Raw genomic sequence first — 56,600 nt, 5'->3', positions numbered from 1 at the left:
TCTGCCCATGTTTAAAAGCCAACCCTAGCCTATTTAGGAAGGGGTTGGCTTTTTTGTCTGTGCGCGAGCCGGTCATTCGGGATCGTTCACCGAACCGATAAACAACCAGGCCTTGGTCTGTGTATCCTCGATCGCCAGGAAGAACGGCCGGTTCACCGTCATTTCGTGGACTTTTACGGGCATAGAGCCGGATTCTTCGCTGATGACCGTTGCCGCAGCAGCCTCGGTTCCCTTTTCGTTTACGTCGAGCACCATCTGGTGCAGAACCTTGGACAGGAAGAGGGGGCGAATGTCGGCCATATGGGAAAAATCGGCTACATCCGGCTGGAAGGCCTGCTTCATGCCGAGCCGGATGAGCGGATCATTCAAGTCGCTGCCGTACTCGGCCTTGAACCGGGGCAGTCCAAGCTGTACGGATGCCTCGTCAAAGGGCTGCTGCCACGGAGCGGGGTCTGCCCAGAGCTGCTGCTCCAATTGGTCCAGCGAAGAGCCGGCGGCGGGGAGGATGACCAGCATATCCATGCGGCCGTCTCCGTAAGGAAGGCGGACAGCCTGCCAATCGGGGGTCTCCTTGTACGGCAGCATGTTGGCGGTATGCATCATCGGCAGCGTCCGTACGCCGCCGTCAGCCAGCGTGAACGGTTCGTCTTTTGTGTATTCAGGATTAAACGGATCGGTCCATGATCCGTTGAAATAAATCGCGTTGGCCAGCACTGCAATGGTCGTTGGCGACAGCGGCTGCTCCAGCATTTTCTCGATTTTGCCCTCGGTCTCCTTGCTGATCCATCGGTTGATCGTGTTCACGGACTTGTCGGAAGCGAAATCAACTTCCTGAACCTCGGCCCCGTAGCTCTCCTTGCCTGCCTGGATAAAAGAGTCCTTGAACGGAACGCCCTGCTGATGCCAGATCGCATTGGCGATGTTCAGCCGGACGCCGGAGTCTTCCCCTTCCAGCAGCCTGGACAAAATGGCGTTCCCCTCGTTCATTTCGTTAAGCGGCATGTCCTTCAGCCCCAATACGGAGGCCATTTCGCGTGCCGTCGTGCCGGCGCTGCCGTTGTATGCGATGGACAGGGCCGTCCAGATGCTGTAGGGGGAGAGAAGGACATTGTCTCCGGCTTCGGCCTGCCCGGTTAGTTCGCGGTGGAGCTGCAGCCCCAGGCGGTTGTGGGCGGAGATGAGGGCAGGATCGATTTTGCCTGCCTCCTGCTTCCGGGCCGTTAGCGAGATCGGAGGTGTCGGATTGCTGCGTTGGTCCCGGCTGCCGTCTTCCTGCTTCGAGCATGCCGGTAATACCAGCAGGAGCAGGGCGAGCAGCAGCGGCAGCGTTTTGGTCTTTGGCATGGATGGTTAGCCTCCTTATCGATGGAATCAGGTCTGAAGACCAGGGTGATTTTCGCGTCGAGGAGAAAATGGCACTCTTTCATATTCCTTATGTTGCAAACCCTTTGCGCTAAAAAGTGGAAAAAATCGGCGTTACCTACCAGACGTTTCCGGGCCGGCGGAAGTTGCGCCCAAAGCCCATTTCATGATGGAAGCGGTGCCACTTCCCGGAATTTGATTCACGCATCTCGGGAACGGTATAATGAGAATGCTTTGAAGTCAATCTAACTGACCAATTTATTCCTTTAAGACAGCAAGGAGTTGTACAACCATGTCCAAAACGTTCCCATATAATCAAGATTTGGCTTCCCTGTTATCGCTCTCCTTCAGCGCGATGAACCAGGAGCTCCATAACCGCCTGAAGGAGGCGGGGTTCGGCGATGTGCGGCCGGCGCACAGCTTTTTGTTCCAGGGCTTGATGCCGGATGGGGCGACGGCCAAGACGCTCGTAGCGCACCTGGGCATATCGAAGCAGGCCGTCAGCCAAATGCTCGACTACCTGGAAGAATGCGGCTATGTCGCGCGCAAGCCCCACCCGTCCGACGGCCGGGGCAAGATGGTCGTCCTGACCGAACGCGGCTGGTCGCTGGTGCGGACGAAAGAGAACATCTACAAAGAGATTGAGCAGCGCTGGGCCCGGATGATCGGAAGCGACCATATGAAGACGCTGCAGCAGGATTTGAAGCACATTATCGAAAACGTCAACGAAGAGGATCTACAGCACCCACTGCGCCCTGTGTGGTAGGCGATGGCGAAGAGGGGAGCGGTGCTGCTGCTGTTAGTCATTCTTTGCGTGTATGAATATATCCGCACTGATACACCGGACCAGAACCCTTATCTCATTACCGATTACAGCCGGCTTCATCCTGTTAAGGTTGACAGGGTGGTCAAAGGCAAGGAGGAGGAGCAGCTGGTCCGGCTGCTTCAGGAGGCAAAGGAGAAGCACCTTACCGTATCCATTGCGGGCCAGCGTCACAGTCAGGGAGGGCATACCTATTACAAGGACGGGATTGTCATCGATATGACCGATTATAATCAGGTCCTGTCGGTCGATCCGGATCAGCGGCAAATCCGTGTACAGGCCGGGGCCACGTGGGAGCAGGTCCAGAAAGCCGTTAATCCGTACCACCGTGAAGACGATGCAGTCGCAAAATATATTTACCGTTGGCGGCTCCATTAGCGTAAATGCGCATGGACGCGACATCCGAAGCGGTTCCCTGATCGGCAGCGTGGATTCGTTTCGGCTGCTGACCGCAGACGGTCAAATCCGCATCGTCAGCAGAGAAGAGAACCCGGAATTATTTCGGCTGGCGCTCGGCGGGTACGGCCTGTTCGGTATTATCCTGGATGTGACGCTGAATTTGACGGAAGATGAAGTTTACCGGATGGAGAATGAGGCGATAAAGGTTGAGGATTACAGCCGGTATTTTCAGGAGAATGTACTTGGCGATCCCGATGTGAGAATGCATATTGCTAGAATTTCAGTTGCCCCGGACCGCTTCTTGACGGACATGTATGCGATCAATTATACGGCAGATCCTGCGCTTGCGCTGGAAGATTACGATAAGCTCCGGACCCGCGAGCAGGGCGTCATTCCTAGCAAAATTATGTTCAGTCTGAACCGGGGCAGCGATTGGGGAAAGAACGCATTCTGGTCTTTGCAGAAGCTGTATTTTACCAAGCAGCAAAATAAGGCGATCAGCCGAAACAATGCCATGCGCTCCGAGAACGAATTTATGGAATACGGCCAGCCCGGCGCGAATGATCTGCTGCAGGAGTATTTTATTCCGGTGGATCAGTTTGCGGATTTCGTTCACGGGATGAAAGATATTGTGCGCGATCACAAGCTTAATTTGCTGAATATTACCGTCCGTTATGTCCAGGAAGATCGCGAAGCCGTTCTCTCCTATGCCCATGAAGACATGTTTGCCCTTGTATGCCTGTTTCACGTACCGTTATCGGAGCAAGGGCAGGCGCAAGTAAAGGAAGGAATTCGGGATCTGATCGATGAAGTGGAGTATGAGGGTGGAACCTATTATCTGCCTTATGCGGCATACCCTACGGTCGAGCAGTTTAGACGGGCCTATCCGGAGTACGACGATTTTTTTCGGAAAAAGGATGAGTACGATCCACAGCACCTTTTTATGAACTATTTTTATGAACAATACAAAGGGGAGTAGGCCATGAACATGAGGTGGCTGATCCGATCCCAAAGCATGGTGACGCTTGCTTCCGGCATGATTTATCCTTATTATCTTTTGTTTCTGAAAAATCTGGGCAACAGCTATGCCAAATACGGACTGGCTTTTGCCGTGTTTACGATCAGCTCCGCGGCGTTCTCCCAATGGCTGGCCCCAAGGATCGACCACAGCGGACACCGGATGCTGCTCATCAGCTCCCTTGGCATGATGCTGGCGATGCTGGCATTCCCATGGGTCGAATCTTATGCGTGGGTACTGTTTCTCCAACTGGTCATGGGGTGCTGCAGTGCGATGCAAAAGATGAGCGAACGCTTGCTGCTTGCCGATCATACAGTCCAGGGGGAGCGGGGGCACATGATTGGTTCCTATCATTTCTGGACCTCAGCCGCATCCGGTTTCGCCGTCATTCTCGGCGGTTACCTGATCGACTGGCTGACGATCGACGCCTTATTTTATGCCAGTGCCGTCATGTATGGAATCAGTGCCTGGGCGGTTTGGAAAATGCGAAAGCCATGACGCTTAACCCAGCAAATGCGTCATGGCAATCATCGAGAGCAGGCCGAAAATAAAGGAAAAGGTCGAAGCCCGCTCGTTGCCGTCCCCGTGGCTCTCCGGGATGAGCTCTTTATATACGACGAACAGCATGGCGCCGGCGGCAAAAGCCAATCCGTACGGGACGATACCGGCGAAGGAAGCGGTAAATTTCAGCCCGGCCCAGCAGGAGAGGAACTCCAGCCCGCCCGTAAGCGCGGCGAGAAGAAAGGCGTACCGCCTTCGCATGCCGTGCGTAACGAGGTAGAGCGCGGTCAGAAAGCCTTCGGGGATGTTTTGCAGGCCGATGCTCAGCGCCACGATCGCCCCCAGCTCCTGGTTGGGACTGCCGTAGCTGACGCCGACTGACAGCCCTTCGGGTAAATTATGCAGCGCCATGGCCGACAGAAACATCCAGGATCCCGTCTGCGTGCTGTCGCTCCGCTTGATATCATGGGCCGGGTCCGTGTGTGGGATGAGCAGCTCCATCAGGGTCAAGGTCACCGTACCAAGGAGGATGCCGATCGTCAGCACCCATAGGTTCGACAGCTTGAGGGAGGACGGGATCAGCCCGTACGTCGAGGCGGCGACCATGATACCTGCCGTGAAAGCGAGCAGGCTGTCTCTGCCCCGGTGGCTGATATTCGAAAACAGCAGGGCGGGAAGGGCTCCCGCTGCCGTACATAGGGAAGTCGCGAGGCTTCCCAGAATCATTGCGTTCACGCAGGCCTCCTGCTGCCAGCGGCTGAGATGCTTTGGTTTCCCCCGAGTTCATACCGGTGAACCTCTGCAGCCGTCGGGCTTGTTCTTGTTTAATTTACAATATGAACAAGCCTGCTGAAGCATGACCTGGACAGGAGATTTATGCGCGCTCAAACAAAGAACCGTCCACCCTCAGGGGCGAACGGTTCTTTGTTGTATCATGCTGTGCTGCGCCGTACAAGCGTGCGGCTTCGCACTGGTTTATTTCTCAGTAATCGTGACGCCGTCGATCGTAACCTTCTCGGTCGGGGTGCTTTCCTCGCCGCTAGGACCGACGGTGACCGGTGTTTTGGCGATCTTCATCACGACATCCATACCCTTTGTGACTTTACCGAAAATGGTGTAGTTCGGCTGTTGGTTCAGATAATCGCTGTCCGCACCGGTACAGATAAAGAACTGGCTGCCGTTCGTATCCGGTCCGGCGTTTGCCATGGCGACGATGCCCGGCTCGTATTTATAATTCGTTTTCTCATCTTCGAAAGAGTATCCCGGTCCGCCGGAGCCTGTTCCGGTCGGGTCACCGGTCTGTACCATGAACGTTTCGATGATCCGGTGGAAAATGACCCCGTTGTAAAAGCCTTCCTTGGACAGGAACACGAAGTTGTTGACCGTCTTCGGCGCGTCCTTGGCGAACAGCTCGATCGTAAACGTGCCTTTGGACGTTTTGACCTCAGCCTCGTACTTTTTGTTCTGGTCGATCTGCATGGCAGGCGGGCTTGTCCAGCTCTTCTGCTGCTGACCGGAAGCCGAGGTCGAGCTGTCCGTGGAGGAATCCGATCCTGTCGTGCCGGACGATGACGAATTGCCGGAAGTCTGGTCCGTCGTCTGCTCTGTCGTTTGTCCTCCGGATGTGTCCTTTGATGCATCCTCGTCGCTGTTTTTCTTGCCGCATCCGCCAAGCGCAAGCGCCGCTGTCAGCACGAGCACGAGCGGAAGCGTGAATGTCTTCAGTTTCATGAAATTGAGGTTCACTCCTTTGTGCAATCTGGTTTAATCATAGCGATTTTTGCGGATAAAATCCACTTTGGCAGAGCTTGGTCACGTAAGGCTTTTGCTGCATGCTGAACTTTCCATGAAACTTCGCGGCATGCTATGACGTTTATTACATATAACAACAGATCGCAGACTGGAAACGGAGGGAATGTTATGTTTGAAGAAGCCAACCGTCAGTTGACCAAGCTGAAAGAGGACATCCGGAACAAAACGAAGTATGAAAACCGGATGCAGGAACTGTCGCGGGAGCTGAGAGAGCAGCAGGACGAAGCCGAGCGCTGGAAGCTCAGGCTTGCCGATGAGGAGAAGGACGTGGAGCGCCTGACGGGGACTTCGCTCTCCGGTTTGTTTTACAGCATGATCGGCCGGAAAGAGGAGAAGCTGGAGCGGGAGCAGCTGGAAGTGCTGGAGGTCAAAGCGAAATACGATATGGCTGCCCGCAGCGTGGTTGATATCCAAAACGAACTGCAGGAGCTGGAGCGAAAGTTCCAGGAGGTCCGTTACGCGGAGTTTGAATATGAGAAGATTCTGGACGAGAAAGAAAAAGTGATTTTACAGAACAACGCCGAGCTGGCGGCGCTCGCCGAAGAACAGGCCGACTTGTCGGTCCAGCTCAAGGAATTGAAAGAAGCGGTGCGCGCGGGCGAGGCCGTACTGGAGGATCTGGAGCGGGCGGATGACAGTCTGGGCTCGGCCGGGAATTGGGGCACCTACGACATGCTCGGCGGCGGCATGATCTCCACGCATATGAAGCACAGCCGTATTGACGAGGCGATGGAGCACATTGAATCAGCGCAGTTCAGCCTGCGCCGGTTCGGCAAAGAGCTGAAGGATGTGCAAATGGCGCTGGATATCGAAATCGGGATCGGGAGCTTTCTGAAATTTTCTGATTATTTCTTCGACGGCTTTATATCCGACTGGCTCGTGCAGGGGAGAATCCGGGATACCCAGGACGACGTGCAGGAGAAAATATCCGAGGTGGAGCGGATTGTCCGCCGCTTGGAGGGGGAGTATTCACGCCTCGATACCCGGCTGGCGGATACGAAGCGGAAATACGAGTCGATCATTGAGTTGGCGGAGTAGCATCAGGCGCTGTAAAAGAGCGCTATGCTGAACGAAACCTCATAAGCGCATGAAAAGAAGCCGCCGGTCTCTGCTCGAAAGGAGCAAGCCGGGCGGCTTCTCATTTGACTAACGTATTAACCCTGGCATAAAAGGCGCTGCCACATTTCCAACGTAGAAGTAAATGTGAAACGCATCTATTTTGCCAGCCAATGGCCTGAATAGATCAACAGCGAACGCACCGCCAGCGCTAAATGCCCTAAGGCAAAGGCTTCCACTCCACGCTTTGAAGCAGCTGATGCTTCATCAGCGCCAGCACGAAGTCCACGTAGTATTCCTTCCGTACGATCGCACCGTACTCGTGATTTTTATAGACATAAAACAAGGCGTCCGTGTAGATATCATTGTCCTCGAAAAAGCGTCTGATCTGCTTGAGCCGAGCCAGATAAGGCTCTTCCTGCAGCAGCCGGATGCGGAACTCCGCGTCCTGCTCGTTGACGCTTTCCGTAATCTGAATGATGCTCGGGTCGTAACGATACTCCAGCATAAGTTGATCCTCCTTCGCACGTGTCAATTTGCGCTGCTTCCAGGGGCCGTCATGTCCTTGCCTAGAAGCATCTGCGCTACCAGAAGCCCCCAATCTGCAGCAACACCACCGCCCCTCTGCCTTCGGCCGCTACATCAAATACCGAAGATACACGTATGCGCTGGCCAGAACGATGGACAGCAGCATCATCGGAAAACCGAGCTTCAGAAACTGGGCGAACTTGATCGGATATCCTTCCTTGGCGGCCATGCCTGCCACGATCAGGTTGGCGCTCGCACCGATCAGGGAGCCGTTGCCTCCCAGGCAGGCACCCAGGGCCAAGCTCCACCACAGCGGCTCCAAATTGCTGATGCCGAGGCTGCCCATGTCTTGGATCATCGGGATCATGGTCGCGACAAACGGAATGTTGTCGATAAAAGCGGACGCGATCGCGCTCATCCACAGGATGAGCATCGACGTTGCCGCGACATCACCGCCGGTGAGATCGGTAGCTTTTTCCGCCAGGGTGGCGATGACCCCTGTTTCGATCAGGCCGGCCACCAGCACGAACAATCCTACGAAGAAAAAGATCGTCGGCCATTCGACCTTGGCAAAAGCCTCCTCCAGCATATGCTCGCCCGTCAGCAGAAGCAGCAGGAAAGCACCGGCGAGGGCGACGGTGGCCGACTCAAGGTGAACCAGCTGGTGAAGGAAGAAGCCGATGATCGTCAGACCCATTACCGTCAGGCATTTGATCAGGAGCTTGCGGTCGGTGAGCAGCTCTTTTTCATCCAGATCCATAATGCTCTGCATCAGCTCCGGCGTCGTCTTGATCTGTTTGCGGAACATGAGAATGAATAGCGGAATAAATACGGCGAGAATGATCACCGCAATGGGCGTCAAATTATTGATAAAGGCGACAAAAGTCAGCTCTTTCACCGCGCTGCCGATCATAATGTTAGGCGGGTCACCGATCAGGGTGGCGGTTCCGCCGACGTTGGACGCCATAATCTGGGTGATCAGAAACGGCGTCGGGTTAACCCGCAGCTGCCGGGTAATGCTGAGCGTGACGGGCACCATAAGCAGAACGGTGGTCACGTTGTCGAGAAACGCCGATCCGATCGCGGTAATCAGAATCAGCGCCACCATAATGGCGACGGGCCGGCCCTTGGCCTTTTTCGCGGCCCATACGGCAATGAATTTGAATAATCCCGTCTCTGCGGTGATATTGACGATGATCATCATGCCGACGAGCAGGCCGAGCGTGTTGAAATCGATATGATGAATCGCGGTTTCCTGGCTCACGATGCCGAATATGACCATGAGCGCACCGCCGATCATCGCCACGATCGTCCGGTGAATTTTTTCCGCGATAATAAATGCGTAAACAATGAGAAAAATACCAATAGCCAGTATTGCCTGCTGTTCCATAGCGTGCCTCCCCATCCTGTATATGTGCGAATCCTGAATCATGCAGCCCGGGTTTGGTTTCTTTGAGTAGAGATCGCCATGCCGTATAGCGTATCCAGATCTCTACATTTTTTACCGGGACTTCAAAATCAACGCGTCTATCCTCCTTTACATCAAGATGGAGGAGTGCATGGCGGACCCGCACAACGAATGAGAGGGAAAAAAAGACAAAAGGAGCCCGCACATGGCAGGCTCCTCCAAATAAATTCTATTTGATTGAAGTGTAAAAACTTGCTCTCATTCTGAAAGGTAAACCGGAAATCGGTTTACAATAATTATAAAGTGTTCGCGCGATCTTGTAAACAACCGTCGGATATCCGGCACAAAATGGAGCACGTAAGGAGCAGGTTATGAACAAAAAATGGTGGAAAGAAGCCGTAGTGTATCAAATCTATCCGATCAGCTTCCTCGACACGAACGGTGACGGCAAGGGGGATCTGCTCGGCATTATATCGAGACTGGATTACTTGAAGGACCTGGGGGTGGACGTGATCTGGATTTGCCCGATCTACAAGTCCCCCAATCACGATAACGGATACGATATCAGCGACTACTGTGACATTATGGACGAGTTCGGCACGATGGAGGAGTTTGACCGTCTGCTGCGGGAGGCGCATGCGCGCGGTCTCAAAATCATGATGGATCTGGTCCTGAACCATACCTCGGACGAGCATCCATGGTTTGTCGAGTCGCGGTCGAGCAAGGATAATCCGAAACGGGATTTTTATATATGGCGCAAAGGCAAAGACGGACATCCGCCGAACAACTGGGAATCCTATTTCAGCGGCTCGGTTTGGGAATACGACGAGAAGACAGGCGAGTATTATCTCCATCTGTACTCCAAGCACCAGCCGGACCTGAACTGGGAAAATCAGAAGGTGATTGACAGCATGCATGAAATGGTGGAATGGTGGCTCAAAAAAGGCGTGGACGGCTTCCGTTTCGACGCGATCGCGCATATTGTCAAGGCGGTCGGCCTGCCGGACGGGGACAACCCGGACCAGCTGCCGACGGTGCGCGCCTATGAATTGTTTTCCAACCTGGAAAACGTGCACACCCTGCTGAACAACCTGTATGAACGGGTACTGTTCCACTATGACATCATGACCGTCGGCGAGACGTCGGGTCTGGGTCCGGAGCAGGCGCTCAGCTATGTCGGGGATACGCGCAACGAGCTGAACATGGTGTTCCAGTTCGAGCATATGCAGCTCGATGCGGGTTCTTCCGGTTCCGGCAAGTGGGATTTTCGTCCCTGGAACTTGCTGGAGCTGAAAAAGGTCATCAGCGGGTGGCAGACGGTGCTGCACGGCAAGGGCTGGAACGCGAATTATTGGTGCAATCATGACCAGCCGAGATCGGTGTCCCGGTTCGGGGACGACCAGAAATACCGGGTGGAGTCGGCGAAGATGCTGGCGACCTTCCTGCACACGCTCGAAGGCACGCCGTATATTTACCAAGGCGAGGAGATCGGCATGACGAACATCGCCTTCGCCTCGATCGATGACTACCGTGACGTGGAAACACTGAATTACTATGAGGAGCAGCTGGATCAGGGCGTACCCGAAGAGCAGGTCATGCAGGCGATTTGGAAAAAAAGCCGGGACAACGCCCGTACGCCGATGCAGTGGACCAATGGGGAGCATGCAGGCTTTACGCGGGGCACGCCGTGGATCGAGGTGAACTCGAATTATCCCCTGATCAATGTGGAGGATGCGATTAAGGATCCGAATTCGATCTACCATTACTATAAAAAGCTTATCTCCCTCCGCAAGCAGCATGAAGTCATCGTGTACGGCGAATACAAGCTGCTGCTTCCGCTCGACAAGGAGCTGTATGTGTATACACGGACGCTTGAGGACCAGTGTCTCCTGGTCATCCTGAACTTTTTCGGAGGCGAGCCGGTGCTGAAGCTGCCGGCGGAGCTCGTGCCGGAGGCCAAGCAGCTGCTGATCTCCAACTACCTCATCAAGGGGGAGGAGGATCTCGGGAATTTGAAGCTGCGGCCGTATGAAGCGAGAGTGTACCTCATGAAGACACCAGCCCCTTGACTTCATGGCGCAAACTTGGTAAATTTACCTCATCCTATAACAAGGGAGAGATTTTGATGACGGTGGTTGTTCTTAACTAATCAAACTCCATATCGGCTGTATGACACGAAGACAGGCGAGGAATGCCCAGGAGGGCACTCTTTCTTTCAATGCGCCTCTTTGCAGAATGCAGTCTTGGAAATAGTTAAGAACACGCGAAGCATCAAACGACAATCCCTTGCGGACTGTTTGAAACCTTTGTGATCCGAATCGGTGGAGCGTTGGCCGCTCGACCGTTGTCATGCCGGATAATGGCCGCCGCCTAATGGGCGGCTGGCTCTCCGGCATACAGGACCGTGCTCTTTGCAGCACGGTTTTTTTGCGTACAGCAAAGGCAGCAGACAAAGGCAGTCCGGCAGACCAGGGGCAGGAATCGCATGCGCGTATTCTCTGCCCCTTTTTGCGTTGCATTAGGAAGACATAACAAGAAACAGGAGGATGAACTACCAATGGATCAAACGACGATGATCATGCTGGAATACGACAAAATGAAGGAAGCGTTGAGAGACTATGCGGTTTCGTATGAAGGACGCAGGCATATCGATGAATTGGAGCCGCTGACCACGGCCAGTGCAGTCCGCAGGGCGCTGGATGAGACGGCGGAAGCCAAGGCGCTGCTGGATAAAGGGGCCAGTGTCCCGCTGCCATCCCTGGAAGGGATTGACCGGATCGTCTCCCTGCTGCATACAGGGTACCTGTTCGACGAGCAGGATTTTACAGCGGTCCATACGTTTCTGCACAGCTGCGGGCAGCTGCGTAAGTACATGGCCGGGAAGCGCGACATCGCGCCGGGCATCAGCTCCTATGCTTCCTCGATGCAGGAGCTGGCGAAGCTGAAGAGCGAAATTGAGCGCTGCATCCGGTTTGGCCGGGTGGACGATCAAGCCAGCAAAAACCTGGAGCGCGTCCGCAAGAAGATCGCCATCGTTAAGGAGCGCATTCAGAAAAAGATCGCCGCGATTCTGTCCAGGCACGGCTCGATTTTGCAGGAAAACCTGGTCAGCGTCCGGGGCGGCCGGTACGTCATTCCGGTCAAGCGGGAGTATCACAAAACGATCAAGGGCTCGGTGCTCGACCAGTCAACGAGCGGGCAGACCGTCTTTGTGGAGCCGGAGGAGGTCGCCCATCTTCAAAGCGAGCTTGGCATGCACGAAGCGGATGAGGCCCGGGAGGAAGGCATCGTACTGAGCGCGTTGACCGGGCTGCTTGAGGCGGCTTCGGCCGATCTGCTGCTGAACATCGATATTACGGGAACGTACGATTTTATTTTTGCCAAAGCGAAATACAGCCGCACCTTGGGCGGGAACAATGTTCTTCTTAGCGACAGCGGGCGTATTCAAATAAGCGGAGCGCGGCATCCGTTCATGCTGAAGACGATGGTGCCGCTGCGGCTGGAGCTGGGCGGCGGTTACCGCTCGCTGATCATCACCGGGCCGAATACCGGCGGCAAGACGGTGGCGCTCAAGACGCTCGGGCTGCTCACCCTGATGGTGCAGTCGGGTCTGCTCGTGCCGGTGGAGGAAGGCAGCACGTTCACCGTATTCACTAAAGTGCTGTCGGCCATCGGGGACGGGCAGAGCATCGAGCAGTCGCTCAGCACCTTTTCCGCCCAAATTAAGCGCCTGATCGGGATGGTGGATGCGGCGGACCGCCATACCCTGCTGCTGATCGACGAGCTGGCGGCCGGAACGGATCCGGGGGAAGGGATGTCCTTGTCGATCGCCATTCTGGAAGAGCTCAGCAACAGAGGCGCCATGATCATGGTCACGACGCATTTTAACGAGCTGAAGACGTTTGCAGCACGGACGCCGGGCTTCCAGAATGCCCGGATGGAGTTCGATGTCGAGACTCTGGAGCCGCTGTACCGGCTGACGATCGGGGAGGCGGGGCAGAGCTACGCGATTCAAATCGCCACAAAGCTGGGGATGACAGCAGGCATTATCGAGCGGTCGCAGGAAATTTTGCAGAGGCAGAAGCCACTGCCTGCCCTGCAGCCCGATGCAGCCGAGGAACATCCCATTGTTCAAACGGAGTCTGAGCAGATGGAGGAGACAGCTCAGTCCTCCGACCCACTTGAAGCCAATGAGAGCGATGCAGGGAACCGGGATCAGGCGGATGAGGATCAGGAGCAAGCATCGGCCGCGCCCGCGCGCAAGCTTGAAGTAGGAGACGCTGTCTATGTCAGTTCCTATGGGCGAACGGGCATCGTCTACGAGCCGGAGGACGCCATGGGCATGGTAGGGGTCATGATCCAGAAGGAGAAGATCCGGATCAACCAGAAGCGGCTCAAGCTGTTCATTGAGAAGAGCGAACTGTACCCTGAGGACTACGATTTCGACATTATTTTTGAGTCCAAGGAGAACCGGAAGAAGAGCAAGCTGATGAACCGCAAGCATGTCGAGGGGCTGTCCATCATTCGCGATTCCGACTCGAAGCCCTAAATGAAATAAGGTGAAAAAATGTTGAAAAAAGCGGATAAATGCTCTTCTGGTAGCGGTTAAATTCCTGCGAAACGGGTAATTGGAAGGTGACAAGACCCGACATCAATCGTGCAGACCATGCGGCAAAAAGATATAGATCAGAGAGTCAAGTGGAGGGAGAAACGATGGAACCAGACAACAGAGGTCGGGACTCAGGCCCGGCCGGATCCAATGTGACCGAGCAGGATGTGCTGACCCAGCTGGGAGGCGAGTCCGAAACGCAGGAGAGCAAGCATAAAATGCAGCTGTGGACCAAGGAAGACTACCTGCGGTCCCAGCGGGAAATCGATCAGATTAACCAGGATTTAAAGGCGGCCATCGAGGAAGGCCATCACCCGGGTGCTCCACAGGTTCAGGGGATCATCCGCAGGCATTATGAATGGATGAGCCGTTATTATACACCGTCGGCAATGGTGTATATCGGATTGGGAAACTTATATGTGGAACAGACCGAACACAAGCAGCTGTTTACGGCATACCATCCGCAGCTCCCCGTTTTTTTACGGGACGGGATGATCATATTCGCCGAGCGCGAGCTGATGTAAGAAGATGAACAAGGGTGACCAAACAAGCCCGCCTGGCCGATGAATGGCCGGGCGGGCTTCTGCCGCATACGGAGGAGCATTTGTTCATTTCATGGGGTCGGATCCTAGAACTGACTTTACCAAAAGGCGTTAATTAATGGCCGCTTCAACCGTCTCGTCCGGATCGAGCAGCACGTACACGCCCGGGTTCAGCTGCAGCGCCGTTCCTTCCGGAAGGTTCGAATACGTCTCCACTTTGGTAAACGGCCCGCTCGATGGCGGCGCAGGGACGTAGTCCGGGAGGATCTCTTTTCCGCCGGCACGGATCACCGATTGCGATACCCCTTTAAAAGTCGGGTCCTCAGAGGAAGACTTCACGATCAACTGGCTGCCCTTCAGATAGTAGGTGAACGTGATCTTCCGTCCGTCCAGATCCATCTGCACCTGCTGTTCAGTGGCAGTCGGCGCGGCCAAATCGTACCAATGCTTCGAAAGGTCCCTTTTTGTAATTTCCAAACCTGAGAAGATAAGCTTCATCGGTTCCCCCGACCAATCTTTGAACCATTTCGGCGACTCAAAGCGCAGGTAGCCTTCATCCAAATATTCCCGGTGCCGGACCTTCTCGTACATGCCGGTATGATAGTCACCGCCTTCGATGCGCTGGTCCCCCAGCTGCAGGGATACTTTCGTAAAGCGTCTCACGCCCTCAGTCCAGTCATTGGAATCCTGCCTGTATGGGATTCGGATCTGAAGCGGCGTGATGACCAGCTGTTTCAGGTTCAAATTGACGTTTGCGGCCTGTTCCTCATTTGCCGGAAGCGGTTTGCTGTAAATGGCTTCGCTGGCCTTGCTGCCGTCTGCGTTGAAGTCAAAAGCCCAGGTTCCCGCTACTCTCTTGACCTCCTGCAAATAGGTCAGGTGAAGCTTGGCTCCCTTCCAGTCCCGTTCCGGAATGGTGAAGGTCGACTGGCACAGCAAATCGTTACCGTCCGGGGGCAGGACCGCCCGGGACACGCTTTGATACGTTTGCGAACCGGAGGTGATCACCAGGTGGGGGTCCAGATAGCCTGGATCCTCAAGCGGTGACGTCAGGGCATACCGGATGGTCAATTGGTCATTTTTCCGGACGATCGATTGGATCTCCACAGCCGCGAAGCCGCCTGCAGACGAGGATGGAGCCAGCATGGAACCTTCGGCAATATCTCCCGCAAGAGGCAGATCGTCATATTGGTAAAAAACCAGGTTGCTGGCGTCCAAGTGCATGCTCCGTTTAGACTTCTTCAGCTCATCCTGCAGCTCGAACATCCCTTTGAGTGTATCTTTTTCCTCATCGCGCTTGAGCAGAACGTTTGGCTTGGCATCTTTTCCCTTGGAATCGGACAGGGAGACGGATTCGAAATCGACGGCGTCATAATCCGGAAGGCCCGGAATCTGCATCGTAAAAAGCACATCCATCTGCTCGCCGTCAGTCACGACGCCGTGCAGCTTCATCGTTGTGCCCGACTGCCGGGCACTCAAATCCAGCGGCTCGCCAAAGCCGTGCTGAATGGCATTGTTCACACCCGGCCGTCCCCACAAGTCCCAGCCCGGGTTTATGGCTGCAAACACGGGAACGGCTACCGCCAGGAAGACCACAGCGGAAGCGGCCGCCGGAACCCACTTGCGGGTCACCGATGACCTTTTTACAGTTGAAGACTGGCCTGAACGCCGCCGCCCAACCTCTTCCTCGATCGTGCTCCACATCGCTTCAAAATCGGGAGCGGGCTCAGGCTTTCGTGAAATGGCCCGTTCCATCTGTTCCAAGCTGAATCGGTTCATCGTCGTTCTCTCCTTTCATTAGGGGGCAGGAGGGCTTAGCGATATATTTTCTCATGAGCGAAAGCCCCTTATTGATTCTGGATTTGACGGTCCCTAAGGGAACGCGGATCATGTCGGCGATCTCCTGCTGGGACAGCCCGTTAATGTAACGGAGAATCATCACCATCCGAATGTTCGCGGGAAGCCGTCCGTAGAGCCGGGACAGCTCTAAGGCCAGTTCCCGCCCTTCGACGGTTTCCTCGACCGAATGCGGGGCAGCCGCCAGATGCCGATAGGAAAAGAGCTTTTCCTTGATGACGCCCGCTTTCGAGCGGCGAAGCGAGTTTTTACACAGATTGGCGGCGATTTGAATAAGCCAGCGCCGGATATCCTGAATAGAGCTCCGGTCCGCAAGCAGTGCCCGGATAAACGTCTCCTGGCAGAGATCTTCGGCGTCTTCCCTGCGCTGCATCATATAGTAGCAGAAGCTGTAGACATCCCGGTTAAAGGTCTCGAACAGCTCTTTGTCCGTCATTGCCTCACCTTCCTTGACATGCAAAGATCCATGGAACCGATGCCGGCCGGCGGTTGTTCCATCTGACCATTAGACAAACAACGCCGTGTTTTCGTTCATTATCTTATCATGCAGGAATGGAAAAAAGCGGTCTTCCGCATCATAAGCAGAAGACCGCTTTATTTTCCCAGGATCCTATATTATAGCTGTGCCGTCAAAATACCGACAAACTGTTCGAGAAACTGCCGCTCATCTTGGTCAAACCGCCCCTTCAGTGGGCTGTCGATATCGAGTACGCCGATCAGGCGCTCTCCCTGGACCAGCGGAACGACAATTTCGCTGTTCGAGGCGGCATCGCAGGCGATATGCCCGGGAAACTCATGCACGTCATCGACCACAATCGTTCTCCGCTCGGCTGCCGCTGTACCGCATACCCCTTTACCCAAAGGAATGCGAATGCAGGCCGGGAGCCCCTGAAACGGTCCGAGAACCAGCTCAGTTCCATCGAAAAGATAGAATCCAACCCAATTTATGTCAGGAAGGAAGCTGTTCAGCAGGGCCGAGGCGTTGGCTAGATTGGCAATGGAGCTGGGCTCATCATGGATGAGCGACTTAAGCTGTTCGAGGACGGCTGCAAATTGGTCATTCCGGTTTCCTTCGTATGGAAGGGCTTGAAACATGACGATCCACCTCATTTCTGTCTTTTAACCGTTGGTTAATTATAAAAGATAGTATACAGGAATTCCTTCCACGTCAAGTAAAATTCCTCCCTCTAAAAGTCATGGTCATTTCCTGTGGAGCCTGCTGATTCCGGCGTCCGGCACGGCTTAAGCAGGGATCGGTATTGTTTCCCGGCAGCGGAAGAAGGGTAAACAATGGTAATGACAGGCTCATTTTTACAGGCGTTCGCCGGAAGGAGAGGAATCTATGCGTGCAGACGTACAAAATTTATTCATGAGTATCCACATGCTTTACCATGCCCATCACCATGACCTGACCATCCGTGATATGCAGCCCGTGCTGGAGGCGCACGGCTACAAGGTGGGGGAACGGGAAGTGAAGCAGCAGCTGGAGCGCCTGACCGAATTGAACTTTCTGACGGCCCACGGCGATGAATACAGCTTGACCGGAACGGGAATCGGGGAGTTCAAGGAAATTCAGGTCATGCTTCAGAAGCTGTGCGGGGAAGTACTGGCACCACTTGAAGAAACGGAGAGCGCGAATGCCGGCGCTTAACGCCCAGGCTTCCAAGATCAACTTCCTGCCACCTAGAATCGTTACCGCATCTTAGAATGGAGGGAATGAATATGCACAAATGGTTTACTACGGTTTTGACGACAAGCCCGGTGCGGGTGCTGGCGGCGGAGCTGCCCGATGCAGGGGCTGAGCACAGCGCGCACGGAGCATGGTATTGGTTGTCCTATGCGCTGGCGATTCTTGTGTTCGGATTTGCTATATATGTCATGATTGGAGCGCGTTTGAAGCGCCGGCTCAGTCGTTTGAAGCATACGCTGTCGGATGAATTGGTAAAGGTCAACGGCGCCCTGGTAGCCGAAAAATCCTCGGAATTAACAGAGGAAAGAGCCGGCCAATATGCGCAGTCCCATATCCGCAGGCTGACGGATTTGAGGGACCGGCTGAGATCGGACGTGGATGAACTCAGCAAGCTGAACATTTCCGTCTTCGATCTGAAGGGATTAAACCAGGCGATCAGTCATTACAACGCGGAGAAAATGAGCATCCGGGAAGACATCGCGGCAGAGGAGAGCAAGCAGTACAGGATGCGATAAGGCTGGCTGGCTTCATGTTCAGAAAATGGAAAAGCCCCTTGGTCTCAAGGAGAGGAGTCCGGACCAAGGGGCTTTTTGGGTTGTACGGAATGTTGTGAGTTGGTGCAGAAGTCTTACATATTAAATTCCGGCTGAGGAAGCCCCGCCTGCACAGGCTCTTCCACAAGCTCCTCAGCCTGTTCCGGCTGCATGGCAGGAACGGCCCCTTCCATCACGTCGCGGACAAATTCCTGCACGGCTTTTTTATACAGCTCCGGGTTGACCCCCAGCGCATTCCCGTGGGAGGCTCCTTCAACGAGAAGAAGCCGTTTCATTCCTTCTTTGGCGGCAAACAGTTCCTCGCTCATCTCCGTCGGGATATAGCGGTCCCGTGTACCATGGATAAACATGACGGGAACGGGGCTGTACCGTGCGGAACGGACAGGGCTGACCTCATTCAGCGTAAAGCCTGCTTTCCGGAACAGTCTGCGGTCGACGAGCGGAAGGAACACAGCCGCGGGTATACGGTTCAGTGCCTGCATTTGATGATGCATCAGGCGCGTCAGATCGGAATAAGGGCAGTCGGCGATGACAAAGGCGGCGTCCGTGTGAGGCAGCGACAGATATTCCAGCACGGTGCCTCCTCCAAGCGACATGCCGTGCAGGCCGACGACCGAGTCGCTGCCGTACGTGGCGCGTATCCACCGGATCCAGGAGTCGATGTCGTGCTTTTCGTGGAACCCGTAGGTCGTATATTTGCCTTCGCTTTTTCCGTGCCGGCGCAGGTCGATCAGAAGTGTGTTGAACCCATCTTCCCGGAAAATGTCCATAAAGGGGATCGATGCCGGAAGCGAGGCGGTATATCCATGGACAAGAATGACGAAACGGTTGGAGCCGGACGGGTGCGGTATGAGCATGCCGTTCAGCTTCAGCCCGTCATAGCTCGTAATTTGAACCTCCTCCTTGGGCAGCGACTCAAAGTAGTCCTGCTTGAACAGCCCGACCTGCTCCATGGCTTGAAAGGTCTGCTCGTACGTGAGGGCTTTCATCTGCGTCATTTGATAAAAGGCGTAACGTGTAATTCCCATCGCGGCCAGAACAGCGGCAAAAACGACAATAACGGCAGTCTGCCACTCCATAAGATATTCCCCCCTTATTTTCATACAGTTACGGTAAAAGTAGTATCACCGGAACGTTTCAAGTCAACTCATATTTTCATGAAAAAGCTCACTACAGGCTGTCATGTAATTGATTTTGTTACAATTTATTTAACAATTCCCGATTTGACCGGTTTTGGAAGCGGTTCTTTCTGGTCATCGGCGGGGGGAGATGCTAGAATAACCTAGAGTAGAAGTGTTAAGTAACTTACATTAAGGAAGAACTAAAGACCCAAATGCCAAGGCGCCTCAGCTTTAGTTCACAGGAAAGGAGACGTCAGGCTTCGTGAAACCGAAGAAGAAGCAAGTCAACACCGTGGCCCAACGTAAAGCCCAGCGGGCAGCGCAGGAGAAACGCATGAAGCGGATCATGTGGATTACAGGTGCATGTATCGTCGTGCTGGTCCTGCTGCTGGTGTTCATTCGGCCGCAATCCAAGGAAGCATCGTTTGATTACAGCTCGCTCCCGGTGCTGGGAAATCCGGAAGCCCCGATCAAGATCGTGGAGATGGGCGACTATAAGTGCCCGGCCTGCCAGTATTTCAGTCAGGACATCGAGCCGAGCCTGCAGAAGGATTTTATCGATTCCGGTAAAGCCGCGCTCTATTTCATGAATTACCTTATCATCAGTCCGAATGCGGACTCCAACACGGCTGCACTGGCCGCGCAATCGGTGTTCCATCAGAACAAGGATGAATTTTGGAAGTACTACCACGTACTCTTCGACAACCAGCAGGATGAAAAAACCGAGTGGGCAACGCCGGAGTTCCTGGTGAAGCTGGCCCGCGACAATAACATCAAAGTGGATTACGATCAGCTTAGCAAGGACATCGAGGAGAAGACGTACCAGGATGAAGTGGACAGCCATATGGCTACCGGCAATAAGCTGGGCGTGAACAGTACACCAACGCTGTACGTAAACGGCGAGAAGGTAGCGGAGAATGTCACGCTCGATTACAACGCGCTCAAGAGCTATTTGGATAAAAAGTCGGCTGACACCGACAAGTAAGGGGAGTTTCGGATGGAAGGCAACCGTTTCATTGCGTTCATCAAGCCCTACAGCCTGTATTTTGCCTGGATCGTGTCCCTTATCGCCACGGGAGGCAGCCTGTATTTAAGCGAAGTGATGCACTATGAACCGTGCAGACTGTGCTGGTTCCAGCGGATATTCATGTATCCGGAAGTGATTCTGCTCGGAATCGCCAGCTATAAAAATGACCGTAAAATTATTCCTTATGCGGTGACCCTCAGCGCGATCGGCGGCTGCATCTCGATCTATCATTATGCGGAGCAGAAGATTCCGGCGCTTGCCAATGCACTGCCGTGCAAGGTAGGCATTCCCTGCAATTTCGATTATTTGAACTGGTTTGGCTTCATTACGATCCCGCTTCTGGCATTGATTGCTTTTATTTTTATCATTGCGTTTCTGCTGATGGGAAGAACGGAAGCACAGCAATAATGGTGTAAAATACAGCGATGGACAAGCACTCCGGCTGCAGCCCTCCTCACGGACACAGGGTAAGCGCCGGGGTGCTTTTTGCGTTCATATGGGAGAAATCGGGAGGGGAGGCGCTCTTGTGCTGCAGGGGGCAGGCGTTGTACATTGATAATATTGCAAAGTACATGAAAGGGGCGTTGGGATGAGCTATCAATGCAGCGGGCACATTCCCGAGCTTGAAGGGCCGCGGATCCGGCTGCGTCCGCTCGAGGAAGGCGACGCCCCGGCGCTGTATGCGTGCTGGACCGACGAGGAGGTTCGGAAGTACTCGGATCTTCCGGACCTGCCGGACGAAGCGGCGGCAGCGGAGCTCATCCGGCTGCTGAACCGTTTGTCGGCCACCGAGGATGGGCTCCGCTGGGGAATTCTCCTGCCGGAGGCCGGGATCATCGGCAGTTGCGGTTTTAATTGGTGGCAGCTGGAGGGGGCCTACCGGGGAGAAATTGGCTGCGAGCTTGCGAGGCCCTTTTGGGGAAAGGGCTACATGCGTGAAGCAATCGGCCTGATGCTCGGATTCGGCTATCGGACCATGGGCCTCAACCGGATCGAAGCGCTGACCGATCCGCGGAATGAACGAGCCGTCCGTCTGTTCGGGTCCCTGGGATTCACGGACGAAGGACGGCTGAGACAGTACCGCCATACGGCTTCAGGCTTTCACGATGCACTGCTCCATTCGCTGCTGCGTGAAGAGTGGGAGCAGGCGGAGTATAACAAGTTTTAGATCAAGGAGGAGCGATCAAACGATGATCCTATCGTATCAAGGGGGAGGCTCGCCGCTGCACCGCATCGACCCGCTCAGCAAGCTCGTGGTCCTGCTATGCATCGCCGTGCTGACGATGCGTTTGCATACATCGGCAGGGCAGGCACTGCTGCTGCTGGCGGCCTCGTTCATGGCCCGAACGGCAGGCGGAATCAGCTGGAGAAGGCAGTGGAAAGCGATGGCTTTCCTGATCGGTTTTGCGGTTCCGTACTTTGTACTGACCCTGCTGACCGTACCCGGCAGCCATACCATCTGGCAGTTCGGCGTGCTGCACGTCACGACGGAGGGAGCCGATGCGGCCGGTTCGGTCACGCTGCGCATGTTTACGGTGTTTCTCTCATCCTTTGTCTATATGGTCACGACCGATCCCGGTGATCTTGTCACCGCGTTAACCCGGCGGATGAAGGTTCCTTACCGGTTCGCCTTCGGCATTTCGATGGCGCTCACGTTTTTGCCTTTGCTTCAAGAAGAAGGGAGAAGCATCTCGGCTGCCCATCAGGTCAGGGGAGCGGCACGCCCCAAGGGAATCAAGCAGCGTTTAGGCTGGTGGAAGGTGTTTGTGTCCGCCATTTTGCATAATGCCGTGCGCCGGATTCAGCAAACCGCGGGAGCGATGGAAGCCAAAGGCTTTGGCGCATATCCAGAGCGAACGTTTTTAAGGGAACAGCAGCCGTCTGCAGCCGGGCAAATCATGGCGGTTGGGGCCGTGCTGGTTACCGCGGCATTGTGGTGGTATATCCATATTGTTAACCTGTAATTTATTTTTAGGTTGACGTTTCGAATCCGATCATGCACAATAGCAGGGAGGCCTGGCCATGCGAGTCCTCAAGGGTGAGAAATCCCACCATTTTCCTGATTAGGAGTTGACATGAGATGGAAACTTTATCACAATCAAAGAGACGTGTTGTCCCGTTTACGACGCTGGACATCGTGCTGATGGCGATGCTGGCCACAGCGAACGCGGTATTGACCTTTTATTTATCTTACATTAATAAAATGCTGAACAGCCTGGGCGGGCCCGTGGCGACCTCTACCATCGTCGGCGTGTACATGGTGTACGGCCTGCTGGCCTATTACATTATCCGCAAGCCGGGAACCGCGGCAATTACATACGGAATTGGCGGCGCGATCCAGTGCTTCGTAGGCAATACGTACGGGATTGCGGCGAGCATCGTGGCGGCGCTGTGTTATCTGGTTGTGGCGGAGGCCGTATTTTTTCTGCTTCGTTACAAACGCTGGAATGCCGGTGCGATGATGCTGGTCGGCGGCGCGATGGTGCCGATCTGGTTCATTTGCGCGGCGAACATGTTCGGGTATACGTCCTGGAGCTTTCAGGTGCTGGCAATAACGATGGTGGTGCGGATCATCAGCGGTATCGTGCTGTGCGGCCTGCTTACCAAGGTGCTCGGGGATATGCTTCAGCGGAGCGGACTGCTTAAACGTTTTGCCATTGGCAGAAAGGCTTCTGCGGATGCAGGGAACTTCCATTGAGCTGACCGAGCTTTCTTATTGGTACGAAGATGTGGAGCAGCCTGCGCTCCGTGGCGTGTCGCTCACGATTCCGGCCGGACAGTTTACGGCGGTGATCGGACCGGGCGGCAGCGGCAAGTCTACCCTGTGCCAGCTGCTTAGCGGCTATCTTCCGCGGAGCGGAGGCGGCCGCCGGGAAGGGAATGTGCGGCTGGACACGATTGACCCGGCAGAAGCTCCGATTGCTGAGATCGCCAAGGTGGCCGGCATCGTGTTCCAGGATCCCGACGCCCAGCTGGTGAGGGGCGTCGTCGAGGATGAGGCCGCATTCGGGCCCGAGAATCTCCGCGTGCCGCCGGCGGAGATCGAGTCCCGCGTGGCCGAAGCGCTGGCGGCGGTGAACCTGACCGCCCGCCGCCGCTCCCCGGTGCGCGAGCTGTCCGGCGGACAGCGCCAGCGCACCGCCATTGCCGCGGTGCTGTCGCTGTCTCCGCGGATGATCGTCTTCGACGATGCATCCGCCAGCCTCGACCCCGCGGCGCAGGCGCAGTTCGTGCAGCTCTGCCGCAGGCTGCACGCCGAGGGCCGGACCGTCGTCACGGTGTCCGGCCGCTTCGACGATGCCGCGCGCGCTGCGGAGCGCGTCATCGTCCTGGACGGCGGCGCAGTCCTGCTGGACGGAGCGCCGCAGGAGCTGCTGCGCACCAGCCGGGACCGGCTGGCGCAGCTCGGCGTGCTGCCCCCGTGGGAGGGGGCAGCGGAAGCCGGCGGCCCGGCAGGCGGCGCGCATGCAGCGGAGCCGGCCGCCGGGACCCTGCAGAGCGCCGGCCTGGTGACGGCGCCGGCGCAGAGGCCGCCGGGTGCGGATTGCCCCGGCGGTGACTCGGCTTCCGGACCGCTGCTGGAGGTCCGGAACCTGAGCTACACCTACCCCGGAGGCCAGGAAGCGCTCCGGGACGTCTCGTTTGCGATGCATCCGGGAGCGTGGGGCATGCTGACCGGTGAGAACGGTTCGGGCAAAACGACGCTCACCCGCCTCCTGATGGGCCTGCTCCCGGTTCCTTCCCGTTCGGTATATTGGAAGGGGCGGGACGTATCCGGTATGCCGGTTCATCAGCTTGCCGGGGACATCGGATACGTGTTCCAGCAGCCGGAGCATCAATTTGTGGAGCATACGGTGTGGGATGAGCTCGTGTACGGCTTGCGGATTCGAAGCGGCTGGCGCCGGCGGCAAGCTGAACTGAAGCCTGAGCAGACCGAAGCGGCCGAGGCGTTGCTTGCGGCTGCCGGGCTGAACGGGCGTCGTCAAGACTCCCCTTATCTGCTCAGCCAGGGTGAGAAGAGGCTGCTCAGCGTCATCGGCCAGCTGATCCAGCCGAAAGCCCTCTACATTCTCGATGAGCCCACCTCAGGCATCGATTACCGTGCCGCGCAGCGGCTGCTGAAGCTGTGCCGGGGTGCCGCCGCCCGGGGCGCTGCCCTGCTCATGATTACCCACGACCCCCGCCTGGTGGAGGAGGATGCTTCTTTCGTGCTCCGGCTCGATCAAGGCAAGGTCGAAGATTACCGGCAGTTGGGCCGGAATCACGGACTTATTCATGTACGATCATAGGCAGGAAGATTTCGTTTGAGTGACGGTCGAATGATCGTCTACGCCTGGAATTTCACGCCCTTCTATTTTAATAAACCCTATGCATCCGCCCAGTCTGAAAAGCGGTCTCTTGCCAGAGGCCATTTTTCGTGCACTGGGTGGATACGTTTCGTTATAAGGAAACTTTGTCAAAACGGGAGAAAGGATACAAATAACGTGAATCGATCTGACCATTTGCCTGGAAAGCAGAGCCGGAACTGGATTCTGGCCGGAATCCTCGTATCCACGTTCTTGTCGGCCATCGAAGGAACCGTAACGGGACCGGCCGGTCCGGCCATCATCAGCAGCTTTGGCGGCATGAAGCTCCTCAGCTGGATTTTTACGGCCTACCTGCTGACCATGGCCGTATCCACTCCGATTTTCGGAAAAATCAGCGACCTGTACGGCCGCAAACCGGTATTTCAAATCGGGTCGCTGCTGTTTGTCTTGGGATCGCTGCTGTGCGGCTTCTCGCAAAGTATGGGCCAGCTGATCGCGTTTCGGGCCATTCAGGGCATCGGAGCGGGGGCGGTCATTCCGGTCACTTTTACGATTATCGGGGACGTCTACCGGATTGAAGAACGCGCCAAAATCCAGGGACTCATCAGTTCGGTCTGGGGCATTGCCTCCCTGATCGGACCGCTCATCGGGGGATACTTTGTCGACTATTTGAATTGGCGCTGGATTTTCGGCTTTAACGTGCCGTTCGGGCTGCTGTCCATGTGGATGATCGCCCGCCATTTCCACGAACAGCGGCAGGAGCGTGCCGAAACGCATGTCGATTTCGCAGGTGCCGGAACGTTTACGGTGGGGATGACGGCGCTGCTGTTTGCGCTGGCGACCGGCGGGCAGTTTTTTGCCTGGTCTTCGGTGTGGATCGTGCTCTGCATCGTGCTTGCGCTGGTTTTCCTGGCAGCCTTTATCGTGGTGGAGGCCAGGGCGAAGGAGCCGATGCTGCCGCTGAAGCTGTTCAGGATCCGCGACATTTCCGTATCAACCGTTGCCGCCATGCTGACCAGCGCGCTGCTGATCGGCCTCACGACGTATACGCCGCTCTGGATTCAAGGGGTCATGGGCAAAAATGCCACGATGTCCGGGCTGACGATGGCACCGATGTCGATCGGCTGGCTGTTCGGCTCCGTAGCGGGGAGCCGGCTCATTCTTACCGCCGGTTCGCGGAAAACGACGCTGATCGGCCTGGCCGGCATCGTGATCGGGGCTCTCGGGTTAGTCTGGATCGGCGAGGGGACGCCGCATTACGTGATTTTGATTTTTACCTTTATCTACGGCCTCGGCTTCGGATATTCCAACACGGTGTTCACGATTATTGCACAGTCCTCGGTCGGTTACTCACTTCGCGGCGCGTCGACGGCGCTGAATACCTTTATCCGCTCACTGGGCCAGACGGTCGGCGTCGCTGTCTTTGGATCACTGATCAACTTGACGCTGGCCGGACGGCTCGCCGATACTCCCGGGCTGGAGCGGGTCGGCCAAGAAGAGGTCAACCAGCTGCTGACTCCGGAAGGAAGCGCATCGCTTCCCAAGGAGTTGTGGAGCGAGCTGAGGCATATTCTTGAGGGGAGCCTCCATTCCCTGTATGTCGTGATGGCTGTCATCGCCGTCGTAAGCCTTCTGATCGTGCTCGGACTGCGAAATACGGTTCCTTCAGCCGGTCCGGAGGAAGAGGAGGAAGGCGCGCGGGAAGGCGCGAATGGATAAAACCTCATAGCGTTGCTGCCGCAGCAAGGATTCCTCGATGTCCGATGAATCCTTGCTTTTTGCATGTGAACAAGTTCTTTCGAGCAAGGGTCGCAGGGAGCGTGCCATTCCGTAACATCGTCATTGTTCCAGCTATCCTTTTTTAGTAAGATAGGGAGAAAATCTTGTGGAGGGATGCGGCAGTGATTCAATATCCGCGAATGGAAAAAGGGGCTGTCGTCGGTGTGACGGCTCCCTCCTCGGGCATAGAGCCCGGTCTGCACGACATGTTCCGCACGGCTGTCAGCCGTATGGAGGAGAGGGGCTATCACATACGCGTCGGCGAGACGGTCTGGACGCAGCACAAGGCCAAGTCCGCTCCGGCCAGGGTCCGTGCCGAGGAGCTGAATGAGATGCTTAGGGATCCCCGGATCGGTGCGATCATTCCTCCGTGGGGCGGGGAACTGCTCATCGAAATTTTGGACCGGGTGGACTTTGACCACATGCCGCGGAAATGGATTCTCGGCTATTCGGACCTCAGCGTTCTGCTTCTGGCCATCACTTTGAAGACGGGAGTCGCCACCGCTCACGGCCTTAATTTCGTCGACCTGCGGGGGACGTATTCGGATCCTACCTCGGCCATGTGGGAGGCCGTGCTGACAGCCAAGCCGGGCGATCGGATTGCTCAGCAGGCATCGGCCAAATACCAGAAGGAGTGGCGTCATGATGATCCAAGCCCGTGCGTCTTCCATCTGACGGAGCCGACGGTGTGGAAGACGGTTTCGGGCGGGCCGGAGTCGCTGCAGGGCCGGCTGCTCGGGGGATGCGTCGACGTTATCCGCCATTTGATCGGCACGCCTTACGGGGATGTGGCAGCATTCCGGGAGCGCCATATTCCGGGCGAACCTCTCCTCTGGTATTTGGAGAACTGCGAGCTGAACACGGCCGATCTGCGCAGGTCCCTTGTTCAGATGAAGTATGCCGGCTGGTTCGAGGGCTGCGCCGGGCTGATGTTCGGCCGGAGCGCGGCCAACCGTCCAATGGAAGGATATACGGTGGAGGATGTATACCAGGAGCTGTCGGAAGAACTGGGCGTACCGGTCATTTACGATATCGACTGCGGTCACGTGCCGCCACAAATGACGCTGGTGAACGGCGCTTATGCCGAAGTGAAGGCGGATGGCGGCGGAGGAACGCTGGTCCAGCATTTTAAATAAGCCCGCCCGGCTGTAGATCGATTTCAGTCCCGGGACGTATGGATTATCGGGTGAACTTTTCATATAGTTAAATTATGCAGGGTCGGGACGCAGCCGTTCCGATCCATATGGTTTTGGTGGCCTTTGTTGATATACATAAGCTCTATGGCTCGAAACGGATTATTTTTGCTGGAGGTGGATCATGGAGCCTTTGCTGCCTGTGCTCGATGTGCATATCGAGGAAGCGGGATACGAAGAAGGACAGCCGCGCATTTGGGACGTTTCTTTTCAAGTGGCGCCTGGGGAGCTGCTGGGCGTCATCGGTCCGAACGGTGCCGGAAAAAGCACGACGCTGAAGACGCTGCTCGGTTTGCTAAAATACTCCAGGGCGTCCGTAACGATCGGAGGGGAGAGCGGGCGGTACGCCTACATCCCCGAGCAGCCGGTGTTTTATGACGATTTGACGCTCTGGGAGCATCTCGATTTGGCTGCGGCCGCTTACGAATTGGAATACGAAGCTTTTGTCCGCCATGCAGAGGAGCTGCTGGCCCAGTTCGGCATGAGCGGGGTGAAGCATCAGCTCCCGGCCGGTTTTTCCAAAGGGATGAAGCAGAAAATGATGCTCATGCTCGGATTTTTGGCGGAACCCGATATTTATATCGTGGACGAGCCCTTCATCGGCCTGGATCCGCGGGCGACCAAGGATTTCCTGCGGCTCCTGGAAGAGGAGCGGGGGAGGGGCGCCGGCGTGCTGATGTCTACCCATGTGCTGGATACGGCCGAGCGGATCTGCGATGCGTTCGTGATGATCTCCGGCGGGCGAATGGTGGCCAAAGGGGATTTGACGGATATCCGCAGGACGGCCGGGCTGCCGGACGCCTCGCTGTTCGACTGCTTTGATGCCCTGACCTGAGGCCGGATGCTTCGACGAGCCCGGTCTTCGGTAGGAACGAGGGTACCGGATGTTTCTTCGCAGACTGGCTGACATCCATGGAAAGGAGATGAACATGGCGGATTCAAGCAATACCGATTATGCCTACCCAACCCCCGGGCGATTGTTCTGGCACCGGCTCCGCACCCACTGGAAGGAAACTATCGCCGTCATCCGGTCGGTGGCGGACTGGACGGTGCTCCTGTACATGCTGATTCCGGGCGCGCTGCTGGGGGGAAGGCTGTATTACGGTTTATGGAAGGAGCCGCTCCCGCAGTGGAGCAGCCATATGATATTCGGCGTTATTCCTGTATTTCTGTTATTGTGGCTATCAGCGGGCAAAATGTTCCTCATGATCCGCGAGGCCGACGTCCTTTTCATTCATCAGCGTGGGCGGTGGCTGCGCGGGCTGATGCTGAGGGGAGGCATCTACAGCATGATCGCCACAGCCCTGAAGGCGGGAGCGGGCTTTCTGCTGGTGCTTCCCTTGATGGTCCGCAGATATGGGATCAGCCTTGATGCTGCCTGGTGCTGGCTGCTCTTCACGGTGACGGCCGGCGGCCTGATGGTCTGGCTGAAGCATTTCGCACGGATCCGGGCTCACGGCTGGCGGAGATGGCTGCTGTATCTGCCCATGGTCGTGCTTCCGGCCGCAGCATACGTCGTATTGTCGGTATGGTGGATAGACAGCCCGTCCTGGCTGGCTGCCGCTTCCGCCCTGCTGGCGGTGATCAACGTGCTGCTGCTCCTGGTGCGGATGAGAACTCGCGGCACATTTATGAACGATATCCAGGAAGAGCTGGTTCAGCGGACCAAGCTGACCGGACTCGTGCTGAGCAGCGCCATGGACAAACCGCGGAAAATTCGCAGCAGACCATGGATTTTTCGGCGGTCCCAGCGTCTGTTCCGATCGTCAACGCCGGTCCATCGTCTGGCCGGGGCATGCGTAAAGGCATATGTGCGCCAGACGAAGCAGCTTACAGGATATGCGCAGGTCATGTCGCTCAGCGCGGCCATCCTGTTGACGCTGCCCCCCGGGGTGAAGATTCTGGTCTACGCCGCGCTTCATTTGCTGCTGGCTTACTGGCTGTATTTAAATGCAGTGGCCTTTATGAAGGAAGGCTTTGTTACGATGCTGCCCTGGGCGGACGAGGTGAAGCTGAGCGCCATGAAGAAGGCCGTACGGATGCTGCTTGCGCCGTATGCGCTCGTGACGTCAGGGCTGCTGCTGTTCTCGATGCTGCCGGTCTGGGCAGCTGCGGTTGCGCTGATTCCGCTGGCGCTCGCAGCTGTTTGGATCACGGTAACCCTTCTTCAGTTGATGATGCTGCGAAAAATATGATCAATAGCTCTGCTCAAAATATATACGTTCTTAATCTAAAAAAACGCCGGATCTTAGATCCAGGCGTTTTATTAGATAGGAAAGCATAACGTCACATCATTGCATCACAATCGTACGAATCGGGCAGGAGCTAAGATTCCAATATTTCGAGCGCCTGCCGGACGGTTTCCTCCACGATGTCTGCGGCGCTCTGGCCCGCTTTCAGCATTCTTGTCGCCTGCCCGGCCCATAGCGACATGTAGCCGGCTTGATTCTGCCGGACGGCCGCGTTACGAATATCCCGGGTCGCCGTGTTCTGCGTCGGGAACGGAAGCGGCTCAACGCCGCTCTTGTTCCACTCCCGGACGAAGGCGTTGGCGATGCCCCGGGCGGGCCGGCCCGAGAAGGCCTTGGTCAGCACCGTGCTCTCTTCGGTGCTGGCAAGCAGCGCCGCCTGATAGGCGGGATGCGCACCGGATTCGGCCGCCGTCAGGAAGCGGGTGCCCATTTGGACCGCCTGCGCTCCCAGAACCATGGCGGCGACCATGCCGCGCCCGTCCATGATGCCGCCGGCGGCGATGACCGGAATGGACACCCGGTCGGCAATCTGCGGCACGAGGGCGAAGGTGCCGATGTTCGCCCCCATGGGGTGAGACTCGACGTTGAACGTGCCGCGGTGGCCGCCGGCCTCGCTTCCCTGCGCGACGACCGCATCGCAGCCGGAGCGCTCGGCTTCCAGCGCCTCCTCCACGGTGGTCGCCATGGCGACCACCTTCATGCCGGCCGTCTTGGCCAGCTCCATATGCCGCGGGGACAGCACGCCAAAGGCGGTGCTGATCACGGGAACGCCGGCTTCGAGCACTTCGGCGAACTGCCGCTCCAAGTGATCCGGCGTTTGGACCGCCTGAGGCGGGGCGGGCGGCAATCCCAAATCATCCCGGATGGAGTCGAGAACACGCTGGACCTCGGCGGTCCGGTGATTGTCGTCTTCCATCGGGACGGTGAACAGATTGACCGCAAACGGGGCGCTTGTCCGCCCGCGGATGTCCGCGATCGCTGCGCGGATCGCCGCAGGCTCCATGTAGGCCGCCCCCAGTGTGCCGAGACCGCCGGCATTCGATACGGCGGCCACGAGTTCAGGCGTCGTGGGACCGCCGGCCATGCCCGCCTGAAAAATAGGGTAACGAATGCCGAATTGCCGGCAAAAATCATTGTTCAGCTCCACCCTCATACCAATCACCTCGAAATTGGATTTTTAATGGTACCCCGCCGCGTGCATGCCAGCGGTATAGCCAGTCGAGAAGGCGGCCGTAATGTTATAGCCGCCGGTGTATCCGTGAATGTCGAGTACTTCGCCGCAGAAAAACAGCCCCGGCATCAGCTTCGATTCCATCGTCTTCGGGTTGATCTCCTTCAGGTTGACGCCTCCGCCGGTGACAAACGCCTCCTCGATCGATTTGGTGCCGACCGCGCGGAAACGGAACTGCTTCAGGCAGGCGACAAAATCCCCCCACTGCTGTTTGGGCAGATGGGCGTAGGTCGCGTCCCCGTCCAGCTGGGATTTATCGAACAGCAGCGGAAGCAGCCGATCGGGGACCTGGCCCTTGAGCACGTTACGGATTGCCTTTTTTGGCTCGGACGCGAGTTTGTCCCTCAGCAGCTGGTCGAGCGACGACACGTCCAGATCCGGGAACAGGTCGATGGCCATTTCGACATCTGGCGTATGAAACTTATTTTTGACCTGCCGCAGAAATTGGCTGCATCGCAGGGCGATCGGACCGGATACGCCGAAATGGGTAAAGATCATATCCCCGCGGTGCCCGATCACTTTTTTACCTTTGGGATTCCACACGGAGAGCTCCACGTCCCGCAGGGAGAGTCCCTGAAGCTCCTTGGACTGGATCCACTTTTCATGGGAAACGATAGGGACTTCGGTAGGGTACAGCTCGGTAATCGTGTGGCCGGCGGCCTCTGCCCAAGGGTAACCGTCACCGGTGGATCCGGTATGGGGCACGGATTTGCCGCCGGTGGCGACAATGACGCTGGGGGCTTTGTAAATATGACCGGACTTCAGACGAACGCCTGCCGTTCTTCCATCCTCATAGAGCACCTCCGCAATCGGGCTATCCGTTTTGATCTCTACGCCGAGCCTCTTTACCTCCTGAATGAGAGCGCCCACGACGCTGGCGGCCTTGTCGGATACCGGAAACATCCGCCCGTTGTCCTCTTCCTTCAGGGCAATGCCGAGCCCTTCAAAAAAGTTCATAATATCCCGGTTGTTAAAATGCTGGAACGCGCTGTACAAAAAGCGGCCGTTGCCTGGGATATGAGCGATCAGATCATCGGTTTCTTTGGCATTGGTTACGTTGCAGCGGCCGCCTCCGGAAATGCCGAGCTTGCGGCCAAGTTTATTTCCTTTGTCCAAAAGTAGGACAGATGCCCCATGCCGGGCGGCCGAGACACATGCCATTAGACCCGCGGATCCGCCTCCGGCAACAATTACGTCATATCGGTTCACTGGTTAAACTCCTTTATTTTTACGACAGTCTATTTTCCTGTTTCGTGTGTCCTTTTTTAGGATATATCAGGATATATTGTAATATCGTGTTGGCTGTGATTTAATCAAAAGGAAATCGTCTTTCATCATAAAACAGCGGTACATCTTCCTATTCCTTGTAGTCCGTTAAACCTGTAATGAATCGCTTACACTCGAACGGCAAGAAGAACCGGCTGCAATCACTAAAGATTCGTATTGGGAACTACACAGACCTGCCCTGGCGGGGAGGAGGGATTGGCGATTATTTACGCACTGAAAAACATTATAACACAGGTACTTATGGCCGGTTCCTTCGCTTTTCTCTTCCCAATGGGACTGGACAAATATGTCCGGGTTTTTAGGCGTAGAAAGCGAATGGAAGCCATGGATTTTGATCTTGTCATTATTTTGTCCAGCGCTCTGACGATTTTGCTCTGCTCGATGTTTTCCTCCTCCATTTTTAACTACATTCCATTAAACCTGGGCATTCTGCCGCTGTTTATCGGGATGCTGTATGGAGGATATAAGACGGGCCTGCCTCTGGCGGGGCTGTGCCTTCTGTGCGACTTCATATTTAATCCCAATTGGACGGTTCTCGGTTTGTTTCTGCATACCGGATTACCGCTATACCCTCTTCTGATCTGGATGTCCCCGAAGTTCCGGAAAGGGCCGCTCACGGAGAAGATCAACAAGCTGTGGCTGTGCCTTATGCCTGCGATGCTATTGATCACGGCCGCCCCGATTATCGAATCTCCCAACCTGAATTTAACCGATGCAGGGCTGGTGCTGATCGTTCTCTTCTATATATTAACCAGTATGTTCACCGGGGGTACTCTGGTGTATATGATTGAATTTGCTCTGGAGAAGCTACGGCTGAAGGAGCAGGTTATGGGCATCTCCGAGAAATATCTCAGGGAAGAGGAGAAGCTGCAGCAGGTCATCGATGCCACGCCCATTTCGATGGTTTCGGTCGATCATGCCGGCAATATCACAAGCATCAACGACACGATGATGAACCTGGTCAAGACGAAGGACCCCGACCTTACTAAGCAGGACGTGCTCGGCTACCCTGTCACGATGTTCGTGGATATTATGGGTCAAGACTACATCAACTACCGGATCGTTCAGGCGCTTCAGGGCAAGAAGCTGGGCAATGAGCTGATCCGCATCGGAACGCATAACTACTACATAAGCACATCACCATTAACGAATACACATACAGGTGCCATTATCGGAGCGGTCCTCGCTTTTCAGGACGTGACCGAGCTGGCGAGGCTGCGAAGCGAGCTGGAGAATGTGGAAAGACTCAGCCTTGTCGGTCAGATGGCGGCCAGCATCACCCATGAAATACGCAATCCCATGGCCGTCGTCCGGGGTTTCCTACAGCTGATGAAGGAGAAGAGCCCGGAAGCGCTCGACCATTACTACCGGATCGTCATGGAGGAACTGGACCGGGCGAACGGTATTATCAACGACTTTTTATCCCTTGCCCAGAACCGTATCGCTGAGAAAGAACAATGGCATCTGCATACGATCATCAGCGATTTAAGCCCGCTGCTGTGGGCAGATGCGAATCTGCGCGGACAGACGATCGAGCTGATCCTGGACGAGAAGGTCCCGGAGCTGAGCCTGAACGCGAAGGAAATCAAGCAGCTGGTGCTGAACCTGTCGCGCAACGGCATGGAAGCCATGGAGGAAAAAGGGCAGCTGACGATCGAGACGAGACTGAACGACTCCTTTGTGGAGCTGATCATCAAGGATACGGGGATGGGGATCGCCAAGAGCAGGCAGGAGCGGCTGTTCGAGCCGTTTTTTACGACCAAAGCCAAAGGTACCGGGCTCGGTCTTGCCCTCTGTCTCAGCATCGTGGAGCGCCATCACGGCAAAATATCGGTAGAATCGGAGGAGGGAAAGGGGACGGCTTTCACCATTCAGTTCCCCGTTACGGATTCGTGGGCGGGAATGATCTGACAGCCCGCAAGGCCGCTGCTTCTCTTGATTTCGACCCTTATGGATGTATAATAGGAGTATTAACAGCGGATGTTGTTATGAGCTTGTCCATTGATATTTTGTATCCAAGGAGTGATAGGGAATGGCCATGTCTTTTGACAGATATATGAAGGATATGATTCAACCGATGCGTGACGAACTGACGCGCCTCGGCATTAAGGAACTTAGAACCGCGGAAGAAGTGGAGACTCACCTTCCGGACGCGCCAGGCACCACGCTGGTTGTCGTGAACTCGGTGTGCGGCTGTGCCGCCGGCCAATGCCGTCCCGGCGTAGCTCAGGCTTTGCAGCATGACATCGTGCCTGACAATCTGTTTACGGTATTTGCCGGACAGGATAAGGAAGCGACGGCGAAAGCCCGCGAGTATTTCGCTCCATATCCGCCGTCATCTCCATCCATCGCCCTGATGAAGGACGGGGAGCTTGTTCATTTTATTGAGCGTCACCAAATCGAAGACCGTTCGGCTCAAGAAATTGCCGACGATCTGATCGAAGCGTTTGACCGGGTGTGCCGTTAATCGGCGCACCTCGTACATAATGCCCCGGGTATTCGGACATCCGATACGTACGGGGCTTTTGTGTTTGAAATCATACCGTATTTAATCGACTATTCTGTTCAAGAGAGGTGCTTATCGTGAGTTTGCAGGAAGAAATTATTGCGGCCCTTGGCGTGAAGCCGGCGATCGATGTGGAGAGCGAAGTCCGGAAAAGGGTGGATTTCCTGAAATCCTATGTGAAGAGCGCGGGGGCGAAGGGACTGCTCATCGCCATCAGCGGGGGGATCGACAGCGCCGTGGCGACCGGCCTGTGCAAACGGGCGACCGACGAGCTCAGCGAGGAGGAAGGCAAGGAATATATGACGCTGGGCGTGTTCCAGCCCTATGCGGTTCAGGAGGATATCGAGCACAGCTATGCGGTGGCGGAAGCTTTTAACCTGAAATATAAGGCCGAGACCAATATCGAGGATGCCGTCGGCGAAATTGCCTTGGAAGCGGAGCATGGGCTCAAGCAAATTGGCATCCACCGCCACCTGACCCCGCAGGGCAAAGGGAACATCAAGGCGAGAACACGCATGGTGATGCAGTATGCGCTGGCATTTGACCTGAACCTGCTCGTCGTGGGAACGGACCATGCTTCCGAAGCCATTACCGGCTTCTACACGAAGTGGGGTGACGGCGCGGTGGACATTACGCCGCTCAGCACGCTCAACAAGCGTCAGGTCCGCCAGTTAGCCGGTTACCTTGGCGTGCCGCAGGCGATTCTGGACAAGGCGCCTACCGCCGGTTTGTGGGAAGGCCAGACGGACGAAGGCGAGCTCGGCATTACTTATGACGAGAACAGCGACTATCTGGAAGGCAAGGAAGTGAGCCCGCAGGCGAAGGAGCGCCTGGAGAGCTACTATAAGCGTACCGCACATAAGCGCAATTCGATTCCGGGCATCTAAGCTGACTCCGGAGAAATTAAGGGCAGGCCGCAAACAGCGGCCTGCTTTTTTTTGATGCCATCCGAAGGGACGCCTTCCGGACCACGTGCGGTATGCGGAGTCCAGCGGGATGCGGAAGGTGGACATCTCTCTGCATCGTTACGTGTTATAGAATGCCAAAATCCAACATATGATTAAACAGACTTGTGCTCTCTACTGCCAGGCATGGTGGGATATTTTCATCAAAGGGGGTGGCGGAATGTGGGTTAAACCCGATTTTGAAGTCATTGAGGTTTGTGCGGAGGTTACCGCATACGCGTATCAGAAGTGACGAATCATGCCGGAGCAATCCGGCATCTATTTTTTTGAGGGGGGCAGGAACATGCTGTTGAAGGTGCTGGGATCGGCGGCAGGGGGAGGCTTCCCGCAGTGGAACTGCGGCTGTCCGAACTGCCGCCGCGTGCGGATGCAGGATCCCTCATTGCGCGCACGGCTGCATAATTCGCTTGCTGTCAGCGATGATGGCAGCGATTGGGTTCTCGTCAACGCCACGCCGGATATTGGTGCACAGATCGAAGCCCATCCCGAGCTCGCCCCGGGCTCTTCGATCCGGCATACACCCATTTCTACCGTGCTGCTGACGGACGGGGAGCTGGATCATACGATGGGCCTCCTCCACTTAAGGGAGTCCTCGGCAATCGACGTTTACGCCGCAGCTCCCGTATTGGGCGCCCTGATGGAAGCCTTCCCGGTCAGGCAAATCCTGGAGCCCTATGCTTCATACCGGTGGCTCGAAGTGCGGCCGCAGGAATCTTTTCCACTATTTGGGGGCAGAGTAATGGTATATCCGTTCTTCCTGGGCTCCAAGCCGCCGAGGTATGCGTCCGTCCTTCGGAATCCCCATACGGATGGGGCGTCCACATCCCCTTGGGTCGTCGGCTACCGCATGGTAGACCAGCGGACCGGAGGGACTACTGTATACGCGCCCGGTGTCGAATCCTGGTCGAACGAGCTTCATACCCAATTGGAAGCAGCCGACTGCGTCCTTGTGGACGGCACCTTTTGGCATTCGGATGAACTTCGGCGGCTAGATATTTCCGGATTGGTGGCATCCGATATGGGGCATGTCCCCATTGCCGGACCGGGTGGAAGCCTGGAGCACCTTTCCCGTATATCGGCCGGGCGAAAAATTTACATCCATATCAACAATACCAATCCGATCCTTGACGAGGCTTCTGCGGAGAATCGCAGGCTCCGGGAGCTGGGGATCGAGGTCGGTTACGACGGTTTGGAATTGGAGGTCTAACATGAACCAGCATTTGCTCTCGAACGAAGAATTAACGATGAGGCTGCGCCAGGTCGGGGAACAGCGCTATCACGACAAGCATCCTTATCACGTACGCATGCATGAAGGAAAGCTGAGTCCCGAGCAGCTTCGGGCTTGGGTGGCGAACCGGTTTTATTATCAGAAAAATATCCCCGTCAAGGATGCCATCATCCTTTCGAAGCTGCCCTCCAGGGAGGAGCGCCGCCACTGGATACAACGCATTGTGGACCATGACGGAACAGAAGGGAGCGAGGGAGGGATCGAAGCCTGGATCCGCCTTGGCGAAGCCGTCGGCATTCCGAGAGAGGAGATGCTGGATGAGCGCCATGTCCTTCCCGCCGTCCGGTTTGCGGTCGATGCCTACGTGAATTTCTGCCGCCTGCAGCCGTGGCTCATTGCCGTAGCTTCCTCTTTGACGGAATTGTTCGCTCCCGTCCTTATCTCCCAGCGAATCGCCGTGTTTGAACAGCTGTACCCATGGATCCGTCCGGAAGGACTGGAGTACTTTCAGGCGAGGCTGCATCAGGCACCGCGTGACGCGGACCACGGTCTGGAACTCGTTCTGCGCGAATGCAAAGACCGCGGTGAGCAGGAGCAGGTCATAGCCGCCCTGCACTTTAAATGCGATGTCCTCTGGGCCATTCTGGATGCGTTAAGTCTGGCGTATCCCGATGCGGAGGCGCAGCGATGATCGCTTGGGGGCAGTCAGAGCAGCTCAGGCTGCGAAGTCCCGCACGGCTGAAGTTCGATAAAGCCAGGCAAACCGATATGCTCCTGCTCCCCGAACGCGTCGTCAACCTGAACCCGACGGCCGGGGCCATTCTTTGGCTGTGTGACGGGACGCGGTCAGCTCACCAAATCATCGGGGAGCTTGAGGCGAAATACAATCAATCCAATCTGCAGGAGGATGTTCTCGAGTTTCTCACACAAGCCATTGAGCGGGGGTGGATCGAAAAGTGTCCGTAAGCATACCGTATGCCCTGTCGGCGGAAATTACCCACCGGTGCCCCCTTCACTGCGCCTACTGTTCGAATCCGGTAGAGCTCGCCAAAAGGGAGCAAGAGCTGAGCACACAGGAATGGATCAGGGTATTCACGGAAGCCAGTGAGCTTGGGGTGGTGCAGCTTCACCTGACAGGCGGCGAGCCGCTCATGAGACCGGACGTGGACCAGCTGATCCGGCAGGCCCGTGAGCTGGGCTTTTTTGTGAATGTCATTACCAGCGGGGTCGGCGTGACGGAGAAACGCATGCAGCAGTTGGCAGACGCGGGGGTCGACAGCATGCAGCTCAGCATCCAGGCGTCCGAGCCAAGCCTGGCGGATGCGATTGCCGGCTCCCGGGCACACGAATTCAAACAGAAAACGGCTGCCTTGATCCGGGAGGCGGGGATCCCCTTACATATGAACGCTGTCCTGCACAGGCAAAATATCCACCTCGTGGAGGAAATCATTGAGATGTGTGTGTCATGGGGAGCCGGACGGCTGGAGCTGGCGAATACCCAGTACTACGGCTGGGCACTGCTTAACCGCCAGCATCTGCTGCCGACCAGAGCGCAGCTCGCGGCGGCTGAGGAAGCTTTTTTTCGGGCCAAAGCGCGCTTTGACCGCCAGATTGAACTGATCTGGGTTCTCCCGGATTACTATGAGGATTTCCCAAAACCCTGCATGGGCGGGTGGGGAGAAATTTCGATGACGGTGACGCCCGACGGAACCGTGCTGCCCTGCACCGCGGCATCCAGCATTCATACCTTGACCTTCGAATCCGTTAAAGAGCGGAGCCTCGAATGGATTTGGCGGGAATCCGCAGCATTCAACAGCTTCCGCGGCTTCGACTGGATGGCGGAGCCCTGCCGGAGCTGTGAACACCGTTTCCGCGATTTCGGCGGATGCCGCTGCCAAGCTTACCTGTTGGCCGGCGACGCCCGGCAGGCGGATCCTGTCTGCCAGTGGTCGCCTCATCACGAACTGATATCCGATATTCTATCTTCCCTCAATCAAGACAACGATGAACCATCCGTTACTGCGCCTCATCGCCCTGTGCCTTCTTATTCCTATCGCGGCAGGTTCAAGAAGAACGGAGGAATGACCGGTGACCATATTTGACGCCCACTGCGATGTGCTGAGCAAACTGCTCGAGCATCCGCAGCTGGATTTTGGGCATGAACAGGATTTGCTGGATGTCACATTGGAACGCATGCAAAAGTCCGGCATCGGGTTCCAGAACTTTGCAGTCTACTTGCCCGAGAAGTATGCCGGAGAGTTTCGTTATGTGCTGGAGAGCATTGATCTGTTTCATGAGAAGGTGCTTGCAAGCGGCCCCATCCATTTTATCCGGTCCAAGGAAGACCTCGAATTCACAGAGAAGAATGGCTTGACCGGGGCGCTGCTATCGCTTGAAGGAGTCGATGCGCTGCAGGGAAACCTGGCCTATGTGCGGATCCTGCATCATCTGGGCGTCCGGAGTATCGGCATCACCTGGAATTACGCCAATTGGGCGGCGGACGGCGTCATGGAGTCCAGGAGAGCGGGGTTGACCGAGAAAGGCCGGCAGCTGATTCAGGAATGCAACCGTCTGGGCATGATCCTGGACGTGTCCCATCTCTCGGAAAAAGCGTTCTGGGAGCTGGCGTCGCTGTCCGCGAAGCCGCTCATCGCCTCCCATTCCAATGCCGGCAAAATATGCCCGCGCCGCAGAAACTTGAGCGATGAGCAGATTGGCTCCATCATCCGGACGGACGGAGTCATCGGGGTCACCTTTGTGCCGCCTTTTGTCCATGCGGAGGAACCGATAACGATGGACCGGCTGCTCGCGCACATCGACCATATCTGCTCCCTTGGGGGCCGCAGGCATATCGGGCTGGGATCGGATTTTGACGGTATCCGTGAAAAGATCATCGGTCTGGAGCATGCGGGTAAATATCATGATCTGGTCAATTTACTGCAGAAGCATTACAGCGAGGAGGACGTGGAAGGCTTTATCTGCGGCAACTGGTATCGTTTTTATTTGAAGCACCTGCCCGCGGCGACCTAATGTCTGCTCCCTGCAGCTTTCCACAAGCCATAATCGAAAAAAAGGAGTTCCATCTTGGGATGGGCTCCTTTTGTTTGGTCTTAGGATACCGTAATCGTACCCGTCATATTGTCGTGGCCTGAGCCGCATTGGATCGAGCAGTTGAAGTCGTAAGTCCCGGCCTTGTCTACGGTAAAGGTGGCCGTTTGTCCGTCCTGCAGATTGACGTTCAGGTCAGGAATTTCGAAGCCGTGTACGCCATCCGCGTTTTTAAAGGTCAGCTTGACCGTGTCGCCGGCTTTCAGATCGATATTGGGCGGGTCGAAAGCGAAGTTTTTCGCCGTTACGGTAATTTCTTTGGTTTGTCCGCCGCCGGTGGACGGGGTTGTATTGTTGGCAGGCGGAGCCGCCGTACCGTTATTGCTTTTGCCGCATGCGCTTAATACCAATACGATCGAGAGCAGCGCTATCGTAAAGATCAAACGGAATTTAGGTTTCATCGTCGTCCTCCTTGAATGCAAATCTGGGTGGTGTGATTCTTCTCCTTCAAGATGACCGATTCGAGCCGCTTTTATACCTGCATGACATCAGCCGGAAATGCTGCTTGGGTGCAAACCAGGTGTATGTACGAAGGGCTGTATATTTTTTCTGCATGATTTTTGGTCTTGCTGGAAATATTACGTTACAACGCTTCTAATGAAAAAATGAGGAGATCGTTCCAACATGAGAAAAACTCACGTGATGATTGGCGCAGCCCTTTTAAGTACAACCCTTGCTCTAAGCGGCTGTAATACGAATAAGAACAATAACGCAGCGACTCCGGCTCCGGTGCAAAATACAAACGAAAACAAACCATCCACGACGCCGGGAAAAGTGACGGGCACCTCTTTTAAAAACTTCGGCACCTATGGATTCGATCTGAAAAATACCCGCCATGTCCCTTATAAAGAGGTGACCGCGGCCAACGTCAAGGATCTGGGCGTGATCTGGAGCGCGGACCTGAAGGAGCTTGACAAAGACGTAAAGAACGGGAATCAGTGTTATCCGGTGTTCGTCGACGGCATCGTGTACATTACGACTGCAGGGAATCAGGTATTCGCCTTTGACGGAGCAACCGGCAGTCAAATCTGGCACTGGAAGCCGTCCGCAGAACAAGCTGCGACATTCAGCAAGTCGGGGATCATTGCCAACCGCGGCGTCGCTGTTGGGGAAGGCAAAGTGTTCATGCTGACGGTCGACAATCAGATTGTGTCCCTGGACCAGAAGACCGGCAAGCTGATCAAAATGGTGCCGATCTCCGAGTCCATCAAAGGTGTGACGCTGGAGAACGGTTATTACGAAACGACCGCGCCTGTGTATTACAAAGGCAACATTTATATCGGCAGCAGCGGCGGGGACAACGGCATCCGCGGGTTTGTCAACGCCTATAAAGCAAGCGATCTGTCGCCTGCCTGGGCTTCTCCTTTCTACACGGTCCCGCCTAAAGGCCAGGACTGGCTCGCCAACAGCAAATTCCAGGGCGGAGGCGCGGTATGGAATCCGCCGGCCATCGATGAGGAGACAGGAATCATGTACTTTGCCGTGGGCAACCCGGCGCCTGACTTTTACGGCGAGTCCCGGCCGGGAGACAATCCGCACACGGACTCGGTGGTTGCCGTCGACGCTGCTACGGGCAAGCTGATTTGGGCGAAGCAGGAAATCAGCCATGACCTCTGGGATTATGACGCAGCGGCTTCGCCAATGATCCTGAATGCCACCGTCAAAGGCAAGCAGCAAAAAATCGTCGTGCAAGGCGGGAAGTCGGGACAATGGTACGCATGGGACGCCAAGACCGGAGCCGTCGTTTGGGATGGGGTTCCTTTTGCCAAGATCGATCATCCGAAGCCGACGCCGGAGGGCGTTACCGTGTACCCGGGCGTGCTCGGAGGCGAGAACTATGCTCCCGAAACGTATGATCCCGCAACGAATTACGTGCTGATTCCAGGTGTGGAACAGGGGGCCGTCATCAAGTCCGCGAAAAGCCAGACGGAAGCCTCGACACCGGACATGCCCGGAGCGGCCGCATTCGGTACGACGACCTCGGCGCCAGCGAATGATGTACCGTACGGCACCATCACGGCGATGGACGTGAATACCGGCAAAAAAGCCTACCAGATCAAGACGAAGGATCCGATGCGCGGAGGCTTTACGAGCACGACGTCGGGACTGGCCTTCTACGGCGAGCTCGACGGGAAGATCAACGCCCTGGATATTAAAAATGGCAAGGTCATCTGGACCTTCCAGACGACGGGCAGCAGCATTCAAGCAGCGCCGGCGATTTTCGTCGTCGACGACAAACAATATATGGCCTTTACATCCGGCGGTCCCAAACCGAAAGTGTTCGTATTCGGTCTTGGCGGCGACAAAACCCAAGGCAAAGCGGGTACGGCGGAAGACACGAATGCTCACCAGAAAAAATAAGGTTCATGAAGCGGGGCAGAGCCTATGGCTTTGCCCCTGTTTATTTGCGCACAAGTAAAGGGGAGGAATCGAATCCATGTGGTATTTGCAGCGACTGTCCGTTTTGATCATGACGGTATGTCTTGCCGGATGTGCCGGGATGCCCTCAAAGCCGGTATCCTCGGAGGCTCCGGCATCGGCGCAAGCGGCGGACCATGGCGTACAGCTGACGGTTGATTCGCCGTCCTTGCGGCTTAAGCAGTGGAAGTCGGACGGGTCCCATATGACCTCCGTTCACGGCAGGCTGTTCCTCGACAATCAGCCTGTGGCCGGCGCCACGGTGCATACGAGCCAGAGCCAAATTGACGTTCCCACAGGGAAGGACGGATCGTTCACCCTGACCGTTGACCAGAGCCTCCTGGCTGAGACCAAGATCAGTATTGTTTCCCTTAAGGACGCCACCGTATCCGGGAAACATCTAACGCCGGAAATGTCGAAGCGGCTTCTTACCGCTTCGGCCATGCTCAGCGTAAATTATCCGATTGAGGTGCTGAAGGTGGAAGACGATCCCGAGGATGCGTCCAAGGTCCAGGTTCACGGACGGGTCATCGCCGGCAGCGGTGACGTCGTATCTTATTTTCAAGTGGATAAATACCGGATGGGCGGGGTTGTCAAAGACGCGAACGGCAGACCGGTCGAGAACGCGGTGGTCTGGTTTGACCGGGATCAAGGCGAAGGTTTCGGGAAATCGACGCCGACCGATCAGGATGGCAGATATTCCATTTTCTATTGGCCTGAGGATGAAGAAACAAATCTGTCGGTCACGATCGGCACCAAGAGGTACACGCTTCCTGAAGGCAGGGTATTCAAGATGCCCGAGAACACGAGCGTGGAGATCGACATCACACTGCCGGAAGAGGGCACGGTCATCACGGATCATCCTCCGTATCTGGTGAGCCGGACATCGTCTGGCGCGATGTATACCGGAGTGCTGGTCGGACTGAGTTTGCCTAAGAATGTCCCTTATTCCGTCACCATTCCGAACAAGCGAGGGGAATTTACCGTGACCGTTGCCAAAAAGGTATGGAAGCAGCGGCCAGCCTTTTTCGAGACCCGGATGTCCAAATTCGTCGAGGGGCGCTTAACTTGGGGCGATACCCTTCCGGCCGGTTTTGTTCAGCCTGCCGCTGAAGACCCGAAGCATATCCCTTTTAAATATGATGAACGTCCGGCTCACTCTACAGCCATTTAGCCATTTAGATAGCGATACACAACAGAATGTGCTGTTGATTGATCGACCGGGAGTCGAAGCACAAAAATCCCTGACCTACATTTTAAGTAAGTCAGGGATTTTTATGATGGCTGACCATGCATTTAGGGCAAACTAACCGCGGTCTCGTTCCGGGTTTCCTTTGCGCATGCCGGCTAATCCGATCAGTCCCAGCAGTCCGAGCCAGCCCCAGCCTCCGCCGCGGTTCGTGTCCGTCGCTGCGTTCGTCCGGATTCGGTTATTGTCAGTCAGCATATTCGTATTGGATCCGGTGTAGTTGTTTGTTCCCATCCGGCCGGTGTTGTTCGTTCCATAATTCGTATTCAAGTATTGGCTTCCTGTTCCAGTGCCATATACGCTGACATGGTAATGGGATGTCGTTCCGACATTGTTCACCCGGTAATGCGAACCACCGGTGGATTCGGTTCCGAGGGTCCCCGTGCCCATACCTGTGCCCATGCCGCCATTTCCGCCGTCTTGCGCCGTTCCAGCCGCCCCATAAGCAAAGGCCGGAGCAGCCAGCATCAAAGACATGCCTGCAATCAATACACCGATTCTTAACTGTTGTCTCATTGAGGCTACCTTCCTTCGGAGTATGTTTTTAAACTTACGTTATTGTGTCACGGAAGAAGTGAGCTTATACAGATGGGGAGCCAAGGGCTTTTTAACGGTTATACGGGAATATTCGATTTTGTCCACAACATATATATCAAAAAAGGCAGGAAACAAAGAACTTTGGCGTGCAGGCCTATTGCTTGTCGATTCAGGTTATAAGGAATCAGGCGGGGGGAGTGTGTCGAATGGGAAAAATGAATTTAAGGTCGTCCGTAAAGGGCGCAGTGATGGGGGCTGCCATGACCGGAGGGTGGCTGCTTGCCGATCTGCTGCTGCCGGAGCCCTGGGGTGATGTGGTTTTATTTGGAGCGATGGCGGTTTTGAATATAGGCATCGGCTGGAAAATCGGCAGAATGTTCGATCAGCGCGAAGCGCAGGAAGCCGGCACCCATGGCGAGGCGGCGCATGCCAACAGCCCGGCCAGCCTGGAGTCCCGATAATAGAATGAGTTGGGCAGAAACCGGTGAAAATCAATTTGATTTTTTGCCGGTTTTTTTGTATTCGGCAGGCCTGGCTTCATGAATTCTCCATTGGCGGAGGCAAGGCTCAGCAGGGGGACAAGCCCTTCGCGGATTCATGCCTGCAATTGGTTGCAATAGTGCCATTTATGTTGGTTTTATGAGCTACGACGACATTTGGGCGGTTGCTATAATGACGGTACCAAAAGAGAAATTGGCATTCCAAGAGGGGGAACGACCTTTTATGAACCGTCTAAAAAGAACCTGGCCGCTGCACGTCATGCTGCTGCCGGCGCTAGTGTTTCTGGTCATTTTCAGCTATGTGCCGATACCCTGGTGCTGCTGTGCTTGTCGCTGATGTGCATCATTCCGCTGCTGCATGTGCTGGCGGTGTGGTTCAGCGATGGTAACAGGAATGCGGAGCCCGGCGAAGGGCTCCGTATTTTTCGTGTGCGCTCCGGGTTTGCCTGCGGTGCCGGGGATCGTCCACGAAGAACAGCTGGTAAAAGCCGCCTATTCACAAGCGGCTCGTTTTTGGGACGTGCACCTGCTACAATAGGATTTGTATGTCATGGAAGGGAAGGTGCGGGGCATTGATTTACGGAATCGGGCACGATGTGCTGGAAATCAAGCGGGTTGGGCTGCTTCTCGGCAGCCGTCAGGGCTTCCGTTTTATGGAGCGGGTGCTGACGGCCCGTGAAAGGGAGGAAGCCAAGAAACGGGGCGGAAACCTGACCGAGTTTGTCGCCGGGCGCTTCGCCGCAAAGGAGGCCATCTCCAAAGCCTTCGGCTGCGGCATCGGCGGGGTAATCGGCTTTGTGGACATGGAAGTGCTTCCCGATGAGAGCGGCAAACCCGTCGTGGTGCTGAACGAGCAGGCTTGGGAGCGCCTCGAGCTGCCGGGCGAGCCGGAATATGTAATTCATCTATCGATCTCCCACCAGACCGAGCTGGCTTCCGCCTTCGCTGTTGTAGAGAAGCGGGGATAGGCCGGCTCATGATCAAGCCAGCCAGAAAGGTATGAAGGACCTCATGAGCAGTTCGATAAGTTCAATGGAGCAGAAACGGCATTTCAGCATCAACCTGCTGGAATGGTACGAGAAGCATAAACGGGATTTGCCGTGGCGGCGCCACCGCAATCCCTACTATATTTGGGTGTCGGAAATCATGCTGCAGCAAACGCGGGTGGACACGGTCATTCCGTTCTTCAACCGGTTCATCGAGCGGTTTCCGACCGTGGAAGACCTGGCCGACGCCCCTGAGCAGGATGTGCTCAAATGTTGGGAAGGCCTGGGGTATTACTCCCGTGCGCGCAATTTGCAGGCTGCGGCCAGGCAGGTGAAGGAGCTGCACGGCGGTATGGTGCCGGACGACAAGGCGTCCGTGTTCGCCTTGAAGGGGGTCGGCCCGTATACGGCCGGCGCGATTCTGAGCATTGCCTTCAACAAGCCGGAACCGGCCGTTGACGGCAATGTGATGCGGGTGCTGTCGCGATACTTCCTAATTGAGGAAGATATCATGAAAGGAAGCACCCGCGCCTTTATGGAAAGCCTGGTCGTGGAGCTGATCCCGGACGGCCGGGCATCGGACTTCAACCAGGCGCTCATGGAGCTGGGCGCCTTGGTGTGCACACCCAAGTCGCCGCACTGCCTGACCTGCCCGGTGATGGAGCACTGCTCCGCCAGGCAGGAAGGCAAGGAGGAGCAGCTGCCGATCAAGACCAAGGCGAAGCCGCCGCGGCCCGAGTACCGGGTGGTGGCCCTTGTGGAGGGCCGCGGTGATCATAGCGGCCGCGTCCTGATCCGCCAGCGTCCGCAGGAAGGGCTGCTCGCCCGCATGTGGGAGCTGCCGCATTTGCAGACGCCGGCGGCGCGCAGCGGGCGTCTGCCGGACGAGCCGGCGATGGATATCCTCGCCGGGGCGCTGCTCGAGGAAGGCATCGCTGCGCGGCCGATCGCGCATTTAACGGACGCGGAGCATACCTTCAGCCATATTCACTGGAACCTGCAGGTCTACCGCTGCCGCGAAGAGGACCTGCCGCAGGCAGCCGAGCTGAAGGCGATGTACGCGGCCGGGGACAGCGGCGAGCCGTCCGTCCAGACGGAGTACCGATGGATCGATGAGCAGGATATGCAGCACTACGCCTTTCCTAATGTATTCTTGAAAATTTTACAGAACTATTTTAAACATTCATCCTATTAATCGTTTAAAACGTGAACCAGAGCTTGTTGTTCCCGTCCGCCGGGAATTACCCGGTTTAGAGACAAGTAAAAGGGGCTGCCCCTCAAGAAACTGCAATGCAGTTCTTTGGGGGCAGCCCCTTTATTTCCGGGAAGGTACAGCTTACGGCTGTACGATTTCCTGGTAACGTTTGCTGACAACATCCCAGTTCAGAACGTTCCAGAACGCTGCGATGTAGTCAGGGCGTTTGTTTTGGTATTTCAGGTAGTAAGCATGCTCCCAAACGTCCAGACCGAGGACAGGTGTTTGACCTTCCATCAGCGGGTTGTCTTGGTTAGGCGTGCTTGTTACAGCCAGTTTGCCGTTCTTGTCCACGACGAGCCATGCCCAGCCGCTGCCGAAACGGGTTGTAGCCGCTTTGGTGAATTCTTCCTTGAATTTGTCCAAGCCGCCAAGCTCGCTGTCGATCGCTTGAGCCAGAAGGCCGTTTGGCTTGTCTCCGCCTTTAGGGGCGATGATTTCCCAGAAGAGGGAGTGGTTAGCGTGTCCGCCGCCGTTGTTGCGAACGGCTGTACGGATGTTCTCAGGTACGCTGTCCAGGTTGGAGATCAGCTCTTCAAGGCTTTTGTTTTGCAGTTCAGGAGCATTTTCCAGAGCCGCGTTCAGGTTCGTTACATAAGTGTTATGGTGACGGTCGTGATGGATTTCCATCGTTTGAGCGTCGATGTGCGGCTCGAGCGCATCATTCGGGTATGGAAGTGGTGGTAATTGAAATGCCATAATAAATACCTCCTGTTAATGTTTTTTTGGGTAGAATCAACGCAGGCGGCTGATTCATATGAATAAAGGAACGCTTTTGTTGTCCAAAAGAGCCCTTTATCGGCATAAGTATGTAGCATGGAATGTGATTCCATTTCTATTAAACCGTATTTTTTCGATTAAATCAACATTTATGTTTACAAAGTCGAATTAATCCTGAGGCGGGCTTGCCAGCTGTATTGGAACGGACTTGACGGCAGCCTTTCGTGTGGGAACCTCAAATGATCCATGCGGGCAGAGCCATTCTTTCATCGCGAGAAAAAACTTTTTTGGATTCCGTGAAGGCATGCCGAAAGACGCATTTGTTATCCTTTACCCAAATCCCGAAGGATTATGCTGCAAAACTAGTCCATTATATGGAAAATTTACAAATCATAGAATGAAAACGCTTGCCATAAAGCGCTTTCAAAAGAAAACGCGTGTTTTTTAAAGTAAACTATGGTTTAATGGATGATAAAGAAGGATTTTCACGGTTTTTGTCGTAATACTATACCTTGGATTAGAGGGTTTTTTTGTTTTCCCTGAAAATCCCCTTAATCCTATAAAGCTAACGAAAAGGGAGATTTAAACATGCATGTTCGTTCCTTTCAGTTAAGTGATGCGACTCGTGTCAACGAGCTGCTGCAAATCGCGTTATCCGAAGAATGCTACGAGAATACGATCGAACCTTTCTCCAGGCAGCTCTACTGGGATTCCGACCTGATTATGGTTGCAGAAGAGGATGAACAGATCGTCGGTGCCTTGATCGGCACGATCGAGCATAACCACGGCTTCTACTATCGTATTGCCATCCATCCGGATTACCGCCGCAAGGGAATTGGAAAGGCACTGGTCACCATGATGGAAGGCCGGTTCCAGCAGCGTAAGGTCAGCGGAATTATGATTGCAGGAGACGAGCATAACAAGGCCGCGATGCCTCTGTATGAGGCGATGGGCTACGGGGCCAACAAGGTGCTGCAGGCATTCCAGAAACTTAGCATTGTCGCGCCGCAATAGAGATAACGACCCTTTGGTATTACGGAGAAAACGTACATCCATATCGTGAATAAGCAATATTTACTATACTTGAGCATATCTACGCGCCGTTGCAAAAGGCCCGAAGATATGCTTTTCTGTATATATGGGAATTTGTCATAAAAATGAGGTGTAGCATGAATCAAGTCGATCAGCGGGAGCAAGGCCGCCCCGAGCCGGTTCCGGTTACAACGCCGGGAGAGCAGGCAGGCAAGCGCGGCTGGCTGTCCGAATTCTGGGACTGGGCCAAAACACTGGTTATCGCATTTGTCATTATGATGCTGCTGAATTTATTCGTTTTTAATCTGTCCATGGTCCGCGGGCAGTCGATGCAGCCGACGCTGGTAGAGCAGGAACGGCTGTTTGTCGATAAGATCGTATATGATTTTACCGCACCGAAGCATGGCGAGGTCGTCGTGCTTCGCGACCCGAGCAATGGTCCGGAGAAAAAGGAATTTCTGGTGAAGCGGATCATCGGCGTGCCTGGTGACACCGTGGAAGTGAAGAACCACAAGCTGTACGTGAACGGTAAGGAGCAGAGCGAGCCTTACACCGAGGTGGAAATTCAGGATGCGGATTTCGGCCCGGTCAAGCTGGACAAGGATCACTATTTTGTGATGGGGGACAACCGGCATGCCGGCGCAAGCCGGGACAGCCGTTCCTTCGGCAGCGTGGAAGCGAGCGCCATCGTGGGGCGGGCCGAATTTATTTTCTGGCCGTTGTCCAAAGCGAGATCGCTGTAAGACATTATGGAACGACTCTTAACGGAAAGGAGGCCGCAAGGAGAAATGACATCAGGTAAACCACAGGCTGCGTATGCTCCTTCGGCTTCGCCGTGGGAGCAGCTGAAACAGGACATTAAAGAGGCGGCGGCCGGGTTCGGCATTGACGATATCGGTTTTGCTTCGGCTGACCCGTTTGTCTCTCTGAAATCGATTCTCGAGAACCACCGCAAGCTTGGTTACGAATCCGGCTTTGAAGAGCCGGATCTGGACAAACGCGTCACCCCGGCACTCCCCGATGCACAGCCCGCCTCCCTCATTGCTATCGCCGTAGCCTATCCATCCAAAATGGAACACAAGCCCAAGCAGGTGCCTGGACAATACCGGGGGATCCTTGCCCGTTCTGCGTGGGGGCGGGATTACCATCAGGTGCTGCGGGACGCTATGGGCAAGCTTGAGGCATTTATCCGGGAGCGGGTGCCGGATGCGGTGATGGAGAGCATGGTGGATACCGGGGCATTGGTGGACCGGGCGGTTTCGGAGCGGGCCGGCATCGGCTTCAGCGCGAAGAACTGCTGCATCATTTCGCCTAAATGGGGTTCATGGATCTACCTCGGGGAGATGGTGACCAACATTCCGTTTCCGCCGGATACGCCCGTCACGGAGGACTGCGGCGACTGCACGATGTGCATCGACGCATGCCCGACGGGAGCGCTGGTCGGCCCCGGCCAGCTCAATGCGCAGCGGTGCATCTCCTTTTTGACCCAGACCAAGGGCTTTCTGGAGGACGAGGTGATGCGCAAGATCGGCAACCGGCTGTATGGATGCGATACCTGCCAGGTCATCTGTCCAAAGAACAAGGGGAAGAACTGGACGCATCATGAGTATCTGCTGCCGGATCCCGAGAAGGACAAGCCGCTGCTGCTGCCTATTCTGGATTTGAGTAATAAGGAGTTCAAGGAGAAGTTTGGGGAAAGCGCAGCCGCCTGGCGCGGCCGCAAGCCGATTCAGCGCAACGCCGTGATTGCGCTCGGCAACTTCAAGGATACATCGGCGGTGCCCCGCCTCGGCCGGGTGCTGCTGGAAGACCCAAGACCGGAACTGCGGGGTGCCGCAGCGTGGTCTTTGGGCCGGATAGGAGGGGAAGAAGCTTTGAATTGGCTGAATAAAGGTCTGGCTTCAGAACAAGACGAGAAGGTGATAGACATGATGAGAGAAGCGCAGGAAAAGCTTCAGCCCGCTGGAAGCGGACAACCCGCAGATGCCGAAATGGCTGCGGATGATTTTTCTCCCGGTCTGGGAGGCGAGAAGGAAACGGTCTATTATTCGGAGATGATTTCTCCGATCGGCCCGCTGACGCTGTGCGCAACGGAGAAAGGGCTGTGCCTGATCGAGTTCGGACCGTTTAACGTCAAGGAGGCGGTTCTCCAGAAATGGTCCCGCACCTGGTGCGGCGGCGGTGATTTCGTTCAGGATGATGAGCGTTTGGCAGAGGCGAAGCGCCAGCTGGGTGAGTACTTTGCAGGGGAACGCAAGACGTTCGACGTGAAGCTGGATATGCGGGGAACGCCGTTCCAGCTTCAGGTTTGGAGCTCGCTTGCCGATATTCCTTATGGAGAGATCCGATCCTATGCAGATATCGCAAATGCGATTGGCAGACCGAAGGCCGTCCGTGCCGTCGGCGGTGCCAACAACAAAAATCCCGTACCGCTGATCGTCCCGTGTCACCGGGTGATCGGCGCCGACGGCAGTCTCGTAGGATATGGCGGAGGGATGGAGATCAAGCGCCATCTCTTGACCTTGGAGAACTCCCTGCCCGAAAGAAAGGGATGGGCCGATTAAGTAACCAATCGGGGGAACGTTCATGAGGTATGTAGGCATTGAAAGTGTGGAGCCCGGTCAATTTTTGGGGAAAACCATTTATTCCGGGAATGGGACGGTGCTGCTGTCGGCGGGAGTCCAGCTTACCGTTTATATGATCAATACGCTGAACCGAATCGGGGTCACGATGCTCTATATTCAGGATCCGCTGTTTGCGGACGTGGATACAGAGGACATCCTCAACGAGGCTACCAAACAGGGTCTGATTCAGGAGATGAGCGACACCTTCGAGGCTGTGCGGTCGGGGAAAGAATGGAATACCCAGCTGATCGGCGCCAGCGTGGACCATCTCCTGGAGGACGTGATGAACAACAAGGAGCTGCTCGTGCAGCTTACGGATGTCCGCACCATCGACAACAGCCAGTATGTGCACGCGATGAATGTATGCCTACTGTCTACGGTGATGGGCGTCAACATGGGCCTGAATTATCAGCAGGTCAAAGAGCTTGCTACGGGCGCCCTGCTGCATGATATCGGCAAGAGCGGCATGCGGGAGCTGGATGAGCTTTTCCCTGATTCCAAGAGCCATCACACCTGGCGCGGGTTCGAAAAGCTGAAGAACAAACGGGAGTTCGGCCTGCTGATTGCCCACGTCGCCCTTCAACACCATGAGCGGGTAGACGGCTTGGGCGTTCCCCGGGGACTGACCGGAGACGAGATTCATTTATATGCCAAAATCGTCGCCGCCGCGGATGCTTACGACCGGATGATTCATCCGCTGAAGCCTTCGGACCGGAAGCTGATGCCGCACGAAGCCTGCGAGCAAATGATGGCCATGTCGGAGAAGCAGCTTGATCACGGCGTGCTGGTACAGTTTACAAGGATGGTGTCGATCTATCCTAACGGGACGGCCGTCAGGCTGTCGAACAAGGAGACGGGGCTTGTCGTCCGTCAGCACCGGGGGCTACCGGGACGTCCGGTCGTCCGGATCGTGCGCGGAGAAGCGGGTCACCTGGATATTAAAGAGTTGGATTTGGCGCAGGAAACAACCGTATTTATCGAGGCTGTATTGGCCTAGAATTCATTTGCGAGCCGCATTTGGACATGCTATGATAGGTTCGTGCTGCTCAGGCACGCGCGAAGGAATCGATTTATACTTATAGGGGTGGCGGAATATGCAATATGTAATTCCAATTATTACGCTGATCGTCGGCTTGGTCGGCGGGTTTTTTATCGGCGTGTATTATCTGCGCAAGCAAATGGAAAAAATGCAGAATGACCCGCAAATGCTGCAAAAGATGGCCAAGCAGATGGGTTACAACCTGAACGGGCGCCAGATGCAGAAGGCGCAGCAGATGATGAAAAATCAGCAGGTTTCCGGTAAGAAGGGCCCGGCACAAGGTCAAGGCCGCAAGAAGAAATAATCCCCTCGGCATAGAACGTCTACAGAGAAGCAGGGGGTAGCGATAGGAGGAAGTGCTGTGGCTGGCGTGAAAGATTACGTGAACGCGCGGGTTGGTGAGAACCGCGAGAAGATCGAGTACCATATTGAGCAAATTTTGAAGCTGATCGGTGAAAATCCTGAGCGGGAAGGGCTTCTTGAGACACCCGCCCGTGTAACCCGGATGTACGAGGAAATTTTCGCCGGATATGAGGTGGACCCGCGTGATGTGCTGGGCGTGACCTTTGACGAGAATCATGAGGAGCTGGTGATCGTCAAGGATATCGTGTATTACAGCCAATGCGAGCATCATATGGCGCCGTTTTTCGGCAAGGTCCATATCGGCTACATCCCGAGCGGGAAAATTGCCGGACTCAGCAAGTTGGCCCGATTGGTCGAGGCGGTCACCCGCCGTCTGCAGGTACAGGAGCGGATTACGTCCCAAATCGCCGACATTATGGTCGATGTGCTGCAGCCGCATGGCGTGATGGTCGTTGTGGAAGGCGAGCATCTGTGCATGTGTTCGCGGGGCGTGAAGAAGCCTGGCAGCAAGACGGTGACTTCCGGCGTACGCGGCATTTTCCGTGAAGACCCGGCGTCGAGAGCGGAGTTTCTGTCTTTGATCAAAGAATAATGACGGCAATATAGAAAGAGGGCACGCCCGGAAGGGGGCGTGCCCTCTTTTGTTTGTACAGCTATTTTTTGAAGATTATAGAATTTATAAATTTCAGCGAAGCTGAACCATTCTATAATCGCAAGAAAAACTTCAGTTAATCGCGGTCTGTCTTCTTTGAAGGTACGTCGATAGACGTTTTTCTTATCATTGGATCCTTGTCGATATCCTTCTGCTCAGCCAGCTTGATATTGCCAAGGAAGGTGGACACCCGGCGCAGGTATTCACGTGAGTGTTCGCGGAAGATCAGCTCGTGGTGGCTGCCTTTCACAATCCAGACGTCGGAATACGGATTGGTCTGGTTGGAGGCAAGCTTCTCGGCGATTGGATAAGGTGCCTTCTCGTCCTCCGTCCCGTGGATAAAGAAGATCGGGAACGGATAATCCTCTTTTTTGACCTGCTGGTATGGAATCTGGTTCAGGCTCGTGCCGTTCAGTACCGGGAACAGCAGCTGCAGAATTTCCAGCGACGGATGCCGCGGCAGGTCGATCTGATTTTTGATGTTATGGTACAGCGTATCCGGCTCGAGCAGGAAGGTGCTGTCGAGAATCATGGCGTCGACATCCTTAGTCTGCAGTCCGGCCTGAAGGGCGGTGCCAGCGCCCATCGAGAAGCCCCATACCACGATCTGCTTGGCCCCGCGCTGCTTGGCCAGATCGATGGCCCCCAGCAGCTGCTGGGCTTCCACCTTGCCGCCCGTCGCGACGGCTTTGCTGTTCTGGGAAGCGAAACCGTAATCGAACATAATGACGTTAAAATTTAAGCGGTGGGCGAAATGCGCCAAATCGTACATCGGGATCCAGGTTTCCTCCCGGTTCGCGCCGTACCCGTGACTGAACACGATCGTCTTGGTTGATCCTGCGGCGGGAATGTACCACCCCTGCATCATCCGGCTGCCGTCATGGGCCGGGAACGTGACGTCCTCGTATTTCATGGACTTGGCCTGCATCGGATTGGAGTACAAGGGGGCGACTGTCGGATTGGACAACACCCAGGCGATGTAGGCATGCAGCGCAATGAAACAGAAGAGCAGGAAAAATACAACGGACAAGAGCAGTGCCACCAAAATATGCTTAAAGCGAATCATTCGCGTAGATAACGGTAATGGTGTATCGGGCAGGGGGCGGGGAAGATGTACGTCGTTACGGGATGTCATGTTCATGCGTGCCCCTCCTTATAAATACTTTACTATATTAAGTTTAACTTCCGGGCTTCGATTACGAAACAGATAAAATTTTACTCTATATCCTATGCAAGCCTGAGGTCAAAGTCAATCCGGGGCGGACAATTGTTAGACAATTGTAATAGTAAATCGCCCTATGGTTCACATGAAGGCTGCCCTTGTCCGTCTCATGCGGACATGCGCATAGAGCACCCCAAGCGGCATGAACTTGAACATGCGATGGGCACCCGGTGATGAGAGAGTGTGCAGCGAAGCCGGACATTTGCACTAGCAGCGTACGTATTGGCATTTTCCTGGAAGATGGTCAAAGAATAAAATATAGACTTTATCCGGCGAATTTCTTATAATTTATGTAACCATGTTTCATGTGGTGAAACATTTGAGGGGCGGGATCGGAATGGAAGACCGCAAATTAACGGTTCGTGCCGTTGAACGGGCACTGGATATATTGATGTGTTTTACGCAGAACAGCGAGCTGGGATTGACCGAAATCGCCGGAATGATCGGACTGCACAAGAGCACCGTCCATCGGCTGATGACGACTCTTGAGGAGAAGGCTTTCGTCGTCCGCGATGCGGCGACGGAGAAATACCGGCTCGGCATTAAAGTGTGGGAGCTGTCCACACATTTATCGCAAAGCGACGATCCGGCGGTGCTGCTGCTGCCGGCGATGGAGCGGCTTCGCGACCGGCTGGGTGAGACGGTCAGCCTGTACCTGCGGGACGGGAAGGACCGTCTGCGGATCCAGGCGGTGCAGAGCAACCAGGCCATCCGGAGGGTGGCGCAGGTCGGGGCGCGCCTGCCGCTTACGGTGGGAGCGTCGAGCAAGGTGCTGGTGGCGTTTGCCGCGCCTGCCGATCAGGAGGAGCTCCTGAGCGATCCGGATTGGGCGGAGCTGGTGAAGGGCGGCAGCTATGTGCGGCAGCTGCAGGATATCCGCGAGCGGGGCTATGCGACGAGCATCGAGGAGCGCGAGCCCGGCGCCGCCGCGGTGGCGGTGCCGATCGTGAACCGGAACGGCCGTGTCGCCGCCGCCCTGTCCGTGTCCGGCCCGGTGAGCCGGCTGTCCAGCGAAACGCTGAATGAGTTTGCTCCCGTGCTGATCGAAGCGGCGCGGGAAATGGGGCTGATGATTCCGTAAACGGACGTAAGCCCACTGAGGTTGTGAACGGATGAAGAGAATAAGTAAACAAACTGTCTGCGTCATCGTTATAGAGAAAGCCCGCCATACCGGGGAAATCCGGTATGGCGGGCTTTTTCTAGATTATAGAATTTATGAATTAGAAATCAATGGCATCAGTGAAATCAGTGCTCGATATGCTCTTCAAACCAGCGTACGATATGAGTCAGCCGGCGGGTGCGCAGATGCGGATTGCCGCTGCGGGACAGGTTGTGGTCGGCTCCCGGAAAACGGATGAACTGCGCTTCCTTGCCAAGGCGCTTAAGCGCCACGAACATCTGCTCTCCCTGCTCGATCGGGCAGCGGAGATCCTGCTCCCCGTGCAGGATCAGGAGCGGGGTGTTCACCTGCTTCACGTAAGCGATCGGGGAATGCTTCCACAGCTTCTCCAGATCGTCCCACGGATTGCCCCAAATCTGGTCCTCGGTAAAATAGTACCCGATATCGCTGACGCCGTAGAACGACACCCAGTTGCAGATCGAACGCTGGGTGACGGCGGCTTGGAACCGGTCGGTATGCCCGACGATCCAGTTCGTCATGAAGCCGCCGTAGCTGCCGCCGGTGACGCCGAGCCGGGCGTCGTCGATGTAGTCATAGGCGGACAGGACATAGTCCACCGCATCCATCAGGTCCTGGTAGTCGCGTCCGCCGTAATCGCCGCGGACCGTATTGACATGGGCCTGGCCATACCCGTGGCCGCCGCGCGGGTTCGTGTAGAAT

The 56,600-nt window shown here is 55.6% G+C and carries 57 protein-coding genes (1 of these 57 cut by a window edge); 41 read left to right on the top strand and 16 right to left on the bottom strand.

Translation table 11 applies throughout. From position 1 onward, the window contains the following. Positions 1-72: 72 nt before the first annotated feature. A complete protein-coding gene (locus ABIE48_RS28005) occupies positions 73-1,344 on the bottom strand; it encodes a serpin family protein (RefSeq protein WP_192715907.1) in 1,272 nt (423 codons plus the stop codon). Positions 1,345-1,654: 310 nt separating this feature from the next. Here ABIE48_RS28005 and ABIE48_RS28000 point away from each other — a divergent pair, with 310 nt between their 5' ends. From ABIE48_RS28000 to ABIE48_RS27985, 4 genes are read left to right on the top strand one after another with little or no spacing between them, the layout of a single operon-like run. After that, positions 1,655-2,128 (top strand): MarR family winged helix-turn-helix transcriptional regulator, encoded by a 474-nt coding sequence (locus tag ABIE48_RS28000; RefSeq protein ID WP_076175964.1) that lies wholly within the window; start codon positions 1,655-1,657, stop codon positions 2,126-2,128. Between the two features lie 3 nt (positions 2,129-2,131). Continuing rightward, positions 2,132-2,563, top strand: a complete 432-nt coding sequence (locus tag ABIE48_RS27995; protein WP_354520083.1) for an FAD-binding oxidoreductase — start codon at positions 2,132-2,134, stop codon at positions 2,561-2,563. Further along, positions 2,523-3,563, top strand: coding sequence for an FAD-binding oxidoreductase (locus tag ABIE48_RS27990; protein ID WP_354520081.1), 1,041 nt, complete (start codon positions 2,523-2,525; stop codon positions 3,561-3,563). Before ABIE48_RS27995 ends, ABIE48_RS27990 begins: the two co-directional genes overlap by 41 nt. 3 nt (positions 3,564-3,566) lie before the next feature. After that, positions 3,567-4,100 (top strand): MFS transporter, encoded by a 534-nt coding sequence (locus tag ABIE48_RS27985; RefSeq protein ID WP_192715906.1) that lies wholly within the window; start codon positions 3,567-3,569, stop codon positions 4,098-4,100. Positions 4,101-4,103: 3 nt separating this feature from the next. Here ABIE48_RS27985 and ABIE48_RS27980 read toward each other — a convergent pair whose 3' ends face one another. Both ABIE48_RS27980 and ABIE48_RS27975 read right to left on the bottom strand, forming a co-directional pair. After that, positions 4,104-4,838: a ZIP family metal transporter gene (locus ABIE48_RS27980; protein ID WP_145026618.1), complete on the bottom strand. Its 735-nt coding sequence runs from the start codon at positions 4,836-4,838 to the stop codon at positions 4,104-4,106. A gap of 240 nt (positions 4,839-5,078) precedes the next feature. After that, complete coding sequence (locus ABIE48_RS27975; protein WP_145026616.1) at positions 5,079-5,834, bottom strand: peptidylprolyl isomerase; 756 nt, start codon at positions 5,832-5,834, stop codon at positions 5,079-5,081. 189 nt (positions 5,835-6,023) lie between these two features. Here ABIE48_RS27975 and ABIE48_RS27970 point away from each other — a divergent pair, with 189 nt between their 5' ends. Then, the gene (locus ABIE48_RS27970; RefSeq protein WP_145026614.1) at positions 6,024-6,953 is read left to right on the top strand and encodes a hypothetical protein; all 930 of its coding nucleotides are present in this window, start codon (positions 6,024-6,026) and stop codon (positions 6,951-6,953) included. Between the two features lie 238 nt (positions 6,954-7,191). Here ABIE48_RS27970 and ABIE48_RS27965 read toward each other — a convergent pair whose 3' ends face one another. Continuing rightward, positions 7,192-7,479 (bottom strand): hypothetical protein, encoded by a 288-nt coding sequence (locus ABIE48_RS27965; RefSeq protein ID WP_145026612.1) that lies wholly within the window; start codon positions 7,477-7,479, stop codon positions 7,192-7,194. A gap of 129 nt (positions 7,480-7,608) precedes the next feature. Further along, complete coding sequence (locus ABIE48_RS27960) at positions 7,609-8,931, bottom strand: ArsB/NhaD family transporter (RefSeq protein WP_076175945.1); 1,323 nt, start codon at positions 8,929-8,931, stop codon at positions 7,609-7,611. A 347-nt stretch (positions 8,932-9,278) separates the two neighbouring features. Between ABIE48_RS27960 and ABIE48_RS27955 the strand changes: the two genes are divergently transcribed. From ABIE48_RS27955 to ABIE48_RS27945, 3 genes are all read left to right on the top strand, one after another. Next, positions 9,279-10,976, top strand: a complete 1,698-nt coding sequence (locus ABIE48_RS27955) for a glycoside hydrolase family 13 protein (RefSeq protein WP_192715905.1) — start codon at positions 9,279-9,281, stop codon at positions 10,974-10,976. 488 nt (positions 10,977-11,464) lie between these two features. Next, entirely contained in the window at positions 11,465-13,456 is a 1,992-nt protein-coding gene (locus tag ABIE48_RS27950) for an endonuclease MutS2 (RefSeq protein WP_192715904.1), read from the top strand. 164 nt (positions 13,457-13,620) lie between these two features. Continuing rightward, positions 13,621-14,040 carry a TipAS antibiotic-recognition domain-containing protein gene (locus ABIE48_RS27945; RefSeq protein ID WP_145026606.1) on the top strand — a complete coding sequence of 140 codons (420 nt, stop codon included), beginning with the start codon at positions 13,621-13,623 and terminating at the stop codon, positions 14,038-14,040. A 129-nt stretch (positions 14,041-14,169) separates the two neighbouring features. On the opposite strand, the gene ABIE48_RS27940 is transcribed toward ABIE48_RS27945, so the two are convergent. From ABIE48_RS27940 to ABIE48_RS27930, 3 genes are all read right to left on the bottom strand, one after another. Continuing rightward, positions 14,170-15,837: a DUF4179 domain-containing protein gene (locus ABIE48_RS27940; RefSeq protein ID WP_192715903.1), complete on the bottom strand. Its 1,668-nt coding sequence runs from the start codon at positions 15,835-15,837 to the stop codon at positions 14,170-14,172. After that, complete coding sequence (locus tag ABIE48_RS27935; RefSeq protein ID WP_089549039.1) at positions 15,785-16,351, bottom strand: RNA polymerase sigma factor; 567 nt, start codon at positions 16,349-16,351, stop codon at positions 15,785-15,787. The genes ABIE48_RS27940 and ABIE48_RS27935 overlap by 53 nt, the downstream gene beginning before the upstream one ends. 179 nt (positions 16,352-16,530) lie before the next feature. Beyond that, positions 16,531-17,010, bottom strand: coding sequence for a GAF domain-containing protein (locus ABIE48_RS27930; RefSeq protein ID WP_145026602.1), 480 nt, complete (start codon positions 17,008-17,010; stop codon positions 16,531-16,533). 247 nt (positions 17,011-17,257) lie between these two features. On the opposite strand from ABIE48_RS27930, the gene ABIE48_RS27925 reads away from it, so the two are divergent. Beyond that, entirely contained in the window at positions 17,258-17,566 is a 309-nt protein-coding gene (locus ABIE48_RS27925) for a hypothetical protein (protein WP_076175925.1), read from the top strand. A 71-nt stretch (positions 17,567-17,637) separates the two neighbouring features. Further along, positions 17,638-18,120: a hypothetical protein gene (locus ABIE48_RS27920; RefSeq protein WP_145026600.1), complete on the top strand. Its 483-nt coding sequence runs from the start codon at positions 17,638-17,640 to the stop codon at positions 18,118-18,120. 113 nt (positions 18,121-18,233) lie between these two features. Here the strand turns inward: ABIE48_RS27920 and ABIE48_RS27915 are convergent, their stop codons facing one another. Further along, on the bottom strand, positions 18,234-19,238 hold the full coding sequence (locus ABIE48_RS27915) for an alpha/beta hydrolase (protein ID WP_145026598.1): 1,005 nt from the start codon (positions 19,236-19,238) through the stop codon (positions 18,234-18,236). Positions 19,239-19,542: 304 nt separating this feature from the next. Here ABIE48_RS27915 and ABIE48_RS27910 point away from each other — a divergent pair, with 304 nt between their 5' ends. The 10 genes from ABIE48_RS27910 (at position 19,543) to ABIE48_RS27865 (ending at position 29,781) form a co-directional block, all read left to right on the top strand. Continuing rightward, on the top strand, positions 19,543-20,265 hold the full coding sequence (locus ABIE48_RS27910; protein WP_076175918.1) for a thioredoxin domain-containing protein: 723 nt from the start codon (positions 19,543-19,545) through the stop codon (positions 20,263-20,265). Between the two features lie 12 nt (positions 20,266-20,277). Beyond that, positions 20,278-20,715, top strand: coding sequence for a disulfide oxidoreductase (locus tag ABIE48_RS27905; protein WP_076175915.1), 438 nt, complete (start codon positions 20,278-20,280; stop codon positions 20,713-20,715). Positions 20,716-20,896: 181 nt separating this feature from the next. Further along, a complete protein-coding gene (locus ABIE48_RS27900) occupies positions 20,897-21,475 on the top strand; it encodes a GNAT family N-acetyltransferase (RefSeq protein WP_192715902.1) in 579 nt (192 codons plus the stop codon). 22 nt (positions 21,476-21,497) lie between these two features. Continuing rightward, complete coding sequence (locus ABIE48_RS27895) at positions 21,498-22,271, top strand: energy-coupling factor transporter transmembrane component T family protein (protein WP_145026594.1); 774 nt, start codon at positions 21,498-21,500, stop codon at positions 22,269-22,271. 116 nt (positions 22,272-22,387) lie between these two features. Continuing rightward, positions 22,388-23,005 (top strand): ECF transporter S component, encoded by a 618-nt coding sequence (locus ABIE48_RS27890; RefSeq protein ID WP_089549034.1) that lies wholly within the window; start codon positions 22,388-22,390, stop codon positions 23,003-23,005. Further along, the gene (locus tag ABIE48_RS27885) at positions 22,986-24,596 is read left to right on the top strand and encodes an ABC transporter ATP-binding protein (protein WP_192716178.1); all 1,611 of its coding nucleotides are present in this window, start codon (positions 22,986-22,988) and stop codon (positions 24,594-24,596) included. Before ABIE48_RS27890 ends, ABIE48_RS27885 begins: the two co-directional genes overlap by 20 nt. A 195-nt stretch (positions 24,597-24,791) precedes the next feature. Further along, positions 24,792-26,333, top strand: coding sequence for an MDR family MFS transporter (locus ABIE48_RS27880; RefSeq protein ID WP_354520072.1), 1,542 nt, complete (start codon positions 24,792-24,794; stop codon positions 26,331-26,333). Between the two features lie 182 nt (positions 26,334-26,515). Continuing rightward, positions 26,516-27,529 carry a S66 family peptidase gene (locus ABIE48_RS27875; protein WP_192715901.1) on the top strand — a complete coding sequence of 338 codons (1,014 nt, stop codon included), beginning with the start codon at positions 26,516-26,518 and terminating at the stop codon, positions 27,527-27,529. 181 nt (positions 27,530-27,710) lie between these two features. Continuing rightward, on the top strand, positions 27,711-28,421 hold the full coding sequence (locus ABIE48_RS27870; protein WP_076175896.1) for an ABC transporter ATP-binding protein: 711 nt from the start codon (positions 27,711-27,713) through the stop codon (positions 28,419-28,421). Between the two features lie 94 nt (positions 28,422-28,515). Continuing rightward, a complete protein-coding gene (locus ABIE48_RS27865; protein WP_186326068.1) occupies positions 28,516-29,781 on the top strand; it encodes an ABC transporter permease in 1,266 nt (421 codons plus the stop codon). Between the two features lie 130 nt (positions 29,782-29,911). Here the strand turns inward: ABIE48_RS27865 and ABIE48_RS27860 are convergent, their stop codons facing one another. Further along, positions 29,912-30,991 (bottom strand): NAD(P)H-dependent flavin oxidoreductase, encoded by a 1,080-nt coding sequence (locus tag ABIE48_RS27860; protein WP_145026588.1) that lies wholly within the window; start codon positions 30,989-30,991, stop codon positions 29,912-29,914. A gap of 24 nt (positions 30,992-31,015) precedes the next feature. Further along, positions 31,016-32,278: a BaiN/RdsA family NAD(P)/FAD-dependent oxidoreductase gene (locus tag ABIE48_RS27855; RefSeq protein ID WP_145026586.1), complete on the bottom strand. Its 1,263-nt coding sequence runs from the start codon at positions 32,276-32,278 to the stop codon at positions 31,016-31,018. 393 nt (positions 32,279-32,671) lie between these two features. Here ABIE48_RS27855 and ABIE48_RS27850 point away from each other — a divergent pair, with 393 nt between their 5' ends. From ABIE48_RS27850 to ABIE48_RS27810, 9 genes are all read left to right on the top strand, one after another. Next, positions 32,672-34,267: an ATP-binding protein gene (locus ABIE48_RS27850; RefSeq protein WP_260869445.1), complete on the top strand. Its 1,596-nt coding sequence runs from the start codon at positions 32,672-32,674 to the stop codon at positions 34,265-34,267. A gap of 121 nt (positions 34,268-34,388) precedes the next feature. Further along, positions 34,389-34,823 (top strand): BrxA/BrxB family bacilliredoxin, encoded by a 435-nt coding sequence (locus tag ABIE48_RS27845; RefSeq protein WP_076175886.1) that lies wholly within the window; start codon positions 34,389-34,391, stop codon positions 34,821-34,823. Between the two features lie 116 nt (positions 34,824-34,939). Next, positions 34,940-35,749 (top strand): ammonia-dependent NAD(+) synthetase, encoded by an 810-nt coding sequence (nadE, locus tag ABIE48_RS27840; RefSeq protein ID WP_076175883.1) that lies wholly within the window; start codon positions 34,940-34,942, stop codon positions 35,747-35,749. A gap of 169 nt (positions 35,750-35,918) precedes the next feature. Continuing rightward, positions 35,919-36,059 carry a pyrroloquinoline quinone precursor peptide PqqA gene (pqqA, locus tag ABIE48_RS27835; protein ID WP_145026584.1) on the top strand — a complete coding sequence of 47 codons (141 nt, stop codon included), beginning with the start codon at positions 35,919-35,921 and terminating at the stop codon, positions 36,057-36,059. Between the two features lie 51 nt (positions 36,060-36,110). Beyond that, the gene (gene pqqB / locus ABIE48_RS27830; protein ID WP_192715900.1) at positions 36,111-37,034 is read left to right on the top strand and encodes a pyrroloquinoline quinone biosynthesis protein PqqB; all 924 of its coding nucleotides are present in this window, start codon (positions 36,111-36,113) and stop codon (positions 37,032-37,034) included. A gap of 1 nt (position 37,035) precedes the next feature. Beyond that, positions 37,036-37,746, top strand: a complete 711-nt coding sequence (pqqC, locus tag ABIE48_RS27825; RefSeq protein ID WP_145026543.1) for a pyrroloquinoline-quinone synthase PqqC — start codon at positions 37,036-37,038, stop codon at positions 37,744-37,746. Next, complete coding sequence (gene pqqD, locus ABIE48_RS27820; RefSeq protein WP_076175868.1) at positions 37,743-38,021, top strand: pyrroloquinoline quinone biosynthesis peptide chaperone PqqD; 279 nt, start codon at positions 37,743-37,745, stop codon at positions 38,019-38,021. Before pqqC ends, pqqD begins: the two co-directional genes overlap by 4 nt. Continuing rightward, positions 38,012-39,157 (top strand): pyrroloquinoline quinone biosynthesis protein PqqE, encoded by a 1,146-nt coding sequence (pqqE, locus tag ABIE48_RS27815; RefSeq protein ID WP_145026541.1) that lies wholly within the window; start codon positions 38,012-38,014, stop codon positions 39,155-39,157. The genes pqqD and pqqE overlap by 10 nt, the downstream gene beginning before the upstream one ends. Then, entirely contained in the window at positions 39,144-40,085 is a 942-nt protein-coding gene (locus ABIE48_RS27810) for a dipeptidase (RefSeq protein ID WP_192715899.1), read from the top strand. Before pqqE ends, ABIE48_RS27810 begins: the two co-directional genes overlap by 14 nt. 80 nt (positions 40,086-40,165) lie before the next feature. On the opposite strand, the gene ABIE48_RS27805 is transcribed toward ABIE48_RS27810, so the two are convergent. Beyond that, on the bottom strand, positions 40,166-40,564 hold the full coding sequence (locus tag ABIE48_RS27805) for a cupredoxin domain-containing protein (protein ID WP_145026537.1): 399 nt from the start codon (positions 40,562-40,564) through the stop codon (positions 40,166-40,168). A 223-nt stretch (positions 40,565-40,787) separates the two neighbouring features. Here ABIE48_RS27805 and ABIE48_RS27800 point away from each other — a divergent pair, with 223 nt between their 5' ends. Both ABIE48_RS27800 and ABIE48_RS27795 read left to right on the top strand, forming a co-directional pair. After that, a complete protein-coding gene (locus ABIE48_RS27800) occupies positions 40,788-42,524 on the top strand; it encodes a pyrroloquinoline quinone-dependent dehydrogenase (protein ID WP_145026535.1) in 1,737 nt (578 codons plus the stop codon). 76 nt (positions 42,525-42,600) lie between these two features. Continuing rightward, entirely contained in the window at positions 42,601-43,755 is a 1,155-nt protein-coding gene (locus ABIE48_RS27795; protein ID WP_145026532.1) for a carboxypeptidase-like regulatory domain-containing protein, read from the top strand. A gap of 132 nt (positions 43,756-43,887) precedes the next feature. Here ABIE48_RS27795 and ABIE48_RS27790 read toward each other — a convergent pair whose 3' ends face one another. Beyond that, positions 43,888-44,346 carry a WGxxGxxG family protein gene (locus tag ABIE48_RS27790; RefSeq protein WP_084204206.1) on the bottom strand — a complete coding sequence of 153 codons (459 nt, stop codon included), beginning with the start codon at positions 44,344-44,346 and terminating at the stop codon, positions 43,888-43,890. A gap of 227 nt (positions 44,347-44,573) precedes the next feature. Between ABIE48_RS27790 and ABIE48_RS27785 the strand changes: the two genes are divergently transcribed. The 3 genes from ABIE48_RS27785 (at position 44,574) to mutY (ending at position 47,048) form a co-directional block, all read left to right on the top strand. Beyond that, positions 44,574-44,828, top strand: coding sequence for a hypothetical protein (locus tag ABIE48_RS27785; RefSeq protein ID WP_145026530.1), 255 nt, complete (start codon positions 44,574-44,576; stop codon positions 44,826-44,828). Between the two features lie 611 nt (positions 44,829-45,439). After that, positions 45,440-45,835 (top strand): holo-ACP synthase, encoded by a 396-nt coding sequence (acpS, locus tag ABIE48_RS27780; protein ID WP_145026528.1) that lies wholly within the window; start codon positions 45,440-45,442, stop codon positions 45,833-45,835. A gap of 43 nt (positions 45,836-45,878) precedes the next feature. Next, complete coding sequence (mutY, locus tag ABIE48_RS27775; RefSeq protein WP_186326066.1) at positions 45,879-47,048, top strand: A/G-specific adenine glycosylase; 1,170 nt, start codon at positions 45,879-45,881, stop codon at positions 47,046-47,048. 141 nt (positions 47,049-47,189) lie between these two features. On the opposite strand, the gene ABIE48_RS27770 is transcribed toward mutY, so the two are convergent. Further along, on the bottom strand, positions 47,190-47,807 hold the full coding sequence (locus ABIE48_RS27770; protein ID WP_076175842.1) for a superoxide dismutase: 618 nt from the start codon (positions 47,805-47,807) through the stop codon (positions 47,190-47,192). A gap of 609 nt (positions 47,808-48,416) precedes the next feature. Between ABIE48_RS27770 and ABIE48_RS27765 the strand changes: the two genes are divergently transcribed. The 6 genes from ABIE48_RS27765 to folE all read left to right on the top strand — a co-directional run bounded on the left by ABIE48_RS27765 (position 48,417) and on the right by folE (position 53,478). Next, entirely contained in the window at positions 48,417-48,842 is a 426-nt protein-coding gene (locus ABIE48_RS27765) for a GNAT family N-acetyltransferase (RefSeq protein ID WP_076175840.1), read from the top strand. Between the two features lie 155 nt (positions 48,843-48,997). Further along, the gene (lepB, locus tag ABIE48_RS27760) at positions 48,998-49,603 is read left to right on the top strand and encodes a signal peptidase I (protein WP_116234318.1); all 606 of its coding nucleotides are present in this window, start codon (positions 48,998-49,000) and stop codon (positions 49,601-49,603) included. Positions 49,604-49,648: 45 nt separating this feature from the next. Beyond that, complete coding sequence (queG, locus tag ABIE48_RS27755) at positions 49,649-51,424, top strand: tRNA epoxyqueuosine(34) reductase QueG (protein ID WP_192715898.1); 1,776 nt, start codon at positions 49,649-49,651, stop codon at positions 51,422-51,424. A gap of 22 nt (positions 51,425-51,446) precedes the next feature. Then, positions 51,447-52,481 carry an HD-GYP domain-containing protein gene (locus ABIE48_RS27750; protein ID WP_145026524.1) on the top strand — a complete coding sequence of 345 codons (1,035 nt, stop codon included), beginning with the start codon at positions 51,447-51,449 and terminating at the stop codon, positions 52,479-52,481. 97 nt (positions 52,482-52,578) lie between these two features. Further along, entirely contained in the window at positions 52,579-52,827 is a 249-nt protein-coding gene (locus tag ABIE48_RS27745; RefSeq protein WP_145026522.1) for a YneF family protein, read from the top strand. Positions 52,828-52,884: 57 nt separating this feature from the next. Beyond that, the gene (gene folE, locus ABIE48_RS27740) at positions 52,885-53,478 is read left to right on the top strand and encodes a GTP cyclohydrolase I FolE (RefSeq protein WP_105444339.1); all 594 of its coding nucleotides are present in this window, start codon (positions 52,885-52,887) and stop codon (positions 53,476-53,478) included. Positions 53,479-53,614: 136 nt separating this feature from the next. Here the strand turns inward: folE and ABIE48_RS27735 are convergent, their stop codons facing one another. After that, positions 53,615-54,679 (bottom strand): alpha/beta hydrolase, encoded by a 1,065-nt coding sequence (locus ABIE48_RS27735; protein WP_145026520.1) that lies wholly within the window; start codon positions 54,677-54,679, stop codon positions 53,615-53,617. A 418-nt stretch (positions 54,680-55,097) separates the two neighbouring features. Here ABIE48_RS27735 and ABIE48_RS27730 point away from each other — a divergent pair, with 418 nt between their 5' ends. Beyond that, on the top strand, positions 55,098-55,841 hold the full coding sequence (locus tag ABIE48_RS27730) for an IclR family transcriptional regulator (RefSeq protein ID WP_089549014.1): 744 nt from the start codon (positions 55,098-55,100) through the stop codon (positions 55,839-55,841). Between the two features lie 164 nt (positions 55,842-56,005). On the opposite strand, the gene ABIE48_RS27725 is transcribed toward ABIE48_RS27730, so the two are convergent. Next, positions 56,006-56,600: the final stretch of an alpha/beta hydrolase family protein gene (locus ABIE48_RS27725; protein WP_145026518.1), read on the bottom strand. 1,418 nt of this gene lie beyond the right edge of the window; only the last 595 of its 2,013 coding nucleotides appear in the window; its start codon lies beyond the right edge, outside the window; the stop codon is at positions 56,006-56,008.

It is taken from the genome of Paenibacillus sp. OAE614 (assembly GCF_040546645.1).
In the GTDB taxonomy this organism is placed as follows: domain Bacteria; phylum Bacillota; class Bacilli; order Paenibacillales; family Paenibacillaceae; genus Paenibacillus_AQ; species Paenibacillus_AQ favisporus.
This window is presented reverse-complemented; position numbering and strand designations above follow the sequence as displayed.

What these genes read in the sequence shown, in the direction of transcription:
- ABIE48_RS27745 (WP_145026522.1), top strand. Translation starts at nt 52,579, where the DNA reads ATGCAATATGTAATTCCAATTATTACGCTGATCGTCGGCTTGGTCGGC.
- ABIE48_RS27860 (WP_145026588.1), bottom strand. Translation starts at nt 30,991, where the DNA reads ATGAGGGTGGAGCTGAACAATGATTTTTGCCGGCAATTCGGCATTCGT.
- ABIE48_RS27950 (WP_192715904.1), top strand. Translation starts at nt 11,465, where the DNA reads ATGGATCAAACGACGATGATCATGCTGGAATACGACAAAATGAAGGAA.
- ABIE48_RS27955 (WP_192715905.1), top strand. Translation starts at nt 9,279, where the DNA reads ATGAACAAAAAATGGTGGAAAGAAGCCGTAGTGTATCAAATCTATCCG.
- ABIE48_RS27890 (WP_089549034.1), top strand. Translation starts at nt 22,388, where the DNA reads ATGGAAACTTTATCACAATCAAAGAGACGTGTTGTCCCGTTTACGACG.
- ABIE48_RS27795 (WP_145026532.1), top strand. Translation starts at nt 42,601, where the DNA reads ATGTGGTATTTGCAGCGACTGTCCGTTTTGATCATGACGGTATGTCTT.
- ABIE48_RS27750 (WP_145026524.1), top strand. Translation starts at nt 51,447, where the DNA reads ATGAGGTATGTAGGCATTGAAAGTGTGGAGCCCGGTCAATTTTTGGGG.
- ABIE48_RS27985 (WP_192715906.1), top strand. Translation starts at nt 3,567, where the DNA reads ATGAACATGAGGTGGCTGATCCGATCCCAAAGCATGGTGACGCTTGCT.
- ABIE48_RS27925 (WP_076175925.1), top strand. Translation starts at nt 17,258, where the DNA reads ATGCGTGCAGACGTACAAAATTTATTCATGAGTATCCACATGCTTTAC.
- pqqC (WP_145026543.1), top strand. Translation starts at nt 37,036, where the DNA reads ATGAACCAGCATTTGCTCTCGAACGAAGAATTAACGATGAGGCTGCGC.
- ABIE48_RS27920 (WP_145026600.1), top strand. Translation starts at nt 17,638, where the DNA reads ATGCACAAATGGTTTACTACGGTTTTGACGACAAGCCCGGTGCGGGTG.
- ABIE48_RS27975 (WP_145026616.1), bottom strand. Translation starts at nt 5,834, where the DNA reads ATGAAACTGAAGACATTCACGCTTCCGCTCGTGCTCGTGCTGACAGCG.
- ABIE48_RS27995 (WP_354520083.1), top strand. Translation starts at nt 2,132, where the DNA reads ATGGCGAAGAGGGGAGCGGTGCTGCTGCTGTTAGTCATTCTTTGCGTG.
- ABIE48_RS27735 (WP_145026520.1), bottom strand. Translation starts at nt 54,679, where the DNA reads ATGAACATGACATCCCGTAACGACGTACATCTTCCCCGCCCCCTGCCC.
- ABIE48_RS27800 (WP_145026535.1), top strand. Translation starts at nt 40,788, where the DNA reads ATGAGAAAAACTCACGTGATGATTGGCGCAGCCCTTTTAAGTACAACC.
- ABIE48_RS27945 (WP_145026606.1), top strand. Translation starts at nt 13,621, where the DNA reads ATGGAACCAGACAACAGAGGTCGGGACTCAGGCCCGGCCGGATCCAAT.
- ABIE48_RS27790 (WP_084204206.1), bottom strand. Translation starts at nt 44,346, where the DNA reads ATGAGACAACAGTTAAGAATCGGTGTATTGATTGCAGGCATGTCTTTG.
- ABIE48_RS27845 (WP_076175886.1), top strand. Translation starts at nt 34,389, where the DNA reads ATGGCCATGTCTTTTGACAGATATATGAAGGATATGATTCAACCGATG.
- ABIE48_RS27900 (WP_192715902.1), top strand. Translation starts at nt 20,897, where the DNA reads ATGAGCTATCAATGCAGCGGGCACATTCCCGAGCTTGAAGGGCCGCGG.
- ABIE48_RS27930 (WP_145026602.1), bottom strand. Translation starts at nt 17,010, where the DNA reads ATGTTTCAAGCCCTTCCATACGAAGGAAACCGGAATGACCAATTTGCA.
- ABIE48_RS27765 (WP_076175840.1), top strand. Translation starts at nt 48,417, where the DNA reads ATGCATGTTCGTTCCTTTCAGTTAAGTGATGCGACTCGTGTCAACGAG.
- ABIE48_RS27960 (WP_076175945.1), bottom strand. Translation starts at nt 8,931, where the DNA reads ATGATTCAGGATTCGCACATATACAGGATGGGGAGGCACGCTATGGAA.
- ABIE48_RS27990 (WP_354520081.1), top strand. Translation starts at nt 2,523, where the DNA reads ATGCAGTCGCAAAATATATTTACCGTTGGCGGCTCCATTAGCGTAAAT.
- pqqB (WP_192715900.1), top strand. Translation starts at nt 36,111, where the DNA reads ATGCTGTTGAAGGTGCTGGGATCGGCGGCAGGGGGAGGCTTCCCGCAG.
- ABIE48_RS27965 (WP_145026612.1), bottom strand. Translation starts at nt 7,479, where the DNA reads ATGCTGGAGTATCGTTACGACCCGAGCATCATTCAGATTACGGAAAGC.
- ABIE48_RS27935 (WP_089549039.1), bottom strand. Translation starts at nt 16,351, where the DNA reads ATGACGGACAAAGAGCTGTTCGAGACCTTTAACCGGGATGTCTACAGC.
- pqqA (WP_145026584.1), top strand. Translation starts at nt 35,919, where the DNA reads ATGATTAAACAGACTTGTGCTCTCTACTGCCAGGCATGGTGGGATATT.
- mutY (WP_186326066.1), top strand. Translation starts at nt 45,879, where the DNA reads ATGAGCAGTTCGATAAGTTCAATGGAGCAGAAACGGCATTTCAGCATC.
- ABIE48_RS27940 (WP_192715903.1), bottom strand. Translation starts at nt 15,837, where the DNA reads ATGAACCGATTCAGCTTGGAACAGATGGAACGGGCCATTTCACGAAAG.
- ABIE48_RS27805 (WP_145026537.1), bottom strand. Translation starts at nt 40,564, where the DNA reads ATGAAACCTAAATTCCGTTTGATCTTTACGATAGCGCTGCTCTCGATC.
- ABIE48_RS27730 (WP_089549014.1), top strand. Translation starts at nt 55,098, where the DNA reads ATGGAAGACCGCAAATTAACGGTTCGTGCCGTTGAACGGGCACTGGAT.
- ABIE48_RS27850 (WP_260869445.1), top strand. Translation starts at nt 32,672, where the DNA reads ATGGAAGCCATGGATTTTGATCTTGTCATTATTTTGTCCAGCGCTCTG.
- ABIE48_RS28005 (WP_192715907.1), bottom strand. Translation starts at nt 1,344, where the DNA reads ATGCCAAAGACCAAAACGCTGCCGCTGCTGCTCGCCCTGCTCCTGCTG.
- ABIE48_RS27970 (WP_145026614.1), top strand. Translation starts at nt 6,024, where the DNA reads ATGTTTGAAGAAGCCAACCGTCAGTTGACCAAGCTGAAAGAGGACATC.
- ABIE48_RS27865 (WP_186326068.1), top strand. Translation starts at nt 28,516, where the DNA reads ATGGCGGATTCAAGCAATACCGATTATGCCTACCCAACCCCCGGGCGA.
- ABIE48_RS27770 (WP_076175842.1), bottom strand. Translation starts at nt 47,807, where the DNA reads ATGGCATTTCAATTACCACCACTTCCATACCCGAATGATGCGCTCGAG.
- lepB (WP_116234318.1), top strand. Translation starts at nt 48,998, where the DNA reads ATGAATCAAGTCGATCAGCGGGAGCAAGGCCGCCCCGAGCCGGTTCCG.
- ABIE48_RS27885 (WP_192716178.1), top strand. Translation starts at nt 22,986, where the DNA reads ATGCAGGGAACTTCCATTGAGCTGACCGAGCTTTCTTATTGGTACGAA.
- pqqD (WP_076175868.1), top strand. Translation starts at nt 37,743, where the DNA reads ATGATCGCTTGGGGGCAGTCAGAGCAGCTCAGGCTGCGAAGTCCCGCA.
- ABIE48_RS27915 (WP_145026598.1), bottom strand. Translation starts at nt 19,238, where the DNA reads ATGGAGTGGCAGACTGCCGTTATTGTCGTTTTTGCCGCTGTTCTGGCC.
- queG (WP_192715898.1), top strand. Translation starts at nt 49,649, where the DNA reads ATGACATCAGGTAAACCACAGGCTGCGTATGCTCCTTCGGCTTCGCCG.
- ABIE48_RS28000 (WP_076175964.1), top strand. Translation starts at nt 1,655, where the DNA reads ATGTCCAAAACGTTCCCATATAATCAAGATTTGGCTTCCCTGTTATCG.
- ABIE48_RS27905 (WP_076175915.1), top strand. Translation starts at nt 20,278, where the DNA reads ATGGAAGGCAACCGTTTCATTGCGTTCATCAAGCCCTACAGCCTGTAT.
- ABIE48_RS27870 (WP_076175896.1), top strand. Translation starts at nt 27,711, where the DNA reads ATGGAGCCTTTGCTGCCTGTGCTCGATGTGCATATCGAGGAAGCGGGA.
- ABIE48_RS27785 (WP_145026530.1), top strand. Translation starts at nt 44,574, where the DNA reads ATGGGAAAAATGAATTTAAGGTCGTCCGTAAAGGGCGCAGTGATGGGG.
- ABIE48_RS27895 (WP_145026594.1), top strand. Translation starts at nt 21,498, where the DNA reads ATGATCCTATCGTATCAAGGGGGAGGCTCGCCGCTGCACCGCATCGAC.